The organism is Microvirga massiliensis (assembly GCF_001006805.1).
Classification (GTDB): domain Bacteria; phylum Pseudomonadota; class Alphaproteobacteria; order Rhizobiales; family Beijerinckiaceae; genus Microvirga; species Microvirga massiliensis.
In genome coordinates, this window is record NZ_LN811361.1 from 215592 (window position 1) to 273262 (window position 57671).

Consider the following 57671-nt stretch of genomic DNA (forward strand, 5'->3'; position numbering starts at 1 on the left):
GATTCACGTGACTAGCGCATCGAGCGGAAAAGTGAGTCGACTTGTCCGCGTCGAACGATGCGCCACTCAAGGACCAAAGCATCGGATTAGCCTCAAAAGTGGAATCCACTCTTGGGTCCGATGCTATAGGCGCTCAGCGAACTCCTCGCGACGAGCCTTCCTGCCCGTCATTCCGAAAAATCTCTCAAGGTGAGATAGGTAAGCATTCCGCTTCTGCCGATCCGTGTCTCCTCGGTCGGCTCGGCAGCGAGTCGCACGAGCGGGCGCGGCCCTGGCAGGAAGCGCCGCTGGCTCAGGAACGGGTCGAGCATGTTGACGACCCTCGTGAAGGTTTCCAGAGCCGGGCCGGAATAGATGGTGATGAACTTTCCCCGCTGCCGCCCGGTATTCATCTGGGCATAACGCTCGGGGCCAGGGATGATCTTGTGGTAGACGTTAAGGTCGCGCAGGAGCGGTAGCACTGCCTCTGCAACTCGCTCCGCCTCCATCTGATCGGCGGAGAGATGGAGCTTGTACCCACCGGGAAACAACGCTTTCATCCTCTCGTAGGCGACCGCGCCCGGAACCCAATGGTGGAAGCCGCTCATGAACACATAATCGTCCCGGTTCTCGATCGCCTTGAAGAGTGCACTCATCAACCCACCGCATCCCAGAGCAGAGTCCCGAACAATCCTGACGCACGCAGCGCGATTATTGCGTGATCTACCGCACTCACCCGAGAGCCCGAGGCGCCCTCAAGCCTTTCGTCATTATAAGACGCAGGCACCGAGACACAGTCAGATACAGCGCATTGCTGTCACTGCGAGTGTAGCGAAGCGATCCAGGAGCGCACCCGGCGACGGGTAGATTGCTTCGCCTGCGGCTCGCAAGGACGGGAGTGCAGCGGGAAGGGCAGTGCATCGTGCCTGCGGCTCACAATGGCTTGAGCGGACAACAATCAGCTGAACAAGCCAGCTACCCGTCGTTCTCGCTCGTGAGTTCCTCCGGGCGGAGTCCCTCGTCGCCCGGCCGCCGGAGATAGCCTTTTGCATGAAGGTGGTCCGCCAGCAGCCTTTCCACGAAGGACGTGACCGGGCATCGGTCATCATGCGCCGCCCTTTCCACTGCACGGAACACTTCGTGATCGAGTCTGAGGTTCAGCGTTGATGTTCTCGTTCGCCGCTCGGACATCGAGGCCTGATCCTCCGCGTTCTGCGCCGGGTTTGGGTGGGCGATGTCACGTAGATAGTGCGCCGGGAACCATACGCCAGCGCCAAGGCAACGGCAGATCACGTGGTTGGAAGTGCCATGGCTTAGCCGCAATTCGGGCGGCGGACACCATCCGCCGCCCGAATGAGCCTCACGGCTTGAAGACGAAGTCCTTGCCGATCATGACGTCCTGCGGGATCGCCGGCAGATCCGAGAACAGGTCCGGGTGCTTCTCCATCACGCGCACGATGTGCTTCGGCTCGATATGCTTGTTCACGTCGAAGGTCGCTTTCAGGAATCCGAGACGGTGCAGGCGATCCTGCGCGCTCCAGAGCGCCCTGTAGTTGTTCGCCGAGAGGCGCCGGTCCGCCTGCTGGATGTTGAACTCCATGGCGGCTTCGGCAATGTCCGGCTTCAGGCCCGGAATCCAACGGGTCGCGATCTGGGCGGCCTGCTTGGGATTGGCCCGCATCCACTTGTCGGCCTCGGAAAGAGCGGCCAGGAATTTCTCGATCGTCTCGCCGTTCTTCTCGACCCAGGGACGCGTCGCGACGTTGAAGCCGAGATAGGAGATCACGTCACCGCCGCGGATCACCTCGATGGCGCCTGGCACGTCCTTCAGCGCCACGATCGGCCAGGGATCCCAAGCCGAGAAGGCGTCGATGCCCTTCGCCAGGAGCGCCACCGTCATGTCCGGCGGAGGCGTGTTGACGAGCGTGACATCCTGCGGCGTCAGCCCGGCCTTCTCGAGCAAGGCGAGGATGTAAAGATGATTGATCGTGCCGAAAGATGCGGCGATACGCTTGCCCTTCAGGGACGCGAGGTCGCCTTTCCTGATGCCGGAATCGTCGCGCGCGATCAGCGCCATGGTGGCGTCCGATCCGAGCTTCGTAGCATTCCCGCTGTAGTTTCCGAGCGCGACGAGATCCATGCCGCGCAAGACGGCGCCGATCATCGGCACACCGACCTGCACGATCTCGGATTCGCCGGCCTGGAGCGCGTTGAGAGCATCGACGCCGGTGGCGTAGGGACGCGCGATCTCGACATCGAGACCGTGCTTCTCGAAGAATCCGCGCTCGAGCGCGATGGGCAGGCCGATCTGGTCGACACCGGTTACCATGCCGGCTTTGACCGTCGTCAGGTCCTGCGCCAGGGCCGGCGCGGCGATCAGCATACAGAGCAGACTGAGCAGGCGTATCATGGGCGTCATCCTCCTTGTGGCAAAGGCTCCACGCGCCTCACCCAGTACGGTCGTGCGATGGCGCGCAGATCTTGCTTCTGAACACCGCGGATCTCCACGGCGTGGTCCGTTGTACCGGAGACGCGACCATAGGCCTGAAAAAACAGGACGTGGAAGCGTTCGGGCGTGAAAGGCAGGCTCACGACGACGTTCACCCGTCGCCTGTCCGGAAAATCGCCCGCGACCTTGCCGCCCGCGGCAGCGGTCAGCCAGGCCTGCCAGCCGAGATAGACAGCGACCAGGCCGAGCAACAAGCGTCCTTTCGTCGAGGTCAACGCTGCCCGGACGAGGCTCATGCGGAGCGCACCAGGTGGAGAACCTGCCCCGACAGCATCTTGAAGGCATCACTCTCGACGAGGTCGTCCCAGATGCGCGGACGCGGCAAGTTGATCTCCACGTCGTCCAGAATTCGCCCTTTGGAGAGGACGATGACCCGATTGGCCAGGAAGACGGCTTCGCCGACATCATGCGTGATGAAGATGATCGTGGGCCGCCGCTCCTGCCAGATGCGCGTCAGCTCCTCCTGCAGCGTCATGCGCGTCTGCGCGTCGACGCTCGCGAAGGGCTCGTCCATCAGGAGGATATCCGGGTTGTTGGCGAGCGCCCGCGCGACGCCGACCCGTTGCTGCATGCCGCCCGAGAGTTCGTTCGGATACCGATCGGCTGCGTGAGCGAGGCCGGTGAGTGCCAGGTATTCGCGGGCGATCTCCTCTCGCTCGGCCTTGCCGATGCCCCGCATCTTGGGCCCGAAGGCGACGTTCTCGAGCACGGTCTTCCAGGGGAAGAGCGCGAAGGACTGGAAGACGACGCCGCGATCCGGGCCCGGCCCGCTCACCGCACGCTCACCAACGAGAATCTCTCCGCCCGACGGCGGCAGGAAGCCCGCGACCATGTTGAGGATCGTGCTCTTGCCGCAGCCGGACGGGCCCACGATGCAGACGAAATCGCCCTGCTCGACTTCGAGCGAGACATCCCGCACGGCATGCACCTTGGATCCGCGGTAGGTGTCGAAATAGATTTTCTCGAGATGGCGAAGCGTCAGGTTTCTCACCGCGTCACGAGCCCCCAGCGCTCTCCGGTCGCGCGCTCGATCGGCGCGAGAATCCAGGCATCCACGACATACCAGAGCAGGCCGAGCACGATCATGCCGAGCAGGATCTCGACCACCGATCCGGCACGGCGCGCATCGAACATCATGAAGCCGATGCCACTCGTGCCGACGATCATCTCGGCGGCGATCAGTGCGCGCCAGCCATAGCCGAGGCCGTTGCGCAGCCCCGTGATGATGTTCGGCAGCGCTCCCGGCAGCACCACCTCCGAAAGGATGCGGACACGCGAGGCGCCGAGGCATTGCGCGGCGCGATACATGTCGACCGGCACCGAGCGGACGCCGAGCACAGTGTTCAGCACCACCGGAAAGAGTACCGTGTAGACGATGATGAAGGTCATCGTGGTCAGGCCGAAGCCGAACCAGATGAGCAGGATCGGCAGCCAGGCGATATCGCCGATGGCCTGGAAGAAGAGCAGCACCGGCCACAGCACCGCATGTGCGCGCGAACTCAATCCGACGAGGATGCCCAGCGGAATGCCGATCGCCATCCCGGCAAGCGCTCCGACGACGAGCCGAACGAGGCTGTCCTCGAGATAGGACGGCAGGATGCCCTTGTAGGTCAGAGACAGGAAGGATTGGACGACGTCGGCGGGCCCGGGGAAGAACACCCGGGGAAAGATCTCCGCCTCGGCGACCAGAGCCCACAGGGCGAGGATCGGGATGAACGGGACGAGCGCCCGAATGGCGGGCCAGCGCGCCGTCCAGCGCATGTAAAAGCTCCAGGCGGACAGGGCGGCGGTCATGCGGCGCGCACCATGCCCCAGCGCTCGATCGTCGCCCGCTCCCATGGCGCGAGGACCAGGCGGTCGAGCAGGAGCCAGAGAGTGCCGACCACGACCATGCCAAGGATGATCACCTCAGTGCGATAGAAGTCGCGGGCGAGGAACAGCATGTAGCCGAGCCCGACATCGGTCGCGATCATCTCGGCCGCGATGAGCCCGCGCCAGGCAAAGCCGAGCCCCGTGCGGATGCCGGTGACGATGTTGGGCAGCGCCCCCGGAAGCAGCACCTCCGTGAGCATCGACCAGCGCCCGGCTCCGAGCGAGGCGGCCGCATGGCGCAGGGGCTTCGGGATGGTCGAGACGCCGAGCAGCGTGTTGTAGGCCACGATGAAGAAGACGGCGTTGAAGATCACGAAGGTGATCGCCCCGAAGCCGTAGCCGAACCAGAGCGTCGCGATCGGGATCCAGGCGATCCCGGCGAGCACCGAGAAGAAGCGGAAGACGGGCGTCAGCAGTTCCGAGACGATCGGGCTCACGCCCATGGCGATACCGAGCGGAACGGCGAACAGGAGCGCCAGCCCCGTGCCGACGAGGACCCGCGCGAAGCTGGCCGCCACGTGCATCGGCAGCGACCCATCCCGGATGGCTTCGATCCCTGCCCGGAATACCGCCGGAACACCGGGAAAGATGCCCGAATGCACGTCGAAGAGCGTGACGACGGCCTGCCAGATCACGACGAGGGCGACGAGCGGCGCCAGAAAGGTCAGCGTGCCCGAGAGACCATCCGGCCAGCGCCAGACCGGCAGGCGCCGAATCTCGGCTCCCGGAGGCCTCATCCGCATCCGGCCACCTTGAGATCTTCGATCGGGTACAATCTCACGCCGCGTCCTCCCATCGAGTTCGGAATCGGGCACTGTCGGCCCGTTGCAGTGAGACTAGAAACGTTTGGGAAGCGAGGCAATGCGCCCCTCGGGCTGTGGATTGCGCCGGCCGCCCTGCGGCTGGTCAGGGCCCGTCGTGGTGCTCGGCACCGCAGCGGAGCGGGGCTTCGATCCAGCTGCAGGCCGTTCGGGACGAAGCCCGTCAAAGGCGCGGGACAGCCATGATCGGTCGTCCTCCTGTCAGAAAGCTCTGCTCTGATGTCTTAGTTGGACCTGCGCCGCTCTGTCGGAATCCGCACAGATTGTGCTGAATGCGGACGGTATGACTTGTCGCGTTGCGTATACCCTGGCGGATCTTTGGGCCGGAACGTTCGAATATTTGAGGGGCGCAGCCGGTGCCGCCTGGATCTGAAATATTTGAGGAGCAGGACGTCGCGAATCATCGAACGAATACGAGCGATACGATCAACGAAGTGGTCGAGGCCGTTCGCGACGAGACCCGTGCGGCAACGAACGAGACGCAGGACGCCATCAGCATGGGATTCGACGGAATGCGGCGCATTACCGACCAGCTCACGCGCGCATTCGGCCTCACGGGCCAGAACAACGAGGCACTGGCTCGCAAGGCGAGCGACAACCTCGAGGCTCTTGCGGAGACCGGCACCGTGCTGGCCCGCGGCCTCCAAGATGTGTCGCGCGAATGGCTGACGCTTCGCAGGACAGGCTCCGGATGAACATCGAAGGGATGACGCAACTGGCACGCTGCCGGTCAATGCCGGACCTCGTGGCCGCCCAAAGCGACCTGATTCGCGACAACTGGCGCCAAATGATCGATGGAAGCCGCCGGATTGCCGAGCGTTCGATCGAGGTCGCGGATGAAGCGGCTCGGAAAATTGGCAATCAGGCCGATAAAGCCGATCACATCCGCCAAGCGGCCTGACGTTTCCACTTCAATTTCTGATAGCTTCGAGAGCACCCCCATGGGGCGCTCTTCGTTTGGCGGATATGGGATGCGGCAGTCTGCGCGGAGAGGATTATAGTCTCGTCCGAGAAGCAAGACGGACAGATGCTGAGAGTGGCGCCGGATCAGGCAATGCCCACTGTCGCATCCTCTCCATGATCGCGAGGACCCATTCCCGCCATTGCGAGCCGCAGACGGTGCGCACAGCCCTTTCCACCGCCTCCCCGTCATTTCGAGCCGCGGGCGAGGCGAACCAGCCGTCGATGGGTAGATTGCTTCACTGCGTTCGCAATGACGGTGAGGGCGTGAGAGCGGGAAGAGCAGGGCCCGGAAACGGAAGTAGACGCCGGACCCACTGCCGTCATGGCGAGCCGCAGGCGCCGAGGCACAGTCCGTCCCGCCGCACCTCCGTCCTTGCGAGCCGCAGGCGAAGCAATCTACCCTTCGACGGATGTGCTCCTGGATCGCTCCCCCTCGCAATGACAGTGCGGCGTGAGGAGAGCGTGAAGCAAAAACTCACGCGCGATCGATATTCCTCACATTACCCGCTTTGCGAGCCAGATGGCCGAGGCCCGTAATCGGCTGTGTCTGCGCCAAATGCGCGGCTCCACAGGCCGCTCACGATGGCCGATTTGTCGATCTCTCGAATGTCCTGAGAGTAGCCGCCCGTATAGAGCTTGACGATCATCTGGTCTCGCGGACTGGCTTGCAGATCGTAGGACAGCCTCACCCGGAGCACGTCGGTCCGGTCGTCATGGACGATCTCTGCAATACGAGCCGTGAAAGACTCGACGCCCTCGACCCGAAGGATGACCTGTCCCGGACGCAGGGCCGTCGTTCCTTTGAAGATTTCCATAAGGGCACCATCGAGCGAAATGCTCACGATGCGCCCCTCGAGGATCCGGCCGCCTACCGTTAGGAGTCCCGGTTCCTCAGCCAGAAAGCTGTCGAGCAGCGGTCTTGGCCGCTCGAAGCAGATCAGCGATGCGATCACCAGCACCACGATATTCACGCCCGCCCAATAGCCGGAGATCACCGAGAACTCGCCCTCACCGATTCGCGACCATTCCGGCACGATGCTGATGATGAGGCCAAGCGCGGTGACGGCGATCAAGGTCGCGATGCAAGCGAAGGTATAGGCGTCGAACCGAGTCCTCCTGCTGCCGCTTCCTTTCGGCGTCACCCTGAACGGCTTTCCGAACGGCTTGATCACGCTCGAAATGACGACGGGCAGCATCCGAAAGGTCGAAAACGCGCCGACCGCACTCGAAACCATGGGCAGGTAGCGGGTCGGCGTGAGCCAGACCATCAGCAGGAAGTAGGTAACCAGGACCGGGGCCTGATACGAGACGATGTCCTCGACGCTCGTGAAGTACAGGGGTGGGGCGCCCGTCCACAGGTAGACGGCCGGCACGATCAGGATCGCGAGCCTGACGAAGTACTGCACGAGCCAGGACAGCGGAAGGAACATGATCCGCTGGAACAGCGTAAGGCCGGGACCCCGCAAAGGCCCATTGTGCAGATACAGCGTCTGGATCCCGCCCTGGCACCAGCGCTCGCGCTGCACGAAATAGCCCTTCAGGCTCTCGGCGGCCAAGCCCATCGAGAGGCGCTCGTTGAGGTAACGAGTCTTGTAGCCTTTGTTGAGCATCGAAAGCGTCGTCAGCAGATCCTCGGTGATGCTTTCGGTCGGAAAGCCCCCGATCGCCTCGACGGCGATACGACGCGACACCGAGCACGACCCGCAGCAGAAGCTCACGTCCCAGGCATCACGGCTGGCAGCCATCTCATCGAAGAACAGGCGCTGCTCGTCGGGCCAAACGCGCTCCAATGAGAGGTTGGACTGGACTGGATCCTTGTTGAAGAAGTGCTGTGGCGTTTGCACGATCCCGATGGAAGGATCGGTGAAGAAGGGAAGCGTGCGGCGCAGGAAGTTGCGATAGGGCACGAAATCGGCGTCGAAGATCGCGATGAACTTGCCTGACGAGACCTTCAATCCATTGTTCAGATTGCCCGCCTTGGCATGGGCGTTGTTCCCGCGAACGACATGGATCGCCCCTTTCTGCTCGCAGAAGGATCGCAACCAATCCCGGCGTTGATCGTCGAGAACGTAGACCTTCAACTTCCCCTTCGGATAGTCCAGTGCGAGGGCTCCGACGATCGTCCGTTCCAGCACGTCGAGGGGCTCGTCATAGGTTGGGATGAACACGTCGACCGTCGGCAACGCATCGTCGGGCCGTTGGAAGAATTCCGTCTCCAGACGATCTGCCTCCTTGCTACGGTCGGCGTATCGACTCATCGCGACGAGGAAAAGGGCAAGTTCCGAGAAGGCCAGAACTTCGACCAGGAACAGAAACCAAACCCAATAGAAGGCGAAGCCTTGCTCGACCTCCATCGGGCGGACCGTTTCGGTGAAGCGCCAGATCAGGTAGCGCGAGGCGACCGCCAAGACGACGGCGCAGGTGATGGCCCTCGTCCAGGTCCGGTGCCTCGACCAGTTCAGGGCAAAGATCAGGAAATAGGCCGCGACCAGGAAGGTCGGAGCGAGGGCTAGGAAATACTGAACCAAAGCGACCTGATCCACCGTTTCAGTGGGGCAGTGCGGGTCGCGAAGCGCACCTGGGCGCTCCGGCCAACCTGGCAGAAATTTTCGAAATCTTTCTCCAGGCCGGACTCCGGCAGGGAAACCCGGATCCGGGCGTTCCTGCCCCGTCCGGCCGGCAGCGTTGCGGCAAGGGTCGTCTCATCCACCACGGCAGCGTTGCCGCGAACGGAGACGACGTACCCCTTGATCACGTCGCCGCCCCCATACAGCCTGACCTCGGCCTCGCGCCCGGGCTCAATCTCGTCGTAGTCGGCTTCCGAGACGAGAATGTCCACGAAGAGATCCCGGCAATCCAGGATCCGGGTGATCTCCTGGCCCACGACGACATGGTTCCCGCCTACGACGCCGTTGCGCCAGACCACGCCCTCGAATGGCATCTCGATCTCGGCGCGTTCCGTTCGCCTGATGCGGTCCTGCTCCTCGGCCAGCTGCTTTTCGAGTTGCTCCTCGCGCGCCTCGTTTTCCTTCAGACGAACATCGATCTCCGCCAACTGGATCGTGACTTCGTCCATGCGCTGGCGCGAGTAAGGGACATCGTTGCGCCCGTCGCCGATATAGGTGCCCCGCTTGACCGCGTCCAACTGGCTTTCGAGGCGAACCATCTGGTTGCGGGCAACCCGCCCTTCGCCCTCCGAGGTAGCCTGGGCTGCCCGCGCCTGCTCAACCTGGCTTCCAGCCACCACGCCCGTGGCGCCGAGCGTCTGCCGCCGCTGAAGTTCGGCATCCGCTGCGACCCGTTGAGCCTCGTTGATGGCGATGCGCTGGCGAACCGTCGCGATTTCCTGTTCGAGACTGGCCAGGGTTGCCGTCTGGTATTCCTTCAGCCGATCGGCCAGTTCGTTGCGCAGGCGGCCGAGTTGCTGGCGCTGGAGGTCATAGGCGGAAATCCGTTTCCTCACGGTCTCCAGTTCCGCCTCGAGAGAGGCTGCGACAGCGCGGTTCACCCGCTCGTTCCGGATGGTGACGAGATGGGATCCCGCCGTCAGGGCGGTGCCAACCTTCGGCGCTGTCCGCAGGATAGTGCCCTCGACCGGTGCGGAGAGCACTGCGAAGCGCGCATTCACCGTGCCGTCCAGGCTCGTATAGCCCGTCAGAGTCGGGAGGATCGCAATGATGCCGCAGGCGAGGAGCAGGAGGCCCACGGTGATCCGGATAACCCGGCTGTTCCAGAACATGAACGGCTACTCGCAATGACAATCGGCGTTCGGCAATTCGATCTCATCCAACCAACGAACCGGACGGGGCCATGGCCCCGTCCGGTCCTGGCAATGAACACGCGCACAAACCTACCGGCGCTAGCGGCAAAGCAGAAAACGCACAACAGACGGCTTGCTCAAATTATAGCTCCCCACTTACAAGAATATGGGCGGAGCGCAAGAGGTGTTTGGCAGGCAGAAAAGGCTGGAGACCTGCCCGCCTCAAACGCACGCAATTCCTATTGGCTTCCCAAAATCGACAATTCCGACCGGTTTCTTAAGGATTTATGCTAATAGTTCTCTGCACAATGTGAATACTGAGATGACATTGATTCCGTCGAAGACTATGGTGTGCACCTCCGCCCAATCGGGAATGTTCGTCGCCATCTTTTTCCACGGCTCGTTTGCTCACCAAGAACCTCGTACACTTGGCTGACCCGTGCTGGAGACATGCCAGCCTGAGTCGACGCGAGCCATACAGCCGAGTGTTATGCTGCATTGGAATATCGAACGGAGGCCAGTCGCCCGAGAAGCAGGAATGGACAGCGAGCACGCCTCCACTGTGCCTGCGGGTCGCCGACGAGTGCCTCAAGGCAGAGCGTAAACTCGGATGTCTTGCTCGATACCCCGCAGTTCGGCTGGCCGTGGAACCGGTGAGATGCCGCTGCTCGTGAGAATGGTCGAGGCGTCTCGGTCGCCAATAACCGATCCCGTTGCAAGGATAGCCTGGGCATCCGCAAGATCCTGCACGCGCGAGGCGATATTCACCGTCTGCCCGAAATAGTCCTGGCGGTCATTCAGCGTCACGGCAAGGCATGGCCCCTCATGGATTCCGATCTTCAAGAGCAGGTCCTCGCGTCCGCGTTCAGCGTTGAGCCGGCGCATCGCCTCGCGCATCCTCAGGGCCGCGGCAACAGCCCGGTCCGGTGTCGGGAACGTCGCCATCACGGCATCCCCGATGGTCTTCACGATCGCTCCCGCTTCACTCGCCACGATCTCTTGCAGCACCCGAAAATGCGCTCGCACGAGATCGAAGGCCGCGAGGTCTCCGACCCGTTCGTAGAGATGTGTCGATCCTCTCAGGTCCGTGAACAGGAATGTCAGGCTGGTGATCTTGAGCCGCTGGTCGATGTCCAGCGTATCGGTCCGGTAGACGTCCCGGAAGGTCTGGTTCGTGAGAAGCCGCTTCGCCGTCAGGAAAGGACGGCGGCGGCCGAGAATGTCGTGGAGTTCGTCCCCGGCTATGCACACGTTGGGCAGAACCCGAGCATCGGTATGGTTCTCGAGGGCGAGCCTGAGCGGACCGGGCTGCAAGGTGAGGGTCTCGTTCAACGAGTGACCTCGGCCGATGACCATGGACAGGTTCCGGCGCTCGGTCGTCGGCTCGCCTTTCACGTCAATGAACTGGGTCGAATGCGTGACGGCATCGAAGATGATGACGAATTCCGCCGGAAGGTGAAGCGAAAGGAATGCCCTCTCACCGGGCTCGAGTTCGACCATCTCGAGAATGATCTTCTCCATTCGCTGTTCGAGATCATCCGGCAGATCGACACCCGAACTCCAGAATATCTGGCGGTAGTATTCGAATGGAGGCAGACGATCCGGATCATGGGCCGCGATGCGGCGTACGCGTGGGCTGACCGTGAACGTCACGTCGACCATCTCGTCGAGAGTGGGCTCGTAGCCAGCAGCGCAGAGAGCACAATTGTATGTGCACTTGTCGACAGACTTGAGTGTAACTGCAGAATCGAGCACGCCGCCGCAACCTGGACACAAAACATTCCAGGCCATCTCGAACGCTCCGATCCGGGCGGCATGCAGGAACGCCGCGACCGTCTTCTCCTCGTCGAGCCCATGGGCAGCAGCGAATGCGAGGGCGTTGATGCGGTTGAGATCTCGATCCGAACCATGCGCCACGAGGGCTTCGATACGGCCCGCCACCTGCGGGTCAGCCGCTTGGCGCAAAACGGCAAAGAGGGTGCTCGTCTCACTCATGCTGCGGTCTCCTCGCGTCGCGAGTTTCCGTCCCGACCCACTCCAAGTTCGATCCTATCATGAACCGGCTTGCCGTGGGGAGAACGTCACGATTTCGCCCGACGCGATTGCTGCCTCGAGCGATCGAGGAGATCTCACACCGTGTTTCGCGCCAACCCTACCATGACGACGCGTGTGACACTCACGCCGGATCCCGCCGAGTGATCCCATCGGCAAGGCCGAGGAGTGAAAAAAGCTTCTGGCGAAGTCGTTGCCGGCTCGCTGCTGCCGGCGGACAGTGAAGGCAAGGCGCTCGGGGCTATGTCCTTGACCGCGGCGGCACGGGACCAAATTATCCGGCGATGTCCGCCGATGCGCAGCCTCGTTCCTCGCCGGTCCCGTCGATCGAGCGCCTCCTCCAAGCGGCTGCAAGGCGGGGCCTCATCGAAAGCTTCGGGCGAAATGCAGTGCGTTCCGCTCTGCGCTCGGTCGTGGAGGAGTGGCGTGTCGGGTTCCGCGAAGGTGCTGCGGAGCCGGCGGAAGCTCATGGGCTGCTCGCGGCGGCGGAGCATCGGCTGATGGCCGAATGCGAACCGCAGTTGAGGCCTGTCTTCAATCTCACGGGCACCGTCCTGCATACGAATCTAGGCCGGGCACCGTTGCCGCGGGCGGCTACGGACGCGGTCGCGCGCGTGGCTCTCGGGGCCTGCAACCTCGAATTCGATCTCGAGGGCGGCGCGCGCGGGGACCGCGACGCGCATGTGGAGGAGTGGCTGTGCCGCCTTACGGGAGCCGAAGCCGCGACACTCGTCAACAACAATGCCGCAGCGGTGCTTCTCGTCCTCAGCACCCTGGCGCGTGGCAAGGAGGTCGTGGTCTCGCGCGGAGAGCTCGTCGAGATCGGCGGATCCTTCCGGATTCCCGACATCATGCGCCAGGCCGGTGCAAAGCTCCGCGAAGTCGGCACCACCAACCGGACACACGCTCAGGACTACGAGGCTGCTTTGAGCCCTCGCACGGGCCTCGCCATGCGCGTTCACCCCAGCAATTACCGCATCGAAGGCTTCACGGCCTTGGCGAGTGACGACGCGATCGCCGGGATCTGCCGGCTTCGCGGCCTGCCCTTCGTGGTAGATCTCGGAAGCGGCAGCCTCATTGATCTCGAGCGGTTCGGACTGCCGCACGAGCGTACGCCGAGGGAGGCGGTCGCTGCGGGCGCGGACCTCGTGACGTTCAGCGGGGACAAGCTGCTCGGCGGACCACAGGCGGGGCTGATCGTCGGCCGGCGCGACCTCGTGGCACTGCTGAAACGTAATCCACTGAAGCGGGCCCTCCGTTGCGACAAGATGACGATTGCGGCTCTCGGAGCCGTGCTCCCGCTTTTCGCCTATCCCGAGCGGCTGAGCGAGACATTGCCGGCTCTGGCCCTTTTGACATGCCCGGAGCGGGATATCGCGGCACTCACCGCGAGGATCCTTCCTGACGTCGCGCGGGCTCTCGATGGCTTGGCGACGGCGGCCGCGATCACCTGCTGCAGCCAGATCGGCAGCGGGGCTTTTCCGACGGACCTCCTTCCTAGTGCGGGACTCCGGTTGTCACCCGTCCGGTCGCGCACCGCTCCCGGCCTCTCAGTGCAACGTCTCGCACGGGCTCTGCGGCAACTCCCGACTCCCGTGATCGGGCGCAGCGAGAAACGGTCGGTCGTTCTCGACATGCGCTGCCTCGCCGACGAGGAAACTTTCATCGCGCAATTGCCTGCCCTCCGCACTCTCCTGACGCAGGAGACGAACCCGGGATGAAATCGATCTCGGTCGGCGTCATTGGTCATGTCGATCATGGCAAGACGGCTCTCGTGCGTGCTCTCACGGGAATCGAGACGGATCGCCTTGCGGAAGAGAAAGCTCGCGGCGTCTCCATTGTCCCGGGCTTCGCACTTCTCCGAACGCCCGGCGGAGAAATCGATCTGATTGACCTTCCCGGGCACGAGCGATTCATCCGTGCAATGATTTCCGGCGCCACGGGCGTAAAGGCGGTCCTTGTCGCCGTCTCCGCCATCGAAGGCATCAAGCCGCAGACAGTGGAGCATCTCGAGATTGCACGTTTTCTCGGCATCCGGCGCGGAGTCATGGCATTGACCATGTGCGATCGGGTGGAGACCGGCGAGTGCGAGTCACGCCGCATCCAGCTCAGAGCTCTGGCGGACGAGTTCGGGATCGAAGAGTCGCCCATCATCCCGATATCCGTAGTGACGGGTGCAGGCATTCAAGACGTTGCACGCTGCCTGAGCGATCTCGCCGCATCCGCGCCCGAATCCCGCGACGACGGGTTTGCCTATCTTCCCGTGGATCGCGTGTTTTCCGTTGCCGGATTCGGGACGGTGGTCACCGGTACTCTTCGGCGGGGCATGATCTCCAAGGGCGATTGGATCGAGGTCTGGCCGAGTGGTCGCCGCGCGCGAATCCGGACTCTTCAGATTCACGGCCGGTTCGTCGAAAGCGCCGTGCCGGGGCGACGGACAGCGGTCGGGCTGCGCGATGTCTCGGTCGGTGACCTCAGGCCAGGACACACGCTCGTCACACCCGGCATCGTCGTAAGCAATCGATGGCTCGATGCGTCCGTAACCGTCTGCGCGGGAGATCCACGCGGGCTCGCGAATGGTGATCAGGTGCGCCTTCTGATCGGAACCACCGATGCGGCGGTCAGGATCCGGCTCCTCGAGCACGATACCTTGCGTCCCGGCGAAACCGGTCTGTGCCAGTTTCGGTGTGACGAGGATGTCGTCGCACCGGTGCGGGAGCCGTTCATCCTTCGCGCAGGCTCGCCGAGCCGCACAGTCGCAGGAGGACGGATTCTCGATCCGGCATCGCGCCGCCGACGCCGTTTCGACGCCATGTCGCTCGAATCCCTGAAGGCTATGGCGGCCGGTCGACCCGGAGAGGCGCTGCTCGGCCGCTTGCGCGAAGCGGGTCTGCGCGGGTGCGCCGTCGGCGAGCTCGCCTGGTCGTTCGGCGTCGACGAGAGCCGCCTTCGGCGACGCCTCCATGAGCTCGGGGCCCAGCCCGAAGGCGCCCTTCGTGTCATCGACCCGCATGTCTGGTCCGACCTTCTCGATCGCGTCGCACGGCAGGTGGCCGAACATCATCGGGTCCAGCCCCTGGAATATGGCCTTCCGCGGGAGAGAATGCTGGCCTTCCTGCCGAGCGGGTTGGATGCCGACCTCGCCAAAGCGCTTCTCGGGCGATTGGTCGAGACCGGGATCCTCGTTGTCGAGAAAGGCCTCTATTGGCACGCCGATTTTCGCCCGCAGGACCAGATCTCGCCCCGCCTCGCCGCGATCGAGGACCTCTGCCGGCGCGCTAGGTTGAATGCACCGAGCGAGGCCGAAATCGTCGGACAGGGTGGCGAAAATGCGACGATCGTGGCGCATCTCGTTCGGGCCGAAGTTCTGATCCGAGCCGTCGATAGGGTTCAGCGAAGAGTTCTTCTGTTCCACCGAGATGCGATGGCTGCGGCGCGGACATCCCTCGCGCGGCGATGGCCTCACGAGCAGCCCTTTCTCGCGGGGGAGGCAGGCGCGCTCCTCGGGATCTCCCGCAAATACTCCATCCCTCTGCTCGAGCATCTCGACCGCGTCGGATTCACCCGCCGGATCGGAGATCAGCGTATCGTCATCGAGAAGGGGGCCGAGTCCGACTCTCGACATCGCGCCCATGGACCCACGCCGGCGGCCGCCCCATAACGATACCGGAGGCGATCGGGGTCTGGTGGCCCTCCTGGTCTTCAAAACCAGTGGCCCGCCAAAAGCGGGTGGTGGGTTCGATTCCCATCCGTCTCCGCCACATCAGGGCTTAGGCCAACCTGAGTGTCCGACGTGCCTGTCGAAACCGGTGGTTTTGTGCCCGCTTTCGTGCCCGAGGATACGGGTCGCCCTCCACCGAGTTTCTCCATAGTGCGATGGGTGACGGGACTCGGCGGACGGACCGTTACTCGATGGGCAAGCCGTGCATCTTGAGGAACGAGAGCTTGTCCCAGTAACCACGCTGGAAGGCGATGCGTCCGTCGCGCACGGTGAAGAACCCGCAGCCGCGAAGTCCCAGCGGATCGCGCCACTCCAGCGCGACAGTGTCGCCCGCTTCGTGGATGGCTTCCACGATGCAGGTCATGTCAGCTCTCGCAAACTCCCCCGAGAACATGGCCCGGATCGCCTCGCGACCTTCGACCGGATCCTGCGTCACCTGATGGTTCACGGCATCCGGGTGGTAGAGGTCCGCCAAGCCGTCCGCGTCGACGGCGTTGAACCTCTCGACCCAGCGTTCCACGACTTCGCGCGGCGACATCATGCTCCTCCTTCGAGGGAAGGACACCGACGGGTTGTCGATGCAACCTCGAGCCTGCGCCACGAGACTAAAGCGGCCATACAGCCCGCTGACACATCTCCTTTCCAGTCAGAGAATGCCCACCGGTATTCGTGACATCGTCCCGCCAGACCAGGTGCAAATCTCACTGCGGCATGCACTGTCACGCGACTTCGGCCCTGATCGCCCATGCCCTCGCCTTCAGCCGGATCGACCCATCTTCCTCTCGGGGAAGACTGTCGTGCAGTTTTGCCCTCAGGCGCTCCCGCGCCTCGAGATCGAGGCTCATGCAGTAGCCCGGCGCTGGCCCTGTACCCAAGGTGAACGGGTGCCAGAAGTCGTCGAAGCCCGTGAACACGGTCTCGACTTCGATGGAAGTGCTATCCACCGATGCAAGACCGGCAACCTTTGCCAGATTGGTCAACCCCTCTTGTGTGCAAAACGGAAAACGCCTGTCTTCCGTGAGGTCCCGAGCCCTGGGATCGAGACTCGTCGCAACCGTCCAGAAGGTGCGCATGAACTCCATCCCGCCACCCGGATAATCCCACACGTAGAACCCAATCTGTGCGCCGCCTCGGGCGGCCCGTTTCATCTCGGCGAGCGCCCTCTGCCGGTCAGGCACGAAATTGAGAACCAGCGCAGATACGATCACGTCCCGGCTGGCCTCCTCCACAGGCAGGGCTTGTGCATCCCCCACCCGAAACTCCGCCCGAGCGTCCGGCACGTTCGCGCGTGCCTTTGTGAGGAAGCCCTCGGACTGGTCTATGGCGATCAGGCTCTTCGGCGCGCATTGCGCAAGGATGGCGGCGGACAGTGCGCCGGTCCCGCAGCCAACCTCTAGCCAGTCCAAGTCACCCGAGGCATCAAGCCAATCAAGGAAGCGAGGCGCAATCCGACGGCTCCATCGCCCCATATACAAGTCGTAGCTGTCTCCTGCCTGCCAAGCGTCATGGCGCGACATCTCAGGCATCGGCTTGTCCTCCGTCCACTCGCGTGAACGTATCCCACGATACTTCTGCGGCTCCTGCAATAGCCATGCCTTCAGAGGATCCGCTATTCGGCTGGCCGCCTTCGACCTCACACTAGACTGTCCAACGCGGGTTCGGCTCCCATCCGTCTCCGCCATGAGGAAAATCATTGCAAATCGGCCTTGATCGGGCTTTTCGGTTCATCTCCGAATGTGAGAAGAGCCGGAGTCGATGATCGAGATCGTTGCCGCCGTGATTCAGGACCAGGAGGGCCGTGTGCTCCTGGTGCGGAAGCGCGGGACGCTTGCTTTCATGCAGCCGGGCGGCAAGCGGGATGGAGGCGAGGACAACCTGACTGCGCTCGCTCGCGAGTTGCGAGAGGAGCTCGGTTGCCGCCTGGAGCCTTCCTCGGCCGTGCACCTCGGGACCTTCGAGGCCTCTGCTGCGAACGAGGCTGGTCGGCGGGTTCGAGCCGCTGTCTACAAGGTCAGAGTCAGTGGCGTGACGAGTCCGCAGGCCGAAATCGAGGAGCTCGTGTGGATCGATCCGGACGACGCAGCGGGGCTCGTGCTCGCGCCACTGACTCGCGAGTATGTTTTGCCGAGGATAGTGACTCGCTTGGCAGGATAGAGCACTCACTGGATTGCTTCACTTCGTTCGCAATGACGGAAGTGGGTCCGGCGCTACTCCGGTTCCGGCAGTGCTCATCCAGTACACATGCCCTCTTCGTCATCGCGAGCGGAGCGAAGCGATCCAGGAGCGCCTCTGTCGACGGGTAGATTGCTTCGCCTGCGGCTCGCAAGGACGAAGTGAATCCGCAACAAGCTGGATGACTGCGGCCCGCAACGACACAGCCGGTCCGACAGTAGACCTTGCCTGATCTGCACCATCTTCAGAACCAGTATGACCAAGCCCTATGTCGCGGATCCGCCACGGTTCAGAGGAGTTCCACCTCAACCCGGCCAGTGACTGCATCCTTTACGGAACCGATGACCGATGCATGCGGATAACCGGATTGGCGCAGCGCGGCGATACAGGACTGCGCGCGTGCCGCCGGAATACCTGCGAGGAGACCACCGGCCGTCTGCGGATCGAACAGCAACTCGGTTCCTGGATGGCCGGCCTTCGTCACGATGGCGTCCCGGCATCGTGCATTCTCCGCATGGAGCGTGCTGACGATTCCTGACGTGATCAGTTCACGCGCGCCGGGCAGCTCCGGTATGCTTGCGACCTCCAGGACAGCGCTCATCTTCGACGCGTTCAGCATCTCCAGAAGATGTCCCAGAAGACCGAATCCGGTCACATCCGTGCAGGCATGCGCCCCATGATCCAGGAGGCAGTGTGCGGCGCGGGCCGATGAAACCTCCATCGTGGCCAGCGCTTCCTCGATCCATGAAGCCCTGGCCCGCCCCTGTCCGAGGCCTGCGAGGATCGCGCCCGTTCCGATCGGCTTGGTGAGGACGAGCCGGTCGCCCGGCGCGAGACCGCGCTTGCGCAGAATCTGACTTTCGCGGACGGATCCCGTGATCGCGAAGCCTAAGGAAATCTCGGCAGCCTCGGCGCTATGGCCGCCGACGAGGCGAACTCCCGATCGCGCAAAGACCGCAAGCGCGCCGGCGAGCATCTGGTAGAGCTGATCCTCGACGATGTCGGGCGCGCCGGGCGGTACGCCGGCGATTGCGAGCGCCGTCGCGGGCCGTCCCCCCATTGCGTAGATGTCACCCAGAGCGTGATTGGCAGCGATCCGGCCGAACCGGAACGGGTCGTCCACGAAGGCGCGGAAATGGTCGACGGTCTGGAGCAGTGTTTCTCCTGCCGGCGACGGAAGGATGGCCGCATCGTCTAGGTCGATGAGGTCGGCACCCTCGGACCTCAGGCGCTGCAGCACGCGCGCGAGCACGGCCGAAGACACCTTCGCGCCGCAGCCGCCGCAACGCATGGTCTCCGCAGCCTCGCCCTCCGGGCGGTCCGGCATGGGTGAGAGATGCTGGTACCGACGCATCCAGCGGCGATCGATGCTCTCCTTCAGGGTCCAGAGCCATCGGCCCTTCAGAGCAAGCGGGCCCCACACGGCGACGGCCTCGCGATCTCCGGTGCCGATCAGGGCAAGCGCTCTCTTCTGGGGCACGAACGGCTGCAAGGGCTCGCCGCGGAGCATGCGCCGCAGGTTATCGGCCAGAGGCGGTCCCTGGCGTACGGCGTAAACGCCCGCCTTCTCGCGCGGGTGGGCCAGGGCTGAGGCGACGTCTCCGGCCGCGAAGACGCGCTCCTGGTTGCAGGAGCGGAGACTCGGTGCGACGGCGATGAAGCCGTCGGAGTCGAGAGCGAGGCTGGTCTTGCCGAGCCACTGCGCCGCGCCGGCGCCCGTGACCCAGAATACCTCGTCGAATGCGATGCTCCGGCCGTCACGGCACCACAGAATTCCCGCTTCGACGCGTTCGACCTCCGCATTATCGAAAACGGCGATGCGCCGCTTCAGGAGTTCTGCCGTGAGGATCGAGCGCGCACGCGTGTTGAAGTGTTCGAGCAGGGCACCACGCGTGACCAGCGAAAGGGGGATTGCGCGCGCGCCTTGGCCAAGCGCGGCCCGGAGTCGCGCATGGATCGCGAGCGTTGCTTCGACACCGCCGGCACCGCCGCCGACGACCACGATCCGCGGCACCTCCGCGGTTCGCTCGACTTGTGCGACGAGCTGCTGCCAGGACTGGAGGAAGTGATCGATCGGCTTGACGGGCACGGCATGACGATCCGCACCGGGCGCCTGCATCCGCGGCGTCGAGCCAATGTCGAGCGAGAGGACGTCGTAGGGCAGAGCCGGACGGCCCCTCAGCTCCAGAACACGACGCTCCAGATCGAGGCCAATTGCTTCCGCATGGATGAGGCGCGCCCCTGTCGCGATGGCAAGCCGCCACAGGTCGATGTGGCACTCGTCATGCTCGTAATGGCCTGCGATGAGGCCGGGCAGCATGCCGGAATACGGGGTCTCCACATCGCGCGTGACGAGGGTGACCTTCACGCCCGGCTCCGCCCGCATCCCGAAGCTCTTCAGGACATGCACATGGGCATGACCGCCGCCGACCAGCACCAGGCTTCTGGAATTGAAGGATGTGCGCATGGACCTTCTGCGTCGCGGAGATGAGGGCACGACGAATGCGAAGGCCCTGCCCCGGAATTCACCCAAGACTCGAGAGCGAGTTCGGGAACGAGGTTGCGCAGCCTCGATCGATGTCAATTGCGAAGCTACGACCCGCCTCATCTGCCAGCGACCAGGACGCACGGCGGATCTGCCGCACCCGATGACGATTTCTGGAACAAAAAGAGAACATAGTTTTGAGGCGCAAATGGCTGGATTATTGCCATCCGTCACCAACCTTGATTCCAGAGGCCCAGGCCGTTCGCCTGGACAGGTCCGATGAACCAGATGATGCGGCCGAGGCAGGTCGACGGGAGCGCCCCGATCGAGGCCCTGGCGGGCACGGTGGAGCGCGTCACCTTTCACAACGAGGAGAGCGGCTTCTGCGTCCTGAAGGTCCAGGTCCGCGGCCGGCGGGATCTCGTGGCTGTGGTGGGCCATACGCCTGCGATCGGGCCCGGTGAATGGATCACCGCGAGCGGGGCCTGGGTGGCGGACCGGGTTCACGGCCTGCAGTTCAAGGCCGATGTGCTCAAGACCACCCCGCCCACGGGCGTTGAGGGCATCGAGCGCTATCTTGCATCGGGCCAGATGCGCGGCATCGGGCCTGCCATGGCGAAGCGAATCGTGAATGCGTTCGGCGAGGACACCTTCACGATCATCGAGGCCCATCCCGAACGCCTCACGGAGGTTCCCGGAATCGGCCCCTTGCGCGCAACCCGCATCGTCGAGGGCTGGGCCGAGCAGACGGCCGTGCGCGAGATCATGATCTTCCTGCACGCGCACGGAGTCGGGACCGCGCGCGCGGTGCGGATCTTCAGGACCTACGGGCACGATGCGATCCGGGTCATGACCGAGGATCCCTACCGGCTCGCCCGGGACGTGCGAGGCATCGGTTTTCGCACCGCGGATGCGATTGCCGCCAGGCTCGGCATGGAGAAGACGGCTCCGCAGCGCATCCGGGCCGGGATCTCCTTCGCGCTCCAGACCGCCACGGACGAGGGCCATTGCGGGCTGCCGCTCGAGGATCTCTGTCGCCTCGCGGAGCGCCTCCTCGAGGTCGATACGGCGCTGATCCGTGACGCGATCACGGAGGAGTTGCGAGGCGGCGACGTTGTCGTGAATACCATCAGGGGTGAGGCCTGCATCTTCCTCAAGGGCCTCTACACTGCCGAGCAGGCCATTGCGGACCGGCTCGTCACGCGCGCTCAGGGAGCGCCTCCCTGGCCCGCCATCGACCTCCACAAGGCCGTGCCCTGGATCGAGGGACGGACGGGCAAGACGCTCGCCGCCTCGCAGCGAGAGGCGCTGAAGCTGGTGCTGTCGTCCAAGATGGCCGTGGTGACCGGCGGTCCCGGTGTCGGCAAGACGACCCTTCTCGATGCAATCCTGCGCATCCTGGTCGCGAAGGGCGTGCGCGTGCTGCTGACCGCCCCAACGGGACGGGCCGCCAAGCGCATGACCGAGCAGACGGGGCTCGAGGCGAAGACCATCCACCGGCTCCTCGAGATCGACCCGAAGCATGGCGGCTTTTCGCGCAGTGAGGAGAACCCGCTCGATTGCGACCTCCTCGTCGTGGACGAGACCTCGATGGTAGACGTGCCACTCATGAATGCGCTCACCAGGGCGGTCCCTGAAGAAGCGGGTCTGCTGTTCGTCGGTGACGTGGACCAGCTACCCTCGGTCGGACCAGGGCAGGTGCTGGCCGACCTGATCGGCTCGGGGTCCATTCCGGTGGCGCGGCTCACGGAGGTGTTCCGGCAGGCTGCCGAGAGCCGGATCGTGGTGAACGCCCACCGGATCAACACCGGCCAGATGCCGGAGCCCGCCCTCAGAGGCGAAGAGAGCGATTTCCACATCGTGGAGATCCGCGATCCCGAGGACGGCGTCGCGAAGCTGATCGAGATGGTGCGCGAGCGCATTCCCCGCCGCTTCGGCCTCGATCCGCTGAAGGACATTCAGGTTCTCTGCCCGATGAATCGCGGCGTGCTCGGCGCACGCAATCTCAATCACGAACTCCAGCGCGTGCTGAACCCGAACCCGCCCGCCTCTGTGGAGCGCTTCGGCTGGCGGTTCTCGCCCGGCGACCGGGTGATGGAGACGCAGAACGACTACGATCGGGAGGTCTTCAACGGCGATCTCGGGACCGTGTCCCGGATCGACGAGGACGAAGGCGCCCTCCTCGTGAATTTCGAGGGCCGGGAGGTCGCCTATCCGTTTGGCGAGCTCGACACGCTGCTGCCCGCCTTCGCGACCACGATCCACAAGTCACAGGGGTCGGAATATCCGGCGGTGGTGATCCCGGTGACGACGCAGCACTACACGATGCTCGCCCGCAATCTCGTCTACACGGCGGTGACCCGCGGCAAGCGTCTCGTGGTGATCATCGGGCAGAAGAAGGCGCTCGGAATCGCCGTGCGCGGCGGCCAGATGAAGCCGCGCTGGACGAGGCTCAGGGAGTGGCTCGTCGAGGCAGGGACAGGCTCGGACCGCTGAGCCGGCCTGTGTCGGCCGCAGTTGGACGGAAATACGTCCTCCGTGCCGGACCGACGCCTCACTCCCATAGATCGTTCTCGACCGCCTCGGCGGCCTTCCATAGGCTCAGGATCGTTTTCGGATCGTCGATGGCGAAGAGGTCGTCGAGGCTGAAGCCGGCCTGGAGTCCCAGACGGATCATCTTCGCGCGTGCCGCCTCGAAGGCGGCGGGATCGGCCCATTCGGGATGAGCCTCGATCAGGGAATTCATCAGGCGCCAGATGCGGTGGGCGTTCGATGGAGGAAGGTCCGTCGGGACATTCATGGCAATGCCCTCACCATGGCTGCAGGACGGAGGAGGTCCGGACGGACTCGAGAGGCCGGTCGAGACTTGCTCCCTCATGAGTTCCACGGGCTCAATCATGGCTCTCGGGCGATGGATGCGGGAGACGCGGGAACCGGAGGCTCCGCCCCTCCCTGCTCCCGGCATATCCACGGCCTGCATCATTCCGTTCCGTCCGTCGTCGCAGCGCCGCTCCGGCCTTTACGCTGCGAGCTTCCTCGCATTCGCCTCTACCTTCAACCGCGCGATTTCAGCCTGGAGCGCCTCATTCTTTTTCGCCTGCTCGCGGTTCGCGCGGGTCACTTCCCGGATCTCGGCTTTCAGATCTCGGATTTCGGCCTGCAGTTCCACACGTTCGGCCATGAGGCTCTCCAGGTTGTTGGCTTGGGACAGCAAACCACGCATCTGCTGCTGCTGGTCGTCCAGCTTGTCCTCCAGCTTCCGGATCTTTGCCTCGGCCTTCGCGAGCTTTCGCTCTGCGTCCGTTCCCCGCTGCACTGGCTTGCCGGTTCCGGCAGTACCCGACTCCGTGCGAATCATCGTCCTGTGGCCTCTCCCAATCTTATTGGCAACACGAACAAAGCGCGAACACGACAGATGGTCAAGGGCGTTACGGCCGCAGACGAGAGCATGTCGAGCGTCATGCCCTCTGGGCAGCGAAGCCGACACGTGAGCTATTTGCCGGCGAGCCCACCCAGTCCAGGCCATTGGCTGTCGAGGCCGTTGGTGACCGGGTCTATCCGGCCGACCGGCCTCACAGGCAACCGAATGCGGCTGTCGGCGCACCGCTACTCGCCCTGCTCTGCTCATCAGTGCAGGACAGCGGATTCTGCTGTCGACAGATGCTCCGGGAGGACAACACCATCGGCGCCTGGGCAGGCCAGACCGCGCCACACTGCGCAGCGACCTCAGGAGCCTTGGGACGGCCATTCAGCCGGTCGCCCGGAATGTCACCGTCGCCGAGCGGGCATGTCCAGCGTAATCCCGGATGTGCCCGATGCTATTCCATGCAAGAGGCCCTGGAACCGGACGATAGGCTACGACGAGCGCTTAGTCGGCTGGATTTGCTGATCAGCCAGCCGATCGAGTTCGCGAAGAACCCAGCGCCGGGCGCGCTGTTCGCTGGCCTGTTTGATGGAGGCTGTCAGAGCGACCCGCACTCCTGTGCGAGGATCGAGAATGATGAGCGGCATAGCCCACCCTCCACCGGCCTCTTCCGAGCCGGTCAGCTGCGTTGGCGCCCCCTCCCCGTCCCCTTGTGCGGGTCAAGGCAGACTGGCCGATTTTCAAGCCGATGGCTGTATCTGAAAAGACACAGGAACATTGCTAGAGAAAAGCCGATTAGACATTTTCCGATGTTCCGGCGTGCGAACCTGATTCGCGCAATTTCAGATTGTGCGTTCAGTGAGGAGTTCGCCGACGCGTGCTGACAAAAGCTGGCGCAAACCAGTACGCCTCATACAGGTGGCCTATCTACGCCACGTACTTCGGGAGATATCCCCGCCTAACCGCCCCCAACTGAGGGCCTCGGTGATTGCCTGTTCCTTTCGGCTGCACGACTCTCCGGCGCAAATCCGCCCTCCCTCAGGAGCCAGTCGCACAAGATCCTTTTAGTCAGCTCCTCGACCGTCTGGCTGCGATCCATTGCAGCGCGATTGAGTAGCCTCTCGAGAGACCTCGTGATTGGTACGTGAATCGAGAGCGCATCCTGGTGCAAGGCATCGGACTCCATCGAACTTCCGGACAATGATTCGCGACGGCCCGATTGCCTTAACACAGAATGAATGAGGCAAAAAAACAGCCAAATCTAGCTTTCCCACATCGCCTCCTCGGATGGCCGGCAATCAGGCGAGGAAAATGGCGAACATGTTCCGGCACTGTCACCCCTGAACCATGTCCCTCTCGTTCCCGGAGACGCGCCCCGAACGCCTCCTGATCGTTAAGGACAGCTCCTCATATCTGCCTGATCCGCCACATTAGCTGGATCACGGCACCAAGAGGGATATCACGGATGCCTAGAAATCAGGGGCTAGATAACCGAGGCCACGATTAGAGACCACCGAGCTAGCAGACGCTGGAGCGCACGCCTCTGTGACAGTGGCCGGTCATTAGCAATCGCGCGACGTTGTAGTACAATAGCACTTCGGACAACCGCCTCGTCCTGCATACATGCTCACACTAACGATCATTGACTCCAGATCGGATCGGCTCAACTGACGAAAGCACGGTCGCGCCGGACACGGCCTTCCAAGAGCCGGTCTCGCCACCACGCGACAGTTCGAGCTAGACCCTCCTGCAAACTCACAGTAGGTCGCCATCCCGTGTCAGTCCTCAGTCGGCTACTGTCAGCCAAGAGGGCGCGAACCTCCGACTTTTCCGGACGCACCCGCTCCGAATCCTGCTGCAACGGCTTTCTGCAACCCGTGATTTCGAACAGGAGTTCAATCATCTCCGCGATAGTCACGGACTGACCACTTCCGGCGTTGTATGGACGTCCGTACTCGACTTGAGGGGCCGCACCGACGGCGAGAAACGCTGCTGCGGTATCTTGCACGAAGGTGAAGTCCCGAACCGGCGTTGTATCACCGATCTGTATGCTCTCCGCTTCAGGATCAAGGATCTGCCGAAGAGCTCCTGGTATAACCGCTCGCTCACTCTGGCGAGGACCGAACGTATTGAACGGACGCAGAATCACCACGGGCAATTCGAACGAGCGTGCAAAAGCCTCCGCCATCATATCCGCCCCGATCTTCGAAGCCGAGTACGGCGATTGTCCTTGAAGGGGATGATCCTCTGTGATCGGGACCGTAATGGCGCTGCCATAGACCTCGCTGGTCGACGTATGGATGATCCGCGGGACTTGGTAATCTCGAGCTGCCTCCAGGAGATTGAGCGTCCCAATGACATTTGTGTCCACATATGACTGTGCCGCCACATAGGAGTGCGGTATGGCGATCAACGCTGCAAGATGAAATACAATGTCCTGTCTCCGCACGACACGTCGCAGAAATGAAGAGTCTCGCACATCGCCGCGGACCGCATGCACCTGGCTTCGCGTGCGCAAAGGAAGATCGTCTAGCCATCCGAAACTATCGAACGAATTATAGAGGCAAAGAGCTGTGACGTTTGCGCCGCGCGCAACGAGCGCCTCAGTCAAATGGGAGCCAATGAAACCATCCGCGCCTGTAACGAGGATATTCTGGCCGGTATAATCGCATTTGGGATTCCATTGCTGGTCGTCCATGGAGACACCCATTTCCTGACTTGCTACGAGATTATGGATGCAACTTTCGTAACTAGTACCGGACATCCAGGATTCGGATAGGATTGTAACGTCCAAGAACAGACCCATCACCGCATCTGAAATCTCCAATCAGCGGCAAGGGATCTCACTTTGCTGTCCTGCAATCAGGCATCAGGTAATCAAAGGCACATTACAAGCACTCGTTTACAAGAGACTGCTTGCACGGAATTGAATCGAAACAGTTGCTGCAATCCGCGCAACGTGTATACGCACAATGTACCCCTACAGAGTTCCGCGTCGGAGGCTCGAGGCCTCAGGAGCGTGGCACAAGACGTCGGGCGACAGCAGGCGCCAACCAAATACGGCCATCGCACCACACACGATCCAGCCGATATCTGACAAGACAGTTCGTTCACTGAAATAGGCCATATCTATCCGAGCCTTTAGCGGAAATAAGACCTCCCGATAATATTGAGACGGATCGGCATCTTCTGGAAAGAAGGAAACTTCATTCCGAAAGAACACCTGGCTCGGCCCGATGATACCAGGCTTGTAATCAAGCACACGCCGATATGTTCCCTTGAAGCAATCCGCGAAGTCCAATGTCTCAGGACGGGGTCCGACAATCGACATATCACCTTTGAGCACGTTCCAGAGTTGCGGCAGCTCATTGAGCTTTGCTCTATCGATAAACTTGCCGACCTGTGTCAGCCTGGAATCGTCCTTTGTGGTCAGAGGCGGACCATTGGTGCCGCTGTCTCTATGAAATTTACGAAACTTGTGGATACGGAAGCTCCTTCCACCTTGCGCCAAGCGTTCCTGAGAGAAGAAAACCGGCCAACCACTCTCAACCCATATTGCCAAGACGACCAGCATCATAACTGGACAAAGGAGGATCAGTCCGACAATAGCTACTATCAGGTCGAGGGCTCGTCCGCCCGGAATAGAACCATAGCGGATTTGGCTTTCAGATGCCCTGCCTGCTTCGCCGCTGATCATTGTTCCCTCCTATCGGACATCTGCTTAGCTACCCTGCCAGTGCCCGCGCCAGCTCCGCAGCCACCCGATCGACATGCCAAGCCTCCATTTTGGGATGAAGGGGAAGCGTTAACTCCCGCCGCGCGAACTCCTCCGTCTGCGACAGTCGTGGAGACGAACAGCGGTCCCGATAAAATGAAAGGCTGTGAACTGGGGGATAGTGGATCGTCGTTTGAATTTCCGCATCGCGCAGCTTGCCCATAATCTGTGCCCGGTCGGCACTGGACGGGAGGATGACCGGCATGATGTGGTAGGCTGCGTCGCGCGGAACTTGGAAAGGTACTAGAACATTCGGGCAATCTTCGCTCAGTCGTCGATGGTAGCGCCTGGTCAGTTCCTGCCGCCTGCTGTTCCACCATTCGAGATTTTTTAGCTGCACCAGACCGATGGCTGCCCTCAACTCGTCGAGCCGGTAATTGTATCCGAGCATCGTCACATCATATGTGGGCGAGCGGCTAGAGAGTCGCTCTCGCGTACCGCTCGTCATTCCATGGCCCCGCATTTGCCTGATGCGGGCAAGCACCGCATCATCTGCAGCAAGGACGACGCCCCCTTCCGCCGTCGTCATATTCTTGTTGCCATAGAAACTGAATGCTGCGGCGTCGCCGAATGTACCTGCACCATAGACACCTGCAGCATGCGCGGCATCTTCGATCAGCACTAAGCCTCGGCTCCTCGCGAAATCGCGCCAGGTGTGACGGTCAGCCAAATAGCCTGCATAGTGCATGATTATGATGGCCTTCGTCTTCGTCGTGCACTTCGCGTCCGCATCGGCGATGGACATGAGAGGAATTTCAAGAGACTCGATATCGATGAAGACCGGTGTGGCACCCGCGTAAAGGACCGAATTGGCAGTTGCAACAAATGTCAGAGACGGCACCAGGACTTCGTCTCCAGGTCCGACGCCCAATCCTTCGAGAGCCAGGTGCAACGCGGCGGTGCAAGAATTGACCGCGACCGCGTCGCTGGTGCCATGATGCCTTGCAAAGGCTTGCTCAAAAGCTCTGACTCGCTCGCCCATCGTGATCCAGCCGCACTCTACAACGTCCGAAAGAGCGGCCTTTTCCTCGTCGCCGAGGATTGGTTCAGACACCAGCAACATGGAACGATTCCTCTGAGAGCACTCCGGGCCCCGCGATTCCATAAGAAGCGACTCCCAGACTGCGCTCGCTCAGTTCTGCGAGGGGCGCTAAGCGGCTGCCACCACCTCGAATGCGGGCGGTTGGTCGTCCCAGGCGAGCTCTTGCGCGCGCTGGAAGTCCTCGACGCGACCTATATCCAGCCAGAGTCCGTTGTGCTTGAACGCGTGCACAGGAACTCCTCTCCCGAGCATGCACAGGATAAGATCATCGAATCCGAACGGGACGCTTCGCGGGATGTATTGAAGCACCTCTGGCTCCATACAATATGCGCCCATACTGACGGCGTGAGTGAGAATCGGCTTCTCCTTGAACTGAGTGATCCGCCCTCCAGATTCCTCTAGAAGGCCGAAGTCCATCTTCGTTGACCTGTTGGAAGTGGCCACGGTTAGCGGCCCGCCGTGTCGGCGATGGCACTGGGCGAACGCGCTCAGGCTAAGGTCGGTCAGGACATCGCCATTCACGACGAGGAACGTGCTGTCCAACTTGTCACGCAACAGGCTAAGCGGCCCGATCGTTCCTAATGGTTCCGGCTCTTCCGTGTAGTGAATTACCATATCCCACTGTCGGCCGTCCCCGCAGAAGCTCCTTATGAGATGCCCTAAATACCCTGTTGTGATGTAAACTTCCCGCGTGTCGTTTCGCCGGAGCCAGTTCAGCAAGAGCTCGAGAACGGGCTTGGATCCGACGGGCATTAACGGCTTAGGCAGCACCATGGTGTAAGGTCTCAGACGCGTGCCCTTGCCGCCGGATTGAATGATAGCTTTCATTAACTCTCTCCATTCCCAACACAGTGTTGGCAAGCGATTAATAGGCAACTATACTCTCAGTTGTACGTAGTTTCGGGTCGTGATCGGCATACGCTAGGCAAAAACCCAATTTTTCTTGGATGACATGGCGTCGCATAGCTATCAAGGCACGAGTTTTCTGTAGTAGTCACAGCCTCCGGCTGACCTAACTTATCCATCGAGTCGCTAATCTATGCGACTCTCCTGCACCCTGTCTCGCCGAATCCGGACCTCCCTCCAAACGAAGAGATTAGCCAACTCACCTGACACGCTAGCGGGCTTAGGACGTCTCGTGGACGGAAAAAAGTGTGAGTGTGACCAAAACTGAAGAAGCATCTATCGTTCTTGTGGTACCCACGAGGTGGTAGATGTATGGTGCCACCTTTACAGCTGAATGCGCGAGTGCAACCGTTCTAGCGGTTTCCATCCGGGACGGTGGTTCAAGTCTTGCCTGCAAGCACGCGTGATCTCGCGTGAATGCATTCCGCTTTTCTGGACATTATGCCACTATGTAAGGATACGTCTCCGGTTTCGTGTGACTGCGCTGGGTTTGGGGCGGCAGAGATCAGAAACAGAGAGGCGAAAGACCTCTGATCTGATCGGAATTGATGGTGAAACCTCGTTAGGCAAAGCAAATAGCCAAGCCCGAGAAACACAACCGGCCCTGGCGTATCCCTGGGCATGCAGCCCGAGCACCACGCTCTGAACTGATTGGCAGGAGAGAATATTGCTGGTGGAGTTCTTTGGTTTGCCTGGTGCCGGCAAGTCGAGCATGTCTCGCCATGTCGCGGAGATGCTTCTGCGTCGCGGCGTGGCCGTTGACGAGATTACCTATGATGTCGACCATGGACACCGCAGACCGGTGCGAGCGGCCTTGAAGGCCGCTCGCATATTGCAATATGCCAGTGCGAATCCGAGAAAGACACTCGTCTTCGGTACCGGGATATTCGCTACGCGGCAGGCGACGTTTTCTGACTTCGCGAGATCAGCTCTCAATTGGATCTACATCGCATCCCTTGCCGCACACAGCCGGTCCGTTCCCAGGACTGTCCTACTGGACCAGGGTATTGCTCAGGCCCTCTGGTCAATTGGCTTTGCGGCGCGTCGGGAGAGGTGGTTGAGCCTGCTCGACAAGAGTATGGATGAGGTAATCGGGCCAGACTTGGTGGTCCATGTTTGCGCTAATCCTCAGACCATCAGACTTCGTCTGGCTCAACGAGTTCCTCAGGTAAGCCGGTTGGAGCGCGTTCTCGGCATGGACGATGAGCCTCTGCGGCGCGCAGAGGCGCATTTCAGGGCCGTCGTTCGGACCCTTAGCACTCATGGAATTTCGGCCATCGAGGTCACCAATGACAGCCCCGAAGAGAGGGCTTGGGGTGCCGAGCGCATTGCGACACTCATTGCTTCCATGCTGAACGACCGAAGAGCCGAATCGGACACACGATTGCGGGCCGAGTCGTCGTGCGCGGCTCGCGGTAATCCGGCAGCGCAAGATAGCCCCACTCGGTTCGCCGATCGACCGGCACGAGGTCGAGTGACGTGACCGGCAGAGCAGAAGTGAGAGGGACGACAGTGGCTCCTTCGACAGGGCGATGCAGCTGGGGGCGCATGTGACAGCAAATCATGGGCTGACAGAGCGGGCAGTGGCGGGCGTCCTTTGGACATCGTTGGCTATGGGAGCCCAGGCCGTCCTGCAACTTGTCGCGCTCGTTGTAATGGCGCGGCTGCTCTCACCGAGCGAGTTTGGCGTGTTTTCTGCGGTATTAGTCGTAATTGGGTTCAGCACAATTTTTTCGCAGCTTGGCGTCGGTCCAGCCCTCGTCCAGCGGCCGGTCCTGGAAGAGCGTCATCTTCGAGTCGGCTTTACTTTGTCACTGCTTTTTAGTCTTGGACTGGTAACCACGGTTTGGGTGGGAGCCCCTGCTATCGCGCGCTTCTTCGCCATTCCCGAGATGATCAAGGTTCTTCGGCTGGCCTGCCTGGTGTTTGCTTGCCAGGGCTGCTCAGCTGTTGCGGAGGCATTGGCTCAGCGGCAGCTCCGATTTCGCTGGCTTGCAGGCGTTGATTCAGGCGCGTTTGCTGCCGGTTTCATCGCAGTTGGTCCGGTACTGGCTTGGTTCGGGTTCGGGATCTGGGCCCTGGTAGGTGCGTATCTGATTCAACACTTCGTCCGAATGATTTGGTTGCTGGCGGCGCTAGCTCACCCAAAACGGTTACTGCTCGAAGGGCAGACAATCCGCGAACTCCTCTATTTCGGGGGCGGCTTTACGCTGGCTCGCATCGGCAACTACTTGGCAGGGCAAGGCGATAATCTGGTGGTTGGGCGCTGCCTGGGCCCTCAGTTACTGGGATTGTATGCTCACTCGCATCAACTCATGACCGCACCGGCGGTGCTCGTGGGTCAGGTTCTCGATCGCGTACTGTTTCCAACGATGGCGCTGGTGCAGCTCGAGCCTGCTCGACTGGCTCGTGCCTATCGCAGCGGCACTGCAATCTGCACTCTGGTGATTCTTCCGACCAGCGTCGTTCTGGCAATAGTTGCCCCGGAACTCGTGCTCGTTCTTCTTGGGCCGGCATGGGTGGGTGCCGTGATTCCGTTCCAAGTTCTCACCCTGGGGATGTTGTTCCGTGCAAGTTACAAGCTGAGCGACTCGGTGGCTCGGGCGACGGGGGCAGTCTACCGACGAGCATGGCGGCAAGCCATATTCGCGCTTGCTGTCATTGGCGGTGCATTCGTTGGCCAGCATTGGGGACTGGGAGGAGTAGCAATCGGGGTGCTTGCTGCGATTACCCTCAACTTTGTCCTGATGACGGAGCTCAGTCTTCGTTTGACGGGAATGAGTTGGTCCGATTTCGGTGCGGCACACTTGCCAGGGATTGCGCTCTCTCTGACGCTCGGCGTTCTAACGTGGGTGCTTGTAGGGTGGTTACGGTCGCTTCAAGTAGCGCCGTTCGGACTGCTGATAGAGGTTGCCTTCTTTGTAAGCGGGGCGGGCCTGGCGCTGTGTTGGACTCTCCCGCCGCTTTTCCTGGGACAAGACGCCCGGTCACTACTGCGAATGTTGTTCACCTTCGTACCTCAGCGAGTTCAGCGGCTCTAGAATACGGGAGGCAGGCCGTGCTCCAGATGAAACAGCAGCTCGGGGAGCTTCCCACTGCTCCGCAGGGTCTCAGTGTGGTGAGAGCTCTCTTCACGGGACTGCATGAGGCAGGCATTACCTACTGCCACTGGAAGAGCAACGAGCATCTGGAAGCTGCTGTCAACGGACTTACAGACCTGGACATCTTAATCGATCGACACCGCAGCGAGGACCTGCAGCGTGTTTTGGCCGAATGTGGCTTTAAGCGCTTCATTGCCCCGCCGCTCCGGGCCTATCCAGCCATAGAGGATTATCTTGCGCTCGATCCTTCCAGCGGGCGGCTCGTCCATCTCCACCTCCATTACCAACTCACGCTCGGGGAGCGATACTTAAAGGGCTATCGTCTGCCATGGGAGGCTCGACTGCTCGCAACTAGGCGATTTGACCCTGAGTTCGGAATCTATACCGCCGACCCGGCGCTCGAGTTGGTGCTGCTCCTCGTCCGTGCTGCCTTCAAGATCCGCGGGCGCGATCACCTCCGCGCTTGGTCACGGAGCTATAGCCGAGAGGCAGCAGGCGATTTCAGCCAAGAACTCGCTTGGCTGCGACGCCAAGTAGACGACCGAACTGCCCAGGAGACCGCTCGCAGTCTCCTGGGCGATGCCTCTGTAGAGCCGCTTCGCCAGGCTCTCGCGACGCCGTTAGACTTAATGCCTATGGCCAATTTCGCGGCGACAATCCGCCCGGCGCTGCGACGGCACCGGACATATGGCCGTCAGGAAGCTTGGCTCCGTGCCTGGTTACGAGAATTTCACTGTGTTGCCGATGCGATCAACCGGCGCTATCTGCATCGCGCGACTCCGCTCCGGCGCATTTCACCTCGTGGCGGAACAGTTATCGTCCTCCTCGGGTCAGATGGATCGGGCAAGTCGACACTTGCCCGAACACTCGTGGCTTGGCTTGGCGTCAAGCTTGATGTCGTTCCGATCTACTTGGGCAGCGGCGACGGTCCGAGTGCTATCTATCGATTGCCAATGAGGATAGCTCATCGCCTCTTGCGTCCCCTATTCGGCCCAAGGCAGCCGGCGCACAGCCGCGCCGAGGGCGACCGCGTCATTTCCGCATCCGGCCAAGGGGATCTCTGGACCAGGATTCGTGCCGCAGCACTCGTGCCGTGGGCACTTGCGCTCAGTTGCGAAAAGCTCGGAAAGCTCCGACGGATTACCCGGGCCCGCAATCGTGGCATGATCATTGTCTGCGACCGCTTCCCACAAGACGAATTCCCCGGCTTCAATGACGGCCCGCTCCTCGCACATTGGCTCGATCACCCGTGGTCAATCTGCAGGTCACTGGCGGCCTGGGAAAAGCGTCCGTATGCTGAAGCGGCGCTGGATCCTCCCGATCTGGTGATCAAGCTCTCAGTCACGCCGGTAGTCGCCCAGGCGCGTCGGCCCGAGATGGACCTCGAAGAGCTATATCGGCGCGTTAGCACGGTGCATCGCCTGAAGTTCCCGCCTTCGACGCGCGTGGTCGAACTCAGCGCGGACGAGCCTGTCGATATTGTCGAACGAAACGCAAAGAAGATCGTCTGGGGTCACCTATAATTCCAGATATTCTCAACGATTGCATTGCGCCTGGGCAGTTGCACGACAGGCCAAGCCCGCCGTCACAACGGCTGGCGGGAGGGCAGCTGGTACTAGCGCATCATGCGGAAAAGTGGACCCACTTTTCCGCATGATGCGCTGCTAAAGAACCAAAGCATCGGACCCAAAAGCGGAATCCATATCTGGGTCCAATGCTATAGGGCATCCAGCGCCAAGGCGTCCTTTTTGAAGACGGATTGCAGGTCGTTGAACGCTTAACGTGGCGAATGTTCACGCGGGCCGGCGCCTCGGGTACGAGCACGGATAATGCGCCGCTAGCCCATTCTTCTTCCAACGCATGAAACGGACCAGATTTACGAACCGAGGCTATTATTCACAACGATAATGATATCGATCCAGGTCCGTAAAAGTCTCGAAGCTCGCAGCATTCAGGGCCCACATGCATTCAAGGTGCACATGAAGCCTCACTCGAACTGACAGGCTTATTGTAAGAAGCGATCGAGATTGATCGAAAATGCTACCGCTCCTGATTGGTCGGCGACATCGAGCCGCCATCCTCTCCACTCTGTTGAAGTCGACGGGTTATCCCTACGGAGTTCCTCGATAGCCTTCAACACCTCGGCCAACGTCTCGGCCAAACTCCCGACCTCCAGGCCATCTTTGTCCGGGATCACATCGTGCGCCCCCACTAGATGAAAGTAAAACCGCGCCATGGGAGACCTCTGGCATCCAGCGATGGGCGGACGGAAAGTGCAAAACGTGCTCGTGTACTGAGTACTGATAATTCCTGATGTCGCAACTGACGCTTTAGTATCACTGCTCGCCGAGGCGCCGAGCATTGCACTCCTAGAATTCTCGCGAGGAGATCTTCTTGCGACTATAGTTCTCGCCATGTATCTACTCCCTGCTCCCGTACGTCAACGCTGCTTCTGGCATGCAATTCTTGCGTTTCATATGCTATGCTGCGGGACGAACGTCTGCAACAAGGGCGCGCAGCCCCACTCCCTGTAGAGGTCAACAAAGGTCTACAGCGAGCGCTCCCACAGGAAAGCATACGCAACTTTGTTGAATCACCCAGTTTGCAGATGAAGAAGTCCTAGACTACCCGATTGCTTGACAGGAGAAAAACCTATTTGGTGGTAGTGGCCCTAAAACGTTCTATACCAGAATGCGTAGTCTCCCGGGTCTGACAGCGGATCGTGACTTCTCGCCCATATCGCGTCATTCCGGCTTGAATGCAGGCGGCCGCGCTATGCGTCATCGGGTCAGAAGGCACATCGTACTCCCATGTCGGTAATACCTCGGGAATGAACATCTCCTCGTTTGATATGGTAATAGTGCTCGGTAGATGAAGCCCGACACTGCTCTGCGGAACTTTCTTGATTACGGTCTGCATCAGGCAGCTAGAAGCGGCTGCACACAAAATGCGGGAGCGGCTTTTCAGAATGCCGCTCCCGCTTGTCCGCACAAGAATTTGCCAATCTATACTTTGCCATGCGGGTCATACACCCCGGAACGTCCCTCACTACACTAAGTCACAGTGACCGATCATCGGCGAACTGTCCACACTATCGAGCTGCCGGGGTATACTGAGGGAGGTATATTCTTGACACCGCACCTGCTCTGCATTGGAGGGGACGATCATTCTCTCCGAATACCATTCTTGCTCGCACTGCGCGACAGGGGTTTCCGTGTGAGCGCTGCCGGTACCGGTGACCATGCGCCATTCGCAAAAGTTGGGCTGGAATACCATCACCTCCACTTCGGCCGCTTCTTCAGTCCATTGGCCGACTGGGGCGCATTCAGGGCGATGGCGAAGCTGATTGCCAACCTGCGACCTTCCATTGTTCAATGCTTCGATACAAAGCCCTATGTATTGGCTCCCCTGTCGGCGAGGGGTATCCCGGATGTGCGCATCGTCAGCACAATCAATGGAATTGGCTTACTTTACTGCCTGCACTCTCCGCTGGCTCTCAGTTTGCGTCCAATATACGAAGCTCTCCAACGGGCCGCATCACGCTCGACGACCGCCACAGTGTTTCAGAATCATGAAGATTTGACCTTCTTCACGAAGCGACGGATGCTCGGCGCAGGCCGCAATCTAATTATTCCGGGCTCTGGCATCGACATTGAGAAGTTCGAGCAATTGGCGGCGGCCGGTCCTTCGCCGACCGAGCTTCGAAACTCGCTAGGTCTGGGTGACTGCGACGTCGTCATGACCGTCACCCGCATGACGCGCCAAAAGGGAATTCCGACGCTTCTTGAAGCAGCCGCCCTGGTACACAAGCGTCGGCCTGATGTGCGCTTTCTCCTTGTAGGACCGCGCGAGAGCGAAGGTCGGTTCGCAGTGACACAGGCAGAGCTTGATGACCACAAGCCATACGTGATGGCAATCGGTCGACGGTCGGACGTACCGGCATTGCTGGGCATTGCCGATGTGTTTGCGTTTCCAAGCGAGTATCCGGAGGGAGTACCCCGCGTGCTCCTCGAAGCTGCAGCGGCGGCTCGCCCAATTGTAACGACGAGAATGCCAGGTTGCAGCGACGTCGTCAAAGACGGCTGGAATGGCGTTCTCGTCCCACCGCATGCACCCGGAATGTTGGCTGAGAAAATCTTGGAGATGCTTCGCAACCTGGATGCAGCGGCAGTTATGGGCGCTCGTGCGGCAGAGTTCGTCAAGAAGGAGTTCAACCTTGAGATCACAGTGTCCCGCTATGCAGCTTTATATCAGGAGCTGGTAAAGAGCTGACCCGCGTTAAAGTCGGCGGAGCATGCTCGCCTTGGGGTGGTGCGACAACCCTCGAGGCGCTTCACCGCTGGCAGCCATGCTGGCGCATTCTTGCCCGATGGCGGGCTTCGATCGAGGGATGTGGCGTCATGTTCACCTTCTGAGAGCCTGCGTCTATATCTGGCTCTTATTCCAGCTCCTACCGGTTGCCCACGTTTACAGGTGCGTCAAAAATGCTCGACGATCATACCAGGAGCGAGATTGCTTTCGAAGGGTCGCTCGCCGCGCGGTCCGAGGGCCGCCTGCGGCGCAGTCAAACCATCCGGACAAGCATATACGGTTTACACCAGCTAGAAGCCCGCTTGCCTCGTCTCGAAATGTACACGGTACGGGGAAACCATGTCCCACTCAGCCGGCATCCGGCTTGGTTGGAGGTGCTGGCAAGAAGCCTCGGTCACCAGCCATATGTGGTGGAGGCTGATAGGGAGGGTAGCCTCTGTGGGTATTTGCCCCTGGCCTATGTTCGGAGCCTTCTCTTTGGCCGGTTCCTGGTGAGCCTTCCGTATCTGAACTATGGAGGCGTTTTTGCCGACGATGAAGCCGCTGCCAACCTGCTGATCGATCGCGCTGTTGAACTGGCTGCGCAACTCGGAGTCCGCTACCTTGAACTGCGACACAGCGGTAAGGCTGTTGAACACCCAGCTCTCAATCGTCTGGCAAGCGTGAAGGTGCATATGCGGCTCTCCCTGCCAGAGACAGCTGAAATGCTCTGGGAGCAGGTGCCTTCAAAGGTACGCAATCACGTGCGCCAAGGGCAGAAGGCCGGCCTGACAGTCACATGGGGGAGGGAGGAATTGCTGCCGGCGTTTCACAATGTATTTAGCCGGAACATGCGCGACTTAGGGACCCCTACCTACGGGCGCTCGCTGTTTGCTGAGGTTCTCCGGCGATTCCCGGATCACGCGGAACTTTGTGTAGTCCGCACTCGAGACAAGGCGGTAGCTGGCGCCCTTCTATTACACGGCTGGGGCATCACTGAGGTCCCCAGTGCCAGCTCACTGCGCGAGTACAACAACACGAATGCGAATTCGCTGATGTATTGGCATCTGCTGCAACGCGCAATCCAACGAGGCCAAACAATCTTCGACTTCGGTCGGTCGACGCCTCAGAGCGGAACCTACGTATTCAAGAAACAGTGGGGTGCCAAGCCAGAGCAGGCTATGTGGCAGTATCACTTGCGCACAGGATCCGTTGACGATGTTCGACCAGATAATCCCAAGTACGACCGCATGATACAAATATGGCAACGCTTGCCAATCGGTCTGACGCAGCTAATTGGGCCGCTGATTGTGCGTGGGATCCCCTGACAAACTTTGTCATTGCTCTGCATGAACGGAAGAACTGGTGACGTGGTTCAGTATGTGCTGTCATAACCAGGCTTGATCAGCATCGATGATTTGCGACCAGTTGCCACTCGCAATTGCTAAACGCCCGTAAATCAACGGATGCTTGGCGATCAGCAGATCCAGTGAGGAACGCTTCGGCTATCCCACTGTGCTGTGAGATTGACGGAATAGGTCACCAGTGACCTATCTGATCGTGGTGACAAACCAATCGCGGAGTGCCGGCCGGTCAGCAAGTCCGTGCTGGCGGATCCGGCAACAGTTCGGGCAGCACTCCCAAGCCAGCGACACTCACATTCTGATGCGGGGCGCCGTACAGTGAGGATCGTCCTACCATAGTAGGCGCCGAGCCTCTCGATTACGCTGGCCTCGTGCAGTAACGAGAGGCTTAACCCAGTAGGATTACACCCATTAGCTCGTCGAGGTAATACTTGTGAGGCCCCTCTCCTCCGGGCCTAAATGGGTCTATTGTTATTGCTTCGGACGATCAGGCTTAGCTGTTCGTGCCCCTGGACAGAAACAAGTTCACTGAAGCCGACACTGGATCATGAGAACACCACCGTTTCCCCAGTGGGTCTGCTTCTCCGGAACCCGTAGGACGAATTCAATGAAACGTTCCCCCATGACAGCCGACGACCAATCTCTGTCCGACGAGGATGACCGTCGTGAATTCCTGAAGAAGTGCGGTAAATTTGCTGCTACGGTTCCCCCGGCCGTCACAGTGCTGCTATCCACGTCGCTGACCTCCGATGCCATCGCGGCATCGGGCACCAAACCCGGTAACGGATACGGAGATAAGAACCATATCCATACGGGGCCTCGCGGTCCGAGAAACTAGCAATTTTGCGGGCCCGCCGATGACGGTTATCTCGATCGTCAGGCACTGAGCGCGTCGCGTGCCAATATGGCGTCCTGGCCTATCCATCCGGCTCCTTGCGGTAGGATTGCAAGGCCGATCGCCACCTGAAAGCCTCTGGCCAAGTGTCATTGGAGTCGCAAACCGGAGCTGGCTTTGTCCTGCGCTCTTCCTTGCGCTGGCCCGCAGTTCTCGCCTCGATGAGACACCTTCCGAAGTCCGGGATTACCTTGCATTTTTCCATGAGCGGAATCTCGAGCGCAATCTCCGTCTTCGCGCACAGTTGATCGAAGCCGTGAGCACTCTGAACGGACGGGACATAATCCCTGTCTTGCTCAAGGGGGCCGGTCACATCTTCTGCGCATCGGATGATAACCTCGGCGCGCGGATGATGAGAGACCTCGATCTGGGCGTTCAACCTTCGGAAATGGATGATGCGAAGGTGGCTCTTGAGGAGCTAGGCTATCGTAGTTCGGCAAATACGCGTGGAATGGGACGTCCGCAAGATGTCGGTCTCCTCGAACTGCGAGACCGACCCGGCCCTCTCACAAAGCGCTATCTCTCACAAGATCTGACGACCTTATCGCAACTCGTCGCACGGGATGACGCAACTACCCACCTGCCTTCACCCACCTGCCGAGCGCTCCATTTGATCGTGCACGATATGATCAAGGAGGGTGACTACTGGCGCTGCCGAATGGACCTGCGCCACTTGCACGATCTCTTTGAGCTTTCGGCAACGGCTCAGGGCGTCGATTGGTTCAAGATCGGCGGAATCATGTCAGATCGCGTAGGACGCCGTGCGCTCGAGGTCCAAATGACCGCTCTGCAAGACCTTTTCGGCGTACCCTCAATCCCTTCGGAGCTTAGGGGCGATACTATGGCAAAGCTTCGGCACGAGAGCCGCTTGGTCGCTAGCACCGACCACTTGGTGGGCGCTCCTGTTCGAATGGTCGGCAACCTGATCTGGGGCCTTCACCGTCTGAGCAGTGCAGATGGTTACACGTGGCAGGGCGGGTTGGACCTTGCCGTGCGGATCTCCAGAACATTTCTCTTGCCGCCGAGAGGATCCCGCCTCTGATCCCAAGCCTTCAGTCGGCTGCTACGATTCGCTCACTCATCATGAACGTCCCCAGCAACGGGCTTTGCTCACGGAGAGTTGATGTAGCGGCTGCCGGGTGCGGCTACAGCACAGTAAACAGAATGAAGGGACGTTGCCCGTAGAAGGGAGACATAGCTTTTGACCAGTGAGAGACGCTTAGCTCAGTCAGAGGCAAAAGCGTATTGGTGCACTTTTCCAATCGGCTTCCGCACAGAGTTCCTCATGGCGGAAAGGCGTACACGGCACACCGCTCATCGCCCATGCGCTCAGTCGGCCTTCCCCTCGACGCTAAACAGTTTAGAGGAGCGAAGTTGCACCAGATAGATGAAGGCATGGGTTGGCGCATTCACTTGCGTCTCTGTCGCTTCCAGCCTTGGTTTTCACCGAGCTATTTCTATGGCCAAGCTTGTCAAGGGGAACAGCTAACAACCTATACGTATTTTACGAATACTGCGTCATTATGCACTCGCATTTGACCGCCCTGTTTGCTCAGCAATCCCCAACAACGCACTTTACTGTTAACAGAAGTTAATTTAACCTCATGGTCATGGGGGGGTGATTTCAGATCGCAAACAATTAGCGAGTCGAACTGCCATACTAGGCAGAACGTTCCGGAGAAGCACCATGCCAGAAGGGAGCACCCTGATCATTGTGGAGGCCAATCCAATTTTTCGGGAAGGCCTTTCCAGGATCTTCGCTGAAGCAGGATACTACAATACTATATCATTGCGTGATGTAACTCAACTTGACAGGATCAGGGAAGCTCCGGAAGCATTCCTGCTCGATCCGGAGCAACAAGCGCAGTCCATCGGCGAGGCAGTTGGTACAATTCGCAATCGCTTTCCCACTTCAAAGATCATTACCCTGTCAAGCAGCTACAACAAATGCCAGCTCACCGAGGCACTTCGAGCAGGTTCAGATGCGTATATAATGAATTTTATTAGTTGTGAGGCGCTTGTAAAATCAGTCGATCTTGTTCTGCTGGGTGAATGCGTTCTCCCGGCTGAAGCGCGGGACCTGCTTTGCAGCAACTTCTTTGCAGCACCGGACAAGCTTGGGCTACATGCAACACCGAGCACGCTTTCCTCCAGAGAGGTTGAAGTGCTGAAATGCCTGAGCCTGGGCCAAGCCAACAAGGTTATCGCGCGGCACTTCGGGATTACCGAATCGACGGTGAAAGTGCACGTGAAAGCCATACTTCGCAAAATTCACGCCCGTAATCGCACTGAGGCAGCAATCTGGGCGCGAGATCATGACTTTGGCCGTGATGCCGATGCCCAGTCATCTCCACAGGAAGGCATCCAGCATCTCAGGAGCATCGCGACCACTCCGGATCCTCGTGCCACGTCGCGAGGGGCACAGAACGGCAGCGTCCATGTGATCCCCACGCTGGAGTGACCAGAAGGTTAGCAGCCTAGGTCAGACTGGAGCCCGATTGCTCTGACAGCCGAGCGCTGCCAGTTAAACACGCATGAATTGCGATCAATGACGCGCTCGCATCGAATGGCCCTCCGTATAGCTGCCTGGTTCTGTGTTGCGCTGCTCGCTTTCTTGGCGCTCGTTCCCGGCGATTTCCAGATCAGAACACCTGCGCCAGGCTTGCTGGAGCATGTGGTGGCCTATCTCGGCACGGCCATACTGTTTGCGCTGAGCTACCCGGACATGAGGTATCGGATCGCAGCCCTGCTTATCGCCTATGGTGGGGTTCTCGAGGCTATGCAGTCTTTCTCACCTGGACGCCATCCAACGGAGCTCGATGCCTCCGCCAGTGCCTTAGGCGTGATCCTTGGGATCAGCCTGGGAGCGATCCTTGTGACACGCCCCCAACAGGAGCCTGGGGCCAGCGATGGCGGAGAGCGAACCTATTGATCCGGCTCTCATTACATCGGCTCATGCGGCGTACCGGACGGGCTTGTGGTGGAAGCCGATTCGGACGCACGCGGCCAATTGGAACAGCCGGCGCATGAGGCTGACGGTCGCCCGTTCGAGCTGCGGCTTACCGCGGAGGCACCTTGCGGATAACGGCCTGCTTGATGTCGGCATTCGGACCCTCGTCCGGGTTCAATTCCCGTGCGTCGGCGGGCAGGTAAAAAACATCGATCTCCGCCTCGTGCGCGGCGAGCCAAGCGCGCACCCGGGCCGCCGGGTATACCCGCAGCCGGTCCAGGATCAGGAACACCTTGCGCTCGGCGTGACGGATCAGGCGCTACCTTCACCGCGCCATCGTGAATCTTCCAGCGCACCGCGCCGCGATGGCTCCCCGCCGTGATCAGGCTCAGCCCGGCGCGCCCGTCGAAGACCCAAACCACGCGCGTGCGGCTCCGAGGCGTGTCGCTGCGGCCGTGTCCGCCGACCGCGCGCCGGCCGGTTAAGTCAACCCTGACCGGGAGGCCACGCGCCCGCCCGGCCGCCACGACGATGGCCGGGTAGTCCCGCCGCTCCAGCGGGGTCCAACCCCGAACGCTGCCTTCCGGCAACGTGTATGCACAACCAAGCCGAACGGAGCCGTCCGGAGCGTTCGCATGCTAAAGGTCCACGGGTCTAGCCCCTACTCGGTCGAAGCCCGATGATGCGCTTCGGGCCAAGTCAGGCGCGAGACATAATCCGCGACGGGACCACCTGCATCGCCCCAATTGCTCGACCAGATTACCTGTGACCCATCCGGCGACGGCGATGCGTGCGTCTCGCTGTAATAGTCGCTCCTTGCATTACGGGTCTGTGCGATACGTCGTACTTCACCGCTCCCGTCTATACGGAGTGCAACCACCTCCTGGTAAAACGGTTCTTTGGTCGCATCGTGGATGACCTTCGAGAAAGCGCCCCCATAACTCACGAATACCCAGCCCGGTCGCCTGATATTACGGACTGACGCATCGGCACTATAGCCGGCCGGTGCAAGATCGGTCACTTTGCCGTCCACTATCCTTCGCTTGATTACGTGCCATTTGTCAGGCTCGTCCTTACTGATCCCGACATAGACATCGTTGCCATCAGCGTCCAATACCATGTCACCATGGCCCGGCCGGTGATGCTCCGGCCAATGCTGGATTTGCACCCCGTCAACGGTGAAGAGGAATGCATCCTCGATCCCGTCATCAGTCTTTTGGAAGCAGGCCGTAAAACGGCCCGAAGGCGAGATACCGCACGACCTGTTTTTGCCAGGCAGCTGATCCAAGTCGATGTCAGGAAACTTTCCTCTCGTCGAGATGTCGTAGGCGAAAGCGACCAGCGCACCTGCACGATTCACGGCACGCACAACCAGCCGATTCCCATCGTCCGACGAATTACCCTTCCAGGGGCCGAACTGGAGATTCTGGTAGTCATCGGGCGCATAGATGACAGTCCTGACATTGTCGCGTGGCGCCCACAGAAAGATCTGCTTTGGACTCACACAGATCATGAGACCGGGATCGACCGGGTGCCATTTGCAGTCTTCGTTGGCGATAAGACGATGAAAGATGGGCCTGTACGTCTGACCGTCCAGGAAGCAGAGACCATAGCATCCATTGGCGATCACCAATAAACTCTGATCCGCATTCCACGCCTGCGTGCTGAAATAGCGGTGCCTACAAAAGGCTGGGCGACAGATGACACCCGGCGCAAGTTGACGGCCCGGATCAGTAATGCGGGTGAAACTCGTCCCGAAGACAGGATCCGTTACGGTCTGGAGGTATTCGGGGCGGGGTATAGGTGGAGTCGCTATCACCTCGGCCGACGCCAGCCCGTCAACAGCTGGTGCCCCGTAGACCGGGGCAAATGCCAGGAATGCCGCGAAACATAGCCAGCTGCTTACCAAAGCCGATGACTTCGTGAACGTTGTACCGGCAGTTGCAGCCCTCCGGCGGTCAGCATTCACAGAGAACGAAGTTAGTTGTCGTGCATCTGTCACTGCCAGAGGCCAATGACGCGCATAACCTGCAATTGTTCTGGCCATCTCGTTTCCGAAACGTTCGCGTACCACTTTTTTATTGAAGTCTGCATCGGCCATGCATCATTTAGAGCAAAAAATGATTCCGAGCTCGCCGCATCAGTCGAACTCAGCAACCAAGTCAGCCGTTCAAGTGCCGAGAGCGCGGTTGCAGTGTTGGACCATGATACACAGTCCCTCGACAGAGGACACTAGCTCAACATCCAGCCGGAGTGCGACGTGTCTCCCAGATCGATCTCGAACATACGCCCATCGGCGGTTCTGTCTGCTCCGAAATCAAGAGCATAGAGGTGTACTTCACCCGATCCATCAGTACTTGGCGCGAGTTCAAGATCCTTGACACCTACCCGCGTGTTGTACGTCGGATGTCGATAAAGGCTGAGCAGATCCATGGTCTCCAGGATCGTCCCGTCTCGACCGACGCGCCATATGTTAGCACTGAACCCCCCGCCAACATAGAAAACGTCATTCTGCGGATCATAGGCGAGTGCTTCCGGGTCCGATATCACGGCCGGAAGGGTAATTGTTCTGAAGACTTGCGAACCCGTTTCGTCGGTTTCCACGATCGAGCGTGACAGCCCATTGACGATAAACAAGTGACCATTCGCAGGATTGATTGCAATATCTTCCGGATCGTCCCCCCCAAGCGGCTTGGTCAGGAAACTTGAAAGCGCAACCGTGGGATTCGATGGATCAACACAGATGACCTTGAACTTGTCGTCGTCAGAGAAGAACATCTTTCCGGTTTTAGAATCGAAAGCAAGACCGCAAGGCTCATTCGTAATCGAAGTCACACTATAGGTCTTCTTCAGCGTACCGTCTCTGCTAAGTGCAAACAGGTTTGTCGGGCTGAGATATTCCTCAATTTCGGCATCCGAGACAAACAATGTATCTGTCGCAGGATTATACGCAATTCCGGAGGGATCCGGAATTCCTACTGCGGCAAGATCATGTTCAGCGACTACCCTCGGGCCTTCATCGACAATGCTGCCAGAGGCCGTGGCAGTTGTAATGGACAAGGCCTGATGGCTTGCTGTCTCCGCCGAATTAATCCGCACGCCAAAGGATTCCTGGCTCTCGGCTAAGTCATCGTTCAGCAGGTCAACCTTGACAACCGCAGTCGTACCGCCAGCCGGCACGATGACCTGCTGCGATGAGATGCCGACGAAGTCTTGCCCACTCGTAGCAGTCTGCTCGAACGTGCTGTAGGTCAGGATAACATCCTCACGCGCAGGCTCGGAAAGCTTGAGTGTGAAGAACGCAGAGCCGGCGTCTTCTGACTGTGTGCCGGGCGGAGAGGCAGTGATCGAGACGGAAGGGAGCGTCGTGATGACCTTGATGTCCCCCGCCGTTACAACCGTACCGCTCGTGAATGTCGTAATGGGAATTGCTGCTGCGCCGTTGAGGCCGTCTGGGTCCCAAAGGAGAGTTGCCTTCGAAGAGTCGAACACGAACTGTCCGTGGCCGACTGCTGTGGCTGCTGCGCCTGAGGTGAAGTAACTCGGATCAAGGGCACCTCCAACCAGACCGTGTCCCTCAGCCAGATTATAGTCGGGAGCATAGACTCCCAATCGGTCCCCAGTCGAAAAATCCTGTACCTTGTCTACACTCGTCGCATTAGCTGCTCCGAACAGAAATAGGTCCGAACCGGCTCCGCCCGTGAGATAATCCTTCCCAGAACCGCCGATCAGGGTATCGTCGCCACCTCCACCTGAAAGGGTATCTATACCTGCATAACCGCTCAGAACATTAGCTACATCGTTTCCGCGAAGATCGTTTCCGAGACCGTTGCCGGCACCGTCAATCGCATCAGTGCCGGTGAGCTGCAGCTTTTCGATGAAGATACCCAAACTATACGAGATCGAGCTTTGCACCAAGTCGATCCCGCCATCATCGACCCCCGAGGTCGAAGTCTCGCTGACAATATCACCGGAATGATCGACTTGATATGTGTCGTCGCCTGCGCCGCCAAACATCGTATCTCGGCCGGCACCGCCAAGGAGCTGGTCATTGCCGTCGCCGCCATAGAGCAGGTCATTGCCTCCCTTCCCGTAGAGCCGGTCTTTTCCGCCTAGCCCCTCGAGCCAATCGTCGGAATCGGTGCCTATGAGATCTTCGCCCGCATCCGTACCGATTTTGTGAGCCATTGTAGCCCTCCTTGTATTCGGACGGTCTCTCTACATGTCACGGGTATTCGAGGCACGGGACGTCCACTTCCTATAGAATAAACTCCGGCACGATCACGTAAAAGCTGGCCGTCTATACCTATGATGAGGTACCTCCAGCGTTTGCATGACTTGAAAGTGCAATTCCATCCCAAGTCCAGCGTCACCGGGCCGCGCGAGAATTCGACTTTGAATGCTCGAACGACCTGCCACGACGCGGAGCCTGCGCGAACCAGATCGGGCTGAATTACCTATCGAGCGTGGCCGCGAGCGGCAAACCCAACTCTCAAAACACGTTGTCGCGCAAGGTACGCTGGTCGTTCCCTGCCATACCGCACCTGCCCATCACTGTGTCGACATGTTGGCAACGATCTCGTTCCGCAGGGTAACCTCGACGACATCCCCGGGTTCGAGCTCGGTGTCCTCATCTACGACTATACGACTCCTGCTATCGTTCTGCTTCCGAAAAACGACGAGTTCGGGCTTGGTTTCACCCCTGCGGATCGCCTCCGCCCCGACCAAAGCAGCGCGCTCGAGCTTCTCCGCAACACCCTGGAGCTTAGCTTGAATTTGAGCCAGTTCGACATTTGCATCCTGCAAATCCTTCAAGAGGCTCATGCGGCGCTGGTCATCGAGCTTCTCCAGCTGTCGTACTGTATCACCCCGCTGACGCTTGAGCTGCATGAGTTGCACAGCTGTTTCGAGCTTCCGTGTGGAGGAAAGCAGTACCGCCCGGCGAGCATCGGTCACGCGAGGACTGGGCAGAGCACCTTTTCCATAAAGATCGAGTGTCTTCTGCAGCTCTTCGATATCTGCCTGCAATCCCTGTTCTTCCTTGGTTTGTTGCTCTGACAGTACTGCTATCTGATCGTCGGCCAGTTTGATGGCTCGCTGAAAAGACGCCTTCTCTCGTTCATAGTCAGCCTGACGATTCCTGAGATACTCTGCCTCAGTGCTGGTGAACCGCGAAAGTGTCGGCGCCGGCAAGGGAACTGCCTCGAATTCTTTTTGATCCAGCGTATTCTTGTCCGCAAGTTCGGCCTTGATGCGCGATATTCGTAGCTGTACTTTCGCAAAATCCGTCCAAAGTGAAGTGTATTCGGTTCGCTGACTTACTTGATCCACAACGGGACCGTTTGTCTCGGCGAAAGGCGTGCCGTATCCACCTGCCAGTGCTACGGCCTGGCGCACCGTGATCAGAGGCCGATAAGTCTGCTCCCCCGGTTTGAATACATCTCCCTTGAGGTAGATTGGCTTGTACTCGACGACCATTGCCGTTACTTCGTCGGGTGCGATCGCGATTACACTCTCTCTCCCATCAGCCGTTCTCTGCCTGAAGGTTTTCGAACCAAGGATCGCTTGGATCTTTGCACGGGCCTCTGATGGACGCATACCCGCTACCGCGAAATTACCGAGCAGCGGAAATGAAATTGTCCCATCGAGCTGGACCGTAACCCGCTGTCGCAAGTCTGGGATCGCCGCCACTGTAATCTCGATCACGTCGCCGGCGTGCAATCGGTAATCCGCATTCGAGGTCGCCGTCGCGCAGAGGAGGACAAGACCAGCCAACGCTCCCTTTTTCGAGCCAGCGCAGGCACGAGCATACGTGCGGTTATCTATCATGGCACCTGGTGCAGCTTGTTTGTCGACCGGGTTGAACCCGATGCTTCCATCTTGCTACCGGCGGGCCTTGAATTGCAATCCGCCAGCGATTGTTACCAACGAATCCATTCCTACGCCCTGCAACTCGCGCCGGCGAGAACGAAACATGCGGCGCTACTGCTACTAAAGGGCTACCACCTTGGAGAGCCTAAGAGCCTGAACACGCGTCGGGCGCATTGTATATTGGGGATAGATTCGCGAGTTACGAATTTGACTTTGTACCGCGATTGATAGGCGTGGCACGGTGTTCCTGCGACTTCGGCACCAGATTTCTCCATCGCGATCCCCATATAATGCGCCTCCGGATTGTCTGTTCCCGCCGCTGCCAATGACTTGACCATTGCATCGACACTGGTCGGCGCGGAGTAAGCTTTTCGCATGAACATAAGAAGTGTCCATTCCGGCCTAATCACAATGATCGGAAGCATCTCTCGGGGTACCTAGCAGGTATTAGTAGAGCGCGCCGCCTCTACATGGCGATATGTTGCCGCCTTTACATGACTGCATGTTGATGAGACGCTGCTCGCCATTAATGGAAAAGGTTTCTCTTGACACGAGAAAATTACGGGTTGCTGCCGGTCATGGGAGCGAGGCACGAACCGATAGCCCAGCAATGCAAGCAGGGGCTTTCACTGGGCATAGAGATCGGATCCTGGCTCCGGAGCCTCAGCTCGCGACTGCGGACGTGCCGGCCCACCTCCGCAGGGCCATGTCGCAGAGCCTTTCCGCAGCATGGCTTTCATCGTCCACGACCAACGTGCTTAGGCGAGCCACTCCGCAGCCCTCAGGCAGCGGACATGCACGGACTCCGCAGCGGCGTTGGCTGCATGCCGTAGGATGACGAATGATGCTAAGCGCAAGCACAGTCTCTTCACGAGCCACGCGAGCAGCGCTTTCCATCGACGTGGAGGATTGGTTCCATACGGAAAATCTGAAGTCCGCGATCTCTCGTGACGAATGGGCATCTTGCGAGTTTCGTGTTGAGCGCAACACAATGCGGATGCTGGAAATTCTGGATGCGAGAGATTCTCGAGCAACATTCTTCGTGCTTGGTTGGGTTGCCGAACAATGTCCGCGACTCGTGCGCGCGATTGCAGCGGCCGGCCATGAGGTAGCATCGCACGGATACGGACATGATCTCATCTACTCACTCTCGCCCAGCGAGTTCCGGGCCGATATCCTCCGATCTAAACAGCACCTTGAAGACCTGACGGGGCGGCAGATCCATGGTTACCGTGCGCCGTGCTTCTCGATTACGGAATGGGCGATACCGATCCTCCGGGAGGCGGGCTTCACGTACGACTCCTCCGTTTTCCCAACGCTCGCCCACGATCGGTATGGCCGGCTCGACGGAGTTGAGGCCGGCAAGCCGGTCGTACTGCTCCCGTGCGGCTTGTATGAAGTCTGCATCTCTTGTGTCCGGCTCGGCAAGCGTGGCATCCCCTGGGGGGGTGGCGGATACTTTCGGCTCATTCCCTACGCGCTCTGGCGACAAGGCATCCGTGTAATCCTACGCTCCGGGTCTCCGTATGTCTTCTACACGCATCCGTGGGAGATTGATCCGGACCAGCCGCGGATACACGGCATCAAGAACTCCAATGCATTTCGTCAACATGTAAATCTGAGCCGCTGCGAGTCGCGGTTTACTGCTCTCGTGCGCGATTTCAGCTCTGTCCCGTTATACGACCTTATCGAGGATCAGCGCCTGAGACCCACCTTCAACAACCATGAATCATGGATGTGCCAGTGATCATAGCGGGGCTTTTCGCTCACATCCCGCTCTCGATGGGGCATGGCGCGATATGGCGCCCGCAACGTACACTTTCATGATCTAGGATTGTACCGTGACTAGCTGGCCCCCGGGCACACAGACAATTTCGAGCGCGCTGCTTGCGCTGGGAGTGCTGTTGTCTCCTGCGACCCAGTTCCGACCGGCAAACTTGCCCGTAGGGCCCGGAGAGATTTGCCTTGCACTATGGATCGGGATCGGGCTTGCCGACGAAACTACTCGCCTCGGCCCACGCATTACGCCGGCTCTTGCCCGAATGATGATGTTCTGGGTAATCTTTGCATTTGCACAGAGTCTCGGCGCAGTAGTGGGGCTTGCAATCGAGAAGATCCGTGACCCTGTTTCGGCGCAACACGACGTTGTCGCTTACCTTCTCTTAGCGGCGATCAGTTGCATAGGCGTTGGCCAACCTGACGCGGCCCGCCGTTTGCGCCAGAGTGCTTGGATGCTCGTCCTATTCGGTGCCCTGTGCCTCGCAGCTCAGCTCGCGGAGGCTTGGGGGGTGATCGACATCGCCGGAACCGATCCTTACGAGTGGGACCGGTTGCGCGGCTGGTCAGAGAACTCGAACGCGCTTGCTCTCATCAGTGCTGCTCTGGTCGTCGTGCCGCTCTATCTGGTAGAGTCCACGGATAGTACGGCCGAAAGGATTATCGCTTTAGCGCTCATACCTCTTCCCATTTCTGTGGGTTTCTTAACGAAGAGCGATGCTTTCACCCTTTTCCTTTTGACCGCCGGCCCTCTGTTTGCTGGCCTCAAGCTTTGGAGTTGGCTGCGTTTGCCCCGGCCGGATTTGCCTCTCCGGACCGCGGCAGCCTGGCTTGTACTATTAGCTCTGCCGCTACTCCCTATCGCCGCAATTCCATTTGCTTCGTCCGCGGCGACATCTGCGGAGAGGTTTGTCGAGAACATGTATGAGGATAACGACCAAGGGGAAGACAGACTCAGGCTATGGAACGAGGCGTTTTCGCGCGGCATGGACGCTGCGATGCTTGGACTAGGCCCCGGAGCACATATCATCAGCGGTAAATTTAAGCGACAACCTCCACCGAATTTTGAGGCGCATAACACCGTTCTCGACCTCTTCACTCAAGGAGGAGCTCTCATTGTGGCGTTGTTCTTCTGGCTCGTGGCTGCTGGTTTCTTCGCAGCCGGGAGGGCAGGACAGACTGCGTTGGCAACCCTGCTCTTCAGCCTTGTCGTCTTTGGTCTATTTCACCTTATCGTACGCCATCCAATCTTCTGGTTCGGAATAGCTCTGTGTTTTGCCGCCGGCGATGTGACCAACCGAAAAGTTGCGCTACGAAGGAGCTACAGGCGTGTATAGAAGGAACCATCTTAGCGCTCCTTGCTTCGCAGAATTGAGGGATCTTAGCCACTCCTATTGCTGCTCACAGGTTAGGAGAAGTGCTCTAGGAGACTCGGATTGCGACACGCGAAGGCACTGACGATGGTAAGCTGCCAGCCGTCGCTCAACAATGGTGCGAACCGTCCGTTGGCGGGAACTGGTTTCATCGAGCACCCTCGAGGATGGAAAGTATCTGTCGAGCAAGGTTCTACTGAAGCATCGTCGGGAAATCAGTGGGTATACCGCGTCCTTTTCCCTGAATCCGTGTTGGGAGGCAGGATAGTGAACGTTGACCTTTGCCTGGAGAATAGGATCTGGCGAGGCACCGTGTGCAGCCTCGCTGATCCCATGCGGAAGGCAGTACCATGACCGGGCATCAATCTGCTGAGCTTCATTTCGAGCAGCTAGTTAGGATCCTGCTTCGACAATGGAGATTCATCCTTACGGTGGCAATATTGGGATCGGCGATCGTCAGTGTTGCTGCGATCGCCCTCCCCACCCAATATACCGCCAAGGCTCAGCTCATAATTGAAGCTGCGCGGGCCGGATCGGCAGCGGACAGCTTCCATGTAGATGAAGGAGTCGTCGGGACGCATGTGACGATGCTCATGTCACGCGGATTTCTACAATCGGTGACCAAGAATCTCTTAGAGGAGGGGGAACTGGTGTCCGAGACAGGCCAGTTAGGATCAACCCTCAGCGGCTGGCTCGACGAGCTGTGGACCCGGGTGTCAGATCCAGTCGCGGTGGCACTCGCTTCGTCGGAACACCTGCCCGATACTAAATCCAGTGATACCACATCCGCGGATTCCGATCAGGCGGCCTCTTCAGATTCTGATCAGGCAACATCCGTGGATCCTGATCAGGTGTCTGCAGCGGATATTGATGAGGTGTCAGCAGCGGAGATTGACGCGTTTGAGGAGCACCTATCGGTATATCAGGAGCGACGCTCAGCAGTCATCCGGGTCAGCTTCACCTCGACGACTGCTTCGGACGCTGCTGCCATCGCGAATCGGGTTGTTGAACTCTATGTCGAGAGCCAAGCTGCGCGGAAGAAGGAGCAAGTGAGCACGGCGCTTGCCTCACTCGACAGCAAGATTCCGGAGCTTAGGGCCGCGGTAGCACGTGCGGACGCTGCGGTACAGAGCTACCGGGCTGAACACGGCTTCATCGGCGGCACTCGCGCCGATATGCTCAACCAACAGATTACAGATCTTGACCGGCAGCTTACTACTGCGAATTCGGATTTGTCTGGCTTGCGGGTTCGACTGAGCGCCTTGCGAAAGATTACACTTGGCACGCCAGAAATGGCGGAACTCATCAAAATCATTGATGTACCAGCGTTAGCGGATTTCTTCCGAGAGCATCCAGAGTTTCTTGAACCGGAGGCGGAGTTCGATCCAGGATCTCATGAGGATAGCCTCAGAACGCAGCTGAACAGCAGTGGCATGCCAGAAATCCGGAAGAAGTTCGGCCAGGAAGTCAGTCGCGCAACAAACCTCTTAGAAAAAGAGGCACTCTCTACGGAGGAAAGGGCGCGCTCGATTCAGGAACGCCTTGTCGCCGTGCAGAAGGCAAGTCGTGAGATGGCGGAAGCTGCAGTGCGAATGCGCGAACTCGAGCGTGAGGCGGCCGCGGTGCAGCAAGTCTTCGACGGCGCACTGAGACGGCGCGAAGAACTCGGCATACAGGATGAAGCCCCGCCGGATGTCCGCGTGCTCTCGCGGGCGTGGCCGCCGGACGAGCCTAGCTCGCCCCATCCACTCAAATTCATTGCTCCCGCATTTGTTCTATTCTTTGTCGGAGCTGGCCTGCTCGCTGTGGCGCGTGATCGTCTCGACCGTGGGCTCCGCAGCGAGGATGATATCGCTCGGACGCTCGGAATACCATGCATTGGAATCGTACCAAGGCTCGACCTGGAAATTGGATCGCTACGGCACGAGTATCTCCTTTCGCATCCGACCGCTCCATATTCGGAAGCAATCCGATCGCTGGTCGCCAGTCTATTGCAGCTTGCAAACCCGAAGGCTTCACCCAAGCTGATTCTGGTCAGCTCCAGCTTACCGGAAGAAGGAAAAACAACACTGGCCGTAAGCATTGCGACCTATGCAGCGGTCCTTGGGCGGCGTGTGCTCCTGGTCGATCTGGACTTGCGACGTCCGCGCGTTCTGAACGAGCTCAACATCGAAGCCCAAAAAGGAGTTTCCGATGTTCTCCTTGGTAACTGCTCCCTCGCCGAGGCCATCTGCAGAGCACCGGTACCGGGCATCGAGTGCTTGCCGGCGCCTCGGGCCCAAAGTGATCCTCTCCCGCTTTTTGCAAATGGCCGAGTTTCATGGCTTCTGAATCAGATACGCGAAGACTATGATTGCGTCGTGATCGACAGCCCAGCGCTCCAGTTGGTGACGGAGGCACGTCTCCTTGCATCAATGGTGGACAGAGTGATTCTCGTGACGAAGTGGGGAAGCACCAGACCGGAAGTTGCGCAGAATGCTCTCAGCTTGCTGCGCGAAGTCGGTATCTCGGACACTGACGACACGGGTAGAATCGGCGCTGTGATTGCCCAGGCCGACCTAAAGGAGCACGCCTACTACGGTTATGGCGACGCCGGGGAATCCCTTGAAAGGCATAGGCGGTATTTCTCTCAGTCTCGCTGAGGCCTCGAATTTTGACTTTCCGACGGCCCGATCAGGTATGGTTCCCTATTATCGGCTGCAGGTGATCACCCGCCGTGGATCCATCTTGGACGGTTTGATATTGAGGGCGGCGAGAGCCCCGCACCCAGGAGAATGGCGCAACACAGGCCTATCCTCCGAAGCCGACTGGAAGAAGTGAAGCTGAAGGCAATTCGGCTCAGATAACACGTCTTTTCAATGGTTTGCGCGCCTGCTCCGTGGCCCGAAGCACGCGACAGAGCGACGGTGCGCACGGTGTCGAACCCTTCCCGGCGGCAGCCGGATCACCGATCACATCGGCTTGGGGGGTGATCGCGAAGACCTTCCCGGTGGGCCGGGTTTACGTCGCCCGGGCGGCGACTGGCACGGCCGGCTCGCGGCAGCTCGATCTGCCCGCCCACGTGACGGTCTCGCATGTCATTGCCCTGACCCTGTAATGCAAGCCTCCTATCACGAGGTGCTGCGTCGCCTATTGGATGGTGCGCAGTGGCTGCACGGCCCGCGGCGAGCCTCAAGGTGGCGGAAAACTCGGGCATCCTGATTCACGCGAACGGATGCATATGAGCAGCAAGATCGCACGGCATGGAGAACGGAAAGCAAAGCACGACCAGTAGTGACCGGTGCGGAGCGCGCTGACCTTGAGTGAACGGCGCAGAGCATCCGTCTCATGGTCAGCGCGCAACGCTTCGTGATCCTGATTAGAGCAGGAAGTCGGATGCTGTCAGGGCAACCTGACCCTTGATGTGGAACATCATCTCGACGTCCGTGTCCTTATCCACATTGGCGGACACGGTGGTCAGGTTCGAGGCCTGATCATACTTGAACCAGATCTTGCCAGGCGTCGTAGTCGGACCTGCGGCCAGCGAGAATGCCTGATCGCCGCTCGACTGACGGCTGGCGTCGATCATCGACAGGTCGATGACATCATGTCCTTGTTCGAAGTCCATGATGGTGTCGAAGCCGTAGTCGTCGTTTGAGTCGCTGAGGCGCTTGAACAGAAACGTATCATTGCCGGAACCGCCCCAGAGACTGTCGGTTCCCTCATTGCCACGAATGACGTCGTTCCCGGCTGCCCCCTTGATGACGTCATTGCCATCACCACCGTCGATGACGTTGTTGAGCGAATTGCCGATGATCGTTTCGGCGGCGCTCTTCCCGGTGTGCTTCTCACCCTTGAAAGTCGGCTGCTCCACTGACGGTGGCGGCGGGAGTTCTTCCTCCGAAGGGGGAGGCGGCACAGGCGTTTCCTCCGGCGGTAGCGGCTGTTCTGCCTCCGGCAGTGATGGCAGGGATGCCTCATCACCGTGGCTGGCGATCCACTCGGCCTTGGCGTCCTCCCAGTAGTCCCGCGCAGCCTGGCCCTGCAGGATGGTGAAGCCCTTCGGCGGCATTGGGTAATTGGACGGAAGGGGCTTGTCGGACAGGTTCAGGTAGACGTTATTCTCAGATGCGGTGACGTTGTCCCATGCGATCTGCAACCGGCCGAAACTCTCATGCTCGGGGTTCTCGATCGCGATGACCGTATTCCTGATTTCGAACGAGGGTGTAAAATCGGGGTTGCCCGAGTCGGTCTTGAAGGGCGATGCGTGTGTGACCGCACCCTCACCGGCGCGGCTGTAGAGGTAGGACTCCATCCGCATGAGCACGCCATCCAACTTGATGGTGTTCATGCTGCCGTCTACATCGCCGTCCGTGCTGATGCCGGCGAACACGCCGTCGAACAGAGAATTGCGGATCGTGCCGCCCATCGCGGGATCGTTCTCGATCACGTCGTCACGCACGTCGGTGACCCACATGTTCTGAATCAGGAAGTCCGTCGTCCCCTCCGCGATGCGGATTCCGTCAAACGCACGGTCGATCTTCCAGTCCTGAATGATGGCGTTGGGCGAGGACTCGACGCGAATAGCGACCGAATTGCCGTTACCCTCTTTCGGGTAATAGAGAGTCTCCCAATCCTCGGTCAGGGAGACTTCGCCGTGCATCACGCCGCCCTCGATCGTGACGTTGGGCGAGTTGTAGACCCGGAACGGGTAGGCGTTGGCGCCGTCGCCATCCAGGATCGAGTTGTCGATGATCCACGATGCTGCCGTGGCATCGATTACCGTGCCATCAGCAAGTCCAGATGCCTTGTAGGCTTCTTGACCATAATCTTTAGTTAAAGTAATTGTATTGCCCAATTCAGCAATCCTCTATCAGTAGACCACGTTTACTTTGCGTAATACCCCGCCGGCCGGGGTTTGCGGCTTGTCTCGGCTGAATAAGGCAAGTTAATGGCGCAAGTTGAAGGTCTATGTTCTCCCCAGCTGCCGGCTAGAATGGATTCTATTTAGATGAGATCAGCCACTATTCTCCCTCTAGAGGCGTCACAAACTCGCTCACAGTTGTTCTTGACCTGTTCTCAATCGACCTATCTTCAGCTTTCCACCCCGCCATCTGGCGGCAGTGTCTTTCCTGCACATGATCAAGTTCGCCTTTCCCTCTGAGAAGGACGCTTTCGAGAGTGCAATTCTTCGCCAATTCCAGGCGCCCGGACTCCAGGAGGGCCTTCTACGTCCAGTGCACCCTTGCACTGAGGTGTACACGTGGGCGTATCGTCGATCGTATCGCGTCGCGTATCGCGACGCGGCCCCTATCTCGTCCGTTCAGGCGGCCTTTATCTCTTCCAACTACGCATCCCGAGGACGCTCGATCCGGGCGGCCGCCTGCCGCCCCTGCGCCTGAGCCTTGGCGCGCTCGCCGCCCGCGAGGCCCGGCGGCGGGCCGACACCTTGGCGGCCCTTGCCTGGATCGCCTTCGAGATGCTGAGGATCCGCCGCTTGGAGAACGGGAACGACGAGGAGCCAACCGCAACCGATCCGGTCTTCCCGGGCGAGGACCCCGCGCTGGTCATCGCGGAGGTGAAGGGCTTCCTGAGAGCCCATGTCGGCTTCCTGAAGAACGACATCCCCCCGAGTGCCGAGCAGGCGCGATCGCTCGCAGCCTTCAAGGGGCTCGTCGCGATCAACCGCGAGACCGCGAAAGGTCCGAAGGCCAATCCGCTGGTGGCGGACAATGCCGACGTGCTGCGCGCGCGCTACATCGGTGACCTATCAGGTTCCGTCCCCTCGCCTCCCGACGCATTCCCGGTTCAGCCGGCGGCGCCGCAGTCCCCGATGGAGGCTCCCGCCCTCGTGGCAACCGCGCACCCGACGCCGATTCGGGCGCACGCCCCAGCCCCGCCGTCCTCGCCCGAGCCGAGGCGGATCACCGTCGGGTCCCTGGGTCGCGCCAAGGCCTTCGATGCCGGCGTGCCCGCTTACGAACTCGATCGCCGCTCCGTGCCGCGGCCAGCCTCGACCAAGCCACTGTTCAGCGTGGTCTCCGAGGAGTACCTGCGCGATCGGGCGGCCCAGAAGGGTGAGGATGATACGGACGTGAGATCGGCCCGCATGCGCCGCGACGTCTTCATCGACCTGATCGGCGATCATCCCGTCGACACCTACAACGGCTCCGATCTTCAGGCCTTCGTGAACCTCATGAGGTTCTGGCCCGCCAACGTGACGAAGCGCAGCGGGATGGCCGCATTAACGCCGCGGGAGTTGATCGACGCGAACCGGGACCTCCACCTCCAGCCGCTGAAGCTGAAGGCGCTGAAGGACGGATACGTCTCGAACGTCAAGACGATGATGCGCTACAAGATGGCGGACTTCGAGTACCGCGACCCGTTCGCCGGCGTCAGGATTCTCTGGCCCGAGACCGCGGCGCCGTCGGCGCCCCGTGAACCCCTCGGCACGGATCTGATCTCGAAGGCGTTCCGCCTGGGAGCCGGGTCCGGTCTTCTCGACGAGGCGATCCTGCCCCTGCTCGCCTACCTGACCGGGCGGCGGCTTGCCTTACTTGCTTCGCTCCAGGGCGAGGACTTCCGACAGAAGTACCGCGGCGTCTGGGTGGCCCAGACGAGCGGCATCGTACTCAGGAACAAGAAATGGTT

General features: G+C 60.1%; 44 protein-coding genes and 1 tRNA gene (1 of these 45 only partly in view). 20 read left to right on the top strand and 25 right to left on the bottom strand.

Annotation, left to right across the window (positions count from 1 at the left end):
• Positions 1-167: 167 nt before the first annotated feature.
• The 7 genes from BN1233_RS30570 to BN1233_RS30600 form a co-directional block, all read right to left on the bottom strand.
• Positions 168-635 carry a class III lanthionine synthetase LanKC N-terminal domain-containing protein gene (locus BN1233_RS30570; protein WP_046867429.1) on the bottom strand — a complete coding sequence of 156 codons (468 nt, stop codon included), beginning with the start codon at positions 633-635 and terminating at the stop codon, positions 168-170.
• Between the two features lie 319 nt (positions 636-954).
• Positions 955-1170 carry a hypothetical protein gene (locus BN1233_RS30575; protein ID WP_046867430.1) on the bottom strand — a complete coding sequence of 72 codons (216 nt, stop codon included), beginning with the start codon at positions 1168-1170 and terminating at the stop codon, positions 955-957.
• A gap of 169 nt (positions 1171-1339) precedes the next feature.
• Positions 1340-2389 carry an ABC transporter substrate-binding protein gene (locus BN1233_RS30580; RefSeq protein ID WP_052763986.1) on the bottom strand — a complete coding sequence of 350 codons (1050 nt, stop codon included), beginning with the start codon at positions 2387-2389 and terminating at the stop codon, positions 1340-1342.
• Positions 2390-2394: 5 nt separating this feature from the next.
• Complete coding sequence (locus BN1233_RS30585; RefSeq protein ID WP_046867431.1) at positions 2395-2724, bottom strand: hypothetical protein; 330 nt, start codon at positions 2722-2724, stop codon at positions 2395-2397.
• Complete coding sequence (locus BN1233_RS30590; RefSeq protein WP_046867432.1) at positions 2721-3479, bottom strand: ABC transporter ATP-binding protein; 759 nt, start codon at positions 3477-3479, stop codon at positions 2721-2723. Before BN1233_RS30590 ends, BN1233_RS30585 begins: the two co-directional genes overlap by 4 nt.
• Complete coding sequence (locus BN1233_RS30595; protein ID WP_046867433.1) at positions 3476-4282, bottom strand: ABC transporter permease; 807 nt, start codon at positions 4280-4282, stop codon at positions 3476-3478. Before BN1233_RS30595 ends, BN1233_RS30590 begins: the two co-directional genes overlap by 4 nt.
• Positions 4279-5103, bottom strand: coding sequence for an ABC transporter permease (locus tag BN1233_RS30600; protein ID WP_244470813.1), 825 nt, complete (start codon positions 5101-5103; stop codon positions 4279-4281). The genes BN1233_RS30595 and BN1233_RS30600 overlap by 4 nt, the downstream gene beginning before the upstream one ends.
• A gap of 434 nt (positions 5104-5537) precedes the next feature.
• Here BN1233_RS30600 and BN1233_RS47455 point away from each other — a divergent pair, with 434 nt between their 5' ends.
• Together BN1233_RS47455 and BN1233_RS30610 are read left to right on the top strand one after the other, a co-directional pair.
• Positions 5538-5876 (top strand): hypothetical protein, encoded by a 339-nt coding sequence (locus BN1233_RS47455; RefSeq protein WP_046867434.1) that lies wholly within the window; start codon positions 5538-5540, stop codon positions 5874-5876.
• Positions 5873-6082, top strand: a complete 210-nt coding sequence (locus BN1233_RS30610) for a phasin family protein (RefSeq protein WP_048708688.1) — start codon at positions 5873-5875, stop codon at positions 6080-6082. The genes BN1233_RS47455 and BN1233_RS30610 overlap by 4 nt, the downstream gene beginning before the upstream one ends.
• Positions 6083-6644: 562 nt before the next feature.
• On the opposite strand, the gene BN1233_RS30615 is transcribed toward BN1233_RS30610, so the two are convergent.
• The 3 genes from BN1233_RS30615 to BN1233_RS30625 all read right to left on the bottom strand — a co-directional run bounded on the left by BN1233_RS30615 (position 6645) and on the right by BN1233_RS30625 (position 11899).
• Positions 6645-8672, bottom strand: a complete 2028-nt coding sequence (locus tag BN1233_RS30615; protein WP_046867435.1) for a glycosyltransferase family 2 protein — start codon at positions 8670-8672, stop codon at positions 6645-6647.
• Positions 8654-9883 (bottom strand): HlyD family secretion protein, encoded by a 1230-nt coding sequence (locus BN1233_RS30620; RefSeq protein ID WP_046867436.1) that lies wholly within the window; start codon positions 9881-9883, stop codon positions 8654-8656. Before BN1233_RS30620 ends, BN1233_RS30615 begins: the two co-directional genes overlap by 19 nt.
• A 609-nt stretch (positions 9884-10492) precedes the next feature.
• Complete coding sequence (locus BN1233_RS30625; protein WP_046867437.1) at positions 10493-11899, bottom strand: adenylate/guanylate cyclase domain-containing protein; 1407 nt, start codon at positions 11897-11899, stop codon at positions 10493-10495.
• 341 nt (positions 11900-12240) lie between these two features.
• Between BN1233_RS30625 and selA the strand changes: the two genes are divergently transcribed.
• From selA to BN1233_RS30640, 3 genes are all read left to right on the top strand, one after another.
• A complete protein-coding gene (gene selA, locus BN1233_RS30630; RefSeq protein WP_046867438.1) occupies positions 12241-13677 on the top strand; it encodes an L-seryl-tRNA(Sec) selenium transferase in 1437 nt (478 codons plus the stop codon).
• Positions 13674-15617 carry a selenocysteine-specific translation elongation factor gene (gene selB / locus BN1233_RS30635; RefSeq protein WP_046867439.1) on the top strand — a complete coding sequence of 648 codons (1944 nt, stop codon included), beginning with the start codon at positions 13674-13676 and terminating at the stop codon, positions 15615-15617. The genes selA and selB overlap by 4 nt, the downstream gene beginning before the upstream one ends.
• 7 nt (positions 15618-15624) lie before the next feature.
• Positions 15625-15717 (top strand) — tRNA-Sec (locus BN1233_RS30640).
• 144 nt (positions 15718-15861) lie between these two features.
• Here the strand turns inward: BN1233_RS30640 and BN1233_RS30645 are convergent.
• Both BN1233_RS30645 and BN1233_RS30650 read right to left on the bottom strand, forming a co-directional pair.
• Positions 15862-16218, bottom strand: coding sequence for a nuclear transport factor 2 family protein (locus BN1233_RS30645; protein WP_046867440.1), 357 nt, complete (start codon positions 16216-16218; stop codon positions 15862-15864).
• A 178-nt stretch (positions 16219-16396) separates the two neighbouring features.
• A complete protein-coding gene (locus tag BN1233_RS30650; protein ID WP_046867527.1) occupies positions 16397-17203 on the bottom strand; it encodes a class I SAM-dependent methyltransferase in 807 nt (268 codons plus the stop codon).
• 229 nt (positions 17204-17432) lie between these two features.
• Between BN1233_RS30650 and BN1233_RS30655 the strand changes: the two genes are divergently transcribed.
• Positions 17433-17831 carry an NUDIX hydrolase gene (locus BN1233_RS30655; RefSeq protein WP_046867441.1) on the top strand — a complete coding sequence of 133 codons (399 nt, stop codon included), beginning with the start codon at positions 17433-17435 and terminating at the stop codon, positions 17829-17831.
• A gap of 307 nt (positions 17832-18138) precedes the next feature.
• On the opposite strand, the gene selD is transcribed toward BN1233_RS30655, so the two are convergent.
• On the bottom strand, positions 18139-20316 hold the full coding sequence (gene selD / locus BN1233_RS30660) for a selenide, water dikinase SelD (RefSeq protein ID WP_046867442.1): 2178 nt from the start codon (positions 20314-20316) through the stop codon (positions 18139-18141).
• 297 nt (positions 20317-20613) lie between these two features.
• Between selD and recD2 the strand changes: the two genes are divergently transcribed.
• A complete protein-coding gene (gene recD2, locus BN1233_RS30665; RefSeq protein ID WP_046867443.1) occupies positions 20614-22830 on the top strand; it encodes an SF1B family DNA helicase RecD2 in 2217 nt (738 codons plus the stop codon).
• Positions 22831-22888: 58 nt separating this feature from the next.
• Here recD2 and BN1233_RS47460 read toward each other — a convergent pair whose 3' ends face one another.
• The 6 genes from BN1233_RS47460 to BN1233_RS30700 form a co-directional block, all read right to left on the bottom strand.
• Positions 22889-23233: a hypothetical protein gene (locus BN1233_RS47460; RefSeq protein WP_156312704.1), complete on the bottom strand. Its 345-nt coding sequence runs from the start codon at positions 23231-23233 to the stop codon at positions 22889-22891.
• A gap of 120 nt (positions 23234-23353) precedes the next feature.
• Positions 23354-23692: a hypothetical protein gene (locus BN1233_RS30675; protein ID WP_046867445.1), complete on the bottom strand. Its 339-nt coding sequence runs from the start codon at positions 23690-23692 to the stop codon at positions 23354-23356.
• Between the two features lie 1669 nt (positions 23693-25361).
• A complete protein-coding gene (locus BN1233_RS30685) occupies positions 25362-26396 on the bottom strand; it encodes an SDR family NAD(P)-dependent oxidoreductase (RefSeq protein ID WP_046867528.1) in 1035 nt (344 codons plus the stop codon).
• Positions 26397-26678: 282 nt separating this feature from the next.
• Positions 26679-27395 (bottom strand): sugar transferase, encoded by a 717-nt coding sequence (locus tag BN1233_RS30690; RefSeq protein ID WP_046867447.1) that lies wholly within the window; start codon positions 27393-27395, stop codon positions 26679-26681.
• Between the two features lie 28 nt (positions 27396-27423).
• Positions 27424-28536, bottom strand: a complete 1113-nt coding sequence (locus tag BN1233_RS30695; protein WP_046867448.1) for a DegT/DnrJ/EryC1/StrS family aminotransferase — start codon at positions 28534-28536, stop codon at positions 27424-27426.
• 87 nt (positions 28537-28623) lie between these two features.
• The gene (locus BN1233_RS30700) at positions 28624-29343 is read right to left on the bottom strand and encodes a sugar phosphate nucleotidyltransferase (protein WP_046867449.1); all 720 of its coding nucleotides are present in this window, start codon (positions 29341-29343) and stop codon (positions 28624-28626) included.
• A gap of 1610 nt (positions 29344-30953) precedes the next feature.
• On the opposite strand from BN1233_RS30700, the gene BN1233_RS30710 reads away from it, so the two are divergent.
• Both BN1233_RS30710 and BN1233_RS30715 read left to right on the top strand, forming a co-directional pair.
• On the top strand, positions 30954-32462 hold the full coding sequence (locus BN1233_RS30710) for a lipopolysaccharide biosynthesis protein (protein WP_046867451.1): 1509 nt from the start codon (positions 30954-30956) through the stop codon (positions 32460-32462).
• Positions 32463-32479: 17 nt separating this feature from the next.
• Positions 32480-34045: a nucleoside/nucleotide kinase family protein gene (locus BN1233_RS30715; protein WP_046867452.1), complete on the top strand. Its 1566-nt coding sequence runs from the start codon at positions 32480-32482 to the stop codon at positions 34043-34045.
• Positions 34046-34527: 482 nt separating this feature from the next.
• On the opposite strand, the gene BN1233_RS30720 is transcribed toward BN1233_RS30715, so the two are convergent.
• A complete protein-coding gene (locus BN1233_RS30720) occupies positions 34528-34758 on the bottom strand; it encodes a DUF6894 family protein (RefSeq protein WP_046867453.1) in 231 nt (76 codons plus the stop codon).
• A 950-nt stretch (positions 34759-35708) separates the two neighbouring features.
• Between BN1233_RS30720 and BN1233_RS30725 the strand changes: the two genes are divergently transcribed.
• From BN1233_RS30725 to BN1233_RS30745, 6 genes are all read left to right on the top strand, one after another.
• Positions 35709-36794, top strand: coding sequence for a glycosyltransferase (locus BN1233_RS30725; RefSeq protein ID WP_244470814.1), 1086 nt, complete (start codon positions 35709-35711; stop codon positions 36792-36794).
• Between the two features lie 212 nt (positions 36795-37006).
• Positions 37007-38140 (top strand): FemAB family XrtA/PEP-CTERM system-associated protein, encoded by a 1134-nt coding sequence (locus BN1233_RS30730; RefSeq protein WP_082145740.1) that lies wholly within the window; start codon positions 37007-37009, stop codon positions 38138-38140.
• A gap of 658 nt (positions 38141-38798) precedes the next feature.
• Entirely contained in the window at positions 38799-39014 is a 216-nt protein-coding gene (locus BN1233_RS51275) for a hypothetical protein (RefSeq protein WP_074078392.1), read from the top strand.
• 58 nt (positions 39015-39072) lie between these two features.
• Positions 39073-40113, top strand: a complete 1041-nt coding sequence (locus tag BN1233_RS51280) for a nucleotidyltransferase family protein (protein WP_082145741.1) — start codon at positions 39073-39075, stop codon at positions 40111-40113.
• A 645-nt stretch (positions 40114-40758) separates the two neighbouring features.
• Positions 40759-41532: a LuxR C-terminal-related transcriptional regulator gene (locus tag BN1233_RS30740; RefSeq protein ID WP_048708696.1), complete on the top strand. Its 774-nt coding sequence runs from the start codon at positions 40759-40761 to the stop codon at positions 41530-41532.
• Between the two features lie 87 nt (positions 41533-41619).
• Positions 41620-42003 (top strand): VanZ family protein, encoded by a 384-nt coding sequence (locus tag BN1233_RS30745; protein WP_046867455.1) that lies wholly within the window; start codon positions 41620-41622, stop codon positions 42001-42003.
• 127 nt (positions 42004-42130) lie between these two features.
• Here BN1233_RS30745 and BN1233_RS43480 read toward each other — a convergent pair whose 3' ends face one another.
• The 4 genes from BN1233_RS43480 to BN1233_RS30765 all read right to left on the bottom strand — a co-directional run bounded on the left by BN1233_RS43480 (position 42131) and on the right by BN1233_RS30765 (position 47850).
• Complete coding sequence (locus BN1233_RS43480; RefSeq protein WP_048708698.1) at positions 42131-42313, bottom strand: transposase; 183 nt, start codon at positions 42311-42313, stop codon at positions 42131-42133.
• Between the two features lie 369 nt (positions 42314-42682).
• Positions 42683-44122, bottom strand: coding sequence for a hypothetical protein (locus tag BN1233_RS30755; protein ID WP_244470815.1), 1440 nt, complete (start codon positions 44120-44122; stop codon positions 42683-42685).
• Positions 44123-44253: 131 nt separating this feature from the next.
• On the bottom strand, positions 44254-46209 hold the full coding sequence (locus BN1233_RS50635) for a Calx-beta domain-containing protein (protein WP_048708699.1): 1956 nt from the start codon (positions 46207-46209) through the stop codon (positions 44254-44256).
• A 363-nt stretch (positions 46210-46572) separates the two neighbouring features.
• Complete coding sequence (locus BN1233_RS30765) at positions 46573-47850, bottom strand: polysaccharide biosynthesis/export family protein (protein ID WP_046867457.1); 1278 nt, start codon at positions 47848-47850, stop codon at positions 46573-46575.
• An 886-nt stretch (positions 47851-48736) separates the two neighbouring features.
• On the opposite strand from BN1233_RS30765, the gene BN1233_RS30770 reads away from it, so the two are divergent.
• The 4 genes from BN1233_RS30770 to BN1233_RS30785 all read left to right on the top strand — a co-directional run bounded on the left by BN1233_RS30770 (position 48737) and on the right by BN1233_RS30785 (position 54138).
• The gene (locus tag BN1233_RS30770; RefSeq protein ID WP_046867533.1) at positions 48737-49639 is read left to right on the top strand and encodes an XrtA system polysaccharide deacetylase; all 903 of its coding nucleotides are present in this window, start codon (positions 48737-48739) and stop codon (positions 49637-49639) included.
• A gap of 541 nt (positions 49640-50180) precedes the next feature.
• Positions 50181-51005, top strand: coding sequence for an O-antigen ligase family protein (locus BN1233_RS30775; protein WP_187144406.1), 825 nt, complete (start codon positions 50181-50183; stop codon positions 51003-51005).
• A gap of 386 nt (positions 51006-51391) precedes the next feature.
• Positions 51392-53683 carry a GumC family protein gene (locus tag BN1233_RS43490; protein WP_048708702.1) on the top strand — a complete coding sequence of 764 codons (2292 nt, stop codon included), beginning with the start codon at positions 51392-51394 and terminating at the stop codon, positions 53681-53683.
• Positions 53684-53919: 236 nt separating this feature from the next.
• Positions 53920-54138 (top strand): hypothetical protein, encoded by a 219-nt coding sequence (locus BN1233_RS30785; protein WP_147707635.1) that lies wholly within the window; start codon positions 53920-53922, stop codon positions 54136-54138.
• Positions 54139-54399: 261 nt separating this feature from the next.
• Here the strand turns inward: BN1233_RS30785 and BN1233_RS30790 are convergent, their stop codons facing one another.
• Complete coding sequence (locus tag BN1233_RS30790; protein WP_046867459.1) at positions 54400-55878, bottom strand: M10 family metallopeptidase C-terminal domain-containing protein; 1479 nt, start codon at positions 55876-55878, stop codon at positions 54400-54402.
• Positions 55879-56283: 405 nt separating this feature from the next.
• Here BN1233_RS30790 and BN1233_RS30795 point away from each other — a divergent pair, with 405 nt between their 5' ends.
• A protein-coding gene (locus BN1233_RS30795) for a site-specific integrase (RefSeq protein WP_046867460.1) crosses the window boundary here: on the top strand, positions 56284-57671 show its 5' portion. It continues 469 nt past the right edge of the window; 1388 of the gene's 1857 nt are visible here — the first part of the coding sequence; its start codon is at positions 56284-56286; its stop codon lies beyond the right edge, outside the window.

What these genes read in the sequence shown, in the direction of transcription:
- recD2 (WP_046867443.1), top strand. Translation starts at nt 20,614, where the DNA reads ATGAACCAGATGATGCGGCCGAGGCAGGTCGACGGGAGCGCCCCGATC.
- BN1233_RS30770 (WP_046867533.1), top strand. Translation starts at nt 48,737, where the DNA reads ATGCTAAGCGCAAGCACAGTCTCTTCACGAGCCACGCGAGCAGCGCTT.
- BN1233_RS43490 (WP_048708702.1), top strand. Translation starts at nt 51,392, where the DNA reads ATGACCGGGCATCAATCTGCTGAGCTTCATTTCGAGCAGCTAGTTAGG.
- BN1233_RS30720 (WP_046867453.1), bottom strand. Translation starts at nt 34,758, where the DNA reads ATGGCGCGGTTTTACTTTCATCTAGTGGGGGCGCACGATGTGATCCCG.
- BN1233_RS30730 (WP_082145740.1), top strand. Translation starts at nt 37,007, where the DNA reads ATGCTCGACGATCATACCAGGAGCGAGATTGCTTTCGAAGGGTCGCTC.
- BN1233_RS30655 (WP_046867441.1), top strand. Translation starts at nt 17,433, where the DNA reads ATGATCGAGATCGTTGCCGCCGTGATTCAGGACCAGGAGGGCCGTGTG.
- BN1233_RS30755 (WP_244470815.1), bottom strand. Translation starts at nt 44,122, where the DNA reads ATGGCCGATGCAGACTTCAATAAAAAAGTGGTACGCGAACGTTTCGGA.
- BN1233_RS30575 (WP_046867430.1), bottom strand. Translation starts at nt 1,170, where the DNA reads ATGTCCGAGCGGCGAACGAGAACATCAACGCTGAACCTCAGACTCGAT.
- BN1233_RS30765 (WP_046867457.1), bottom strand. Translation starts at nt 47,850, where the DNA reads ATGATAGATAACCGCACGTATGCTCGTGCCTGCGCTGGCTCGAAAAAG.
- selD (WP_046867442.1), bottom strand. Translation starts at nt 20,316, where the DNA reads ATGCGCACATCCTTCAATTCCAGAAGCCTGGTGCTGGTCGGCGGCGGT.
- BN1233_RS30585 (WP_046867431.1), bottom strand. Translation starts at nt 2,724, where the DNA reads ATGAGCCTCGTCCGGGCAGCGTTGACCTCGACGAAAGGACGCTTGTTG.
- BN1233_RS30610 (WP_048708688.1), top strand. Translation starts at nt 5,873, where the DNA reads ATGAACATCGAAGGGATGACGCAACTGGCACGCTGCCGGTCAATGCCG.
- BN1233_RS30650 (WP_046867527.1), bottom strand. Translation starts at nt 17,203, where the DNA reads ATGCCTGAGATGTCGCGCCATGACGCTTGGCAGGCAGGAGACAGCTAC.
- BN1233_RS30625 (WP_046867437.1), bottom strand. Translation starts at nt 11,899, where the DNA reads ATGAGTGAGACGAGCACCCTCTTTGCCGTTTTGCGCCAAGCGGCTGAC.
- BN1233_RS47460 (WP_156312704.1), bottom strand. Translation starts at nt 23,233, where the DNA reads ATGATTGAGCCCGTGGAACTCATGAGGGAGCAAGTCTCGACCGGCCTC.
- BN1233_RS51275 (WP_074078392.1), top strand. Translation starts at nt 38,799, where the DNA reads ATGACAGCCGACGACCAATCTCTGTCCGACGAGGATGACCGTCGTGAA.
- BN1233_RS30620 (WP_046867436.1), bottom strand. Translation starts at nt 9,883, where the DNA reads ATGTTCTGGAACAGCCGGGTTATCCGGATCACCGTGGGCCTCCTGCTC.
- selA (WP_046867438.1), top strand. Translation starts at nt 12,241, where the DNA reads ATGTCCGCCGATGCGCAGCCTCGTTCCTCGCCGGTCCCGTCGATCGAG.
- BN1233_RS30570 (WP_046867429.1), bottom strand. Translation starts at nt 635, where the DNA reads ATGAGTGCACTCTTCAAGGCGATCGAGAACCGGGACGATTATGTGTTC.
- BN1233_RS30685 (WP_046867528.1), bottom strand. Translation starts at nt 26,396, where the DNA reads ATGGACGACCAGCAATGGAATCCCAAATGCGATTATACCGGCCAGAAT.
- BN1233_RS30690 (WP_046867447.1), bottom strand. Translation starts at nt 27,395, where the DNA reads ATGATCAGCGGCGAAGCAGGCAGGGCATCTGAAAGCCAAATCCGCTAT.
- BN1233_RS50635 (WP_048708699.1), bottom strand. Translation starts at nt 46,209, where the DNA reads ATGGCTCACAAAATCGGTACGGATGCGGGCGAAGATCTCATAGGCACC.
- BN1233_RS30745 (WP_046867455.1), top strand. Translation starts at nt 41,620, where the DNA reads ATGACGCGCTCGCATCGAATGGCCCTCCGTATAGCTGCCTGGTTCTGT.
- BN1233_RS30600 (WP_244470813.1), bottom strand. Translation starts at nt 5,103, where the DNA reads ATGCGGATGAGGCCTCCGGGAGCCGAGATTCGGCGCCTGCCGGTCTGG.
- BN1233_RS30710 (WP_046867451.1), top strand. Translation starts at nt 30,954, where the DNA reads ATGCAGCTGGGGGCGCATGTGACAGCAAATCATGGGCTGACAGAGCGG.
- BN1233_RS30580 (WP_052763986.1), bottom strand. Translation starts at nt 2,389, where the DNA reads ATGATACGCCTGCTCAGTCTGCTCTGTATGCTGATCGCCGCGCCGGCC.
- BN1233_RS30675 (WP_046867445.1), bottom strand. Translation starts at nt 23,692, where the DNA reads ATGATTCGCACGGAGTCGGGTACTGCCGGAACCGGCAAGCCAGTGCAG.
- BN1233_RS30700 (WP_046867449.1), bottom strand. Translation starts at nt 29,343, where the DNA reads ATGAAAGCTATCATTCAATCCGGCGGCAAGGGCACGCGTCTGAGACCT.
- BN1233_RS30740 (WP_048708696.1), top strand. Translation starts at nt 40,759, where the DNA reads ATGCCAGAAGGGAGCACCCTGATCATTGTGGAGGCCAATCCAATTTTT.
- BN1233_RS30595 (WP_046867433.1), bottom strand. Translation starts at nt 4,282, where the DNA reads ATGACCGCCGCCCTGTCCGCCTGGAGCTTTTACATGCGCTGGACGGCG.
- BN1233_RS30645 (WP_046867440.1), bottom strand. Translation starts at nt 16,218, where the DNA reads ATGATGTCGCCGCGCGAAGTCGTGGAACGCTGGGTCGAGAGGTTCAAC.
- selB (WP_046867439.1), top strand. Translation starts at nt 13,674, where the DNA reads ATGAAATCGATCTCGGTCGGCGTCATTGGTCATGTCGATCATGGCAAG.
- BN1233_RS30695 (WP_046867448.1), bottom strand. Translation starts at nt 28,536, where the DNA reads ATGTTGCTGGTGTCTGAACCAATCCTCGGCGACGAGGAAAAGGCCGCT.